The organism is Kitasatospora sp. NPDC059462 (assembly GCF_042749955.1).
GTDB lineage: Bacteria > Actinomycetota > Actinomycetes > Streptomycetales > Streptomycetaceae > Kitasatospora.
This window is the reverse complement of sequence record NZ_JBHYUU010000001.1, coordinates 108,384-164,608: the sequence shown is the minus strand read 5'-3', so window position 1 is coordinate 164,608 and position 56,225 is coordinate 108,384. Positions and strand designations below refer to the sequence as shown.

At 73.0% G+C, this 56,225-nt stretch carries 52 protein-coding genes, 1 tRNA gene and 1 pseudogene (1 of these 54 only partly in view); 44 read left to right on the top strand and 10 right to left on the bottom strand.

Annotated features, from left to right (window positions below):
- The 4 genes from ACFXAM_RS00665 to ACFXAM_RS00650 all read left to right on the top strand — a co-directional run.
- A protein-coding gene (locus ACFXAM_RS00665; RefSeq protein ID WP_380286749.1) for an amino acid ABC transporter permease crosses the window boundary here: on the top strand, positions 1–199 show its final stretch. Its footprint begins 830 nt before the window's first position; the window shows 199 of its 1,029 coding nt (coding positions 831–1,029); its start codon lies off the left edge, out of view; the stop codon is at positions 197–199.
- A gap of 56 nt (positions 200–255) precedes the next feature.
- Positions 256–1,008 carry an amino acid ABC transporter ATP-binding protein gene (locus ACFXAM_RS00660; RefSeq protein ID WP_380286774.1) on the top strand — a complete coding sequence of 251 codons (753 nt, stop codon included), beginning with the start codon at positions 256–258 and terminating at the stop codon, positions 1,006–1,008.
- Positions 1,009–1,065: 57 nt separating this feature from the next.
- Positions 1,066–2,046, top strand: coding sequence for an ABC transporter substrate-binding protein (locus ACFXAM_RS00655; protein WP_380286748.1), 981 nt, complete (start codon positions 1,066–1,068; stop codon positions 2,044–2,046).
- A 108-nt stretch (positions 2,047–2,154) separates the two neighbouring features.
- Positions 2,155–3,345, top strand: a complete 1,191-nt coding sequence (locus ACFXAM_RS00650) for a serine/threonine-protein kinase (RefSeq protein ID WP_380286747.1) — start codon at positions 2,155–2,157, stop codon at positions 3,343–3,345.
- Here ACFXAM_RS00650 and ACFXAM_RS00645 read toward each other — a convergent pair.
- Complete coding sequence (locus ACFXAM_RS00645) at positions 3,301–4,002, bottom strand: MBL fold metallo-hydrolase (protein WP_380286746.1); 702 nt, start codon at positions 4,000–4,002, stop codon at positions 3,301–3,303. The two genes, ACFXAM_RS00650 and ACFXAM_RS00645, sit on opposite strands and share 45 nt — an antisense overlap.
- A gap of 55 nt (positions 4,003–4,057) precedes the next feature.
- Positions 4,058–4,813 (bottom strand): TetR/AcrR family transcriptional regulator, encoded by a 756-nt coding sequence (locus ACFXAM_RS00640; RefSeq protein ID WP_380286745.1) that lies wholly within the window; start codon positions 4,811–4,813, stop codon positions 4,058–4,060.
- 227 nt (positions 4,814–5,040) lie between these two features.
- On the opposite strand from ACFXAM_RS00640, the gene ACFXAM_RS00635 reads away from it, so the two are divergent.
- From ACFXAM_RS00635 to ACFXAM_RS00615, 5 genes are all read left to right on the top strand, one after another.
- Entirely contained in the window at positions 5,041–5,760 is a 720-nt protein-coding gene (locus ACFXAM_RS00635; protein ID WP_380286744.1) for a rhomboid-like protein, read from the top strand.
- Positions 5,761–5,823: 63 nt separating this feature from the next.
- Positions 5,824–7,548 (top strand): DUF885 domain-containing protein, encoded by a 1,725-nt coding sequence (locus ACFXAM_RS00630; RefSeq protein ID WP_380286743.1) that lies wholly within the window; start codon positions 5,824–5,826, stop codon positions 7,546–7,548.
- Positions 7,549–7,761: 213 nt separating this feature from the next.
- Positions 7,762–9,345 carry an MFS transporter gene (locus ACFXAM_RS00625; protein WP_380286742.1) on the top strand — a complete coding sequence of 528 codons (1,584 nt, stop codon included), beginning with the start codon at positions 7,762–7,764 and terminating at the stop codon, positions 9,343–9,345.
- A gap of 185 nt (positions 9,346–9,530) precedes the next feature.
- Complete coding sequence (locus ACFXAM_RS00620; protein WP_380286741.1) at positions 9,531–10,469, top strand: trypsin-like peptidase domain-containing protein; 939 nt, start codon at positions 9,531–9,533, stop codon at positions 10,467–10,469.
- Between the two features lie 100 nt (positions 10,470–10,569).
- The gene (locus ACFXAM_RS00615; protein ID WP_380286740.1) at positions 10,570–11,253 is read left to right on the top strand and encodes a hypothetical protein; all 684 of its coding nucleotides are present in this window, start codon (positions 10,570–10,572) and stop codon (positions 11,251–11,253) included.
- A 139-nt stretch (positions 11,254–11,392) separates the two neighbouring features.
- Here ACFXAM_RS00615 and ACFXAM_RS00610 read toward each other — a convergent pair.
- Positions 11,393–11,464, bottom strand: a tRNA-Arg gene (locus ACFXAM_RS00610).
- A gap of 167 nt (positions 11,465–11,631) precedes the next feature.
- Between ACFXAM_RS00610 and ACFXAM_RS00605 the strand changes: the two genes are divergently transcribed.
- The 26 genes from ACFXAM_RS00605 (at position 11,632) to ACFXAM_RS00480 (ending at position 39,334) form a co-directional block, all read left to right on the top strand.
- Positions 11,632–12,060 carry a response regulator gene (locus ACFXAM_RS00605; protein ID WP_380286773.1) on the top strand — a complete coding sequence of 143 codons (429 nt, stop codon included), beginning with the start codon at positions 11,632–11,634 and terminating at the stop codon, positions 12,058–12,060.
- A 73-nt stretch (positions 12,061–12,133) separates the two neighbouring features.
- Positions 12,134–13,795, top strand: a complete 1,662-nt coding sequence (gene argS / locus ACFXAM_RS00600) for an arginine--tRNA ligase (protein ID WP_380286739.1) — start codon at positions 12,134–12,136, stop codon at positions 13,793–13,795.
- An 87-nt stretch (positions 13,796–13,882) separates the two neighbouring features.
- On the top strand, positions 13,883–15,277 hold the full coding sequence (lysA, locus tag ACFXAM_RS00595) for a diaminopimelate decarboxylase (protein WP_380286738.1): 1,395 nt from the start codon (positions 13,883–13,885) through the stop codon (positions 15,275–15,277).
- A gap of 136 nt (positions 15,278–15,413) precedes the next feature.
- Complete coding sequence (locus tag ACFXAM_RS00590; protein WP_380286737.1) at positions 15,414–16,706, top strand: homoserine dehydrogenase; 1,293 nt, start codon at positions 15,414–15,416, stop codon at positions 16,704–16,706.
- Positions 16,707–16,715: 9 nt separating this feature from the next.
- Positions 16,716–17,813 (top strand): threonine synthase, encoded by a 1,098-nt coding sequence (thrC, locus tag ACFXAM_RS00585; RefSeq protein WP_380286736.1) that lies wholly within the window; start codon positions 16,716–16,718, stop codon positions 17,811–17,813.
- A 358-nt stretch (positions 17,814–18,171) separates the two neighbouring features.
- The gene (gene thrB, locus ACFXAM_RS00580; protein WP_380286735.1) at positions 18,172–19,107 is read left to right on the top strand and encodes a homoserine kinase; all 936 of its coding nucleotides are present in this window, start codon (positions 18,172–18,174) and stop codon (positions 19,105–19,107) included.
- Positions 19,108–19,688: 581 nt separating this feature from the next.
- Positions 19,689–21,776: a transcription termination factor Rho gene (gene rho, locus ACFXAM_RS00575; RefSeq protein WP_380286734.1), complete on the top strand. Its 2,088-nt coding sequence runs from the start codon at positions 19,689–19,691 to the stop codon at positions 21,774–21,776.
- Between the two features lie 136 nt (positions 21,777–21,912).
- Positions 21,913–23,016, top strand: coding sequence for an LCP family protein (locus tag ACFXAM_RS00570; RefSeq protein ID WP_380286733.1), 1,104 nt, complete (start codon positions 21,913–21,915; stop codon positions 23,014–23,016).
- Between the two features lie 136 nt (positions 23,017–23,152).
- On the top strand, positions 23,153–23,374 hold the full coding sequence (rpmE, locus tag ACFXAM_RS00565; RefSeq protein ID WP_030057539.1) for a 50S ribosomal protein L31: 222 nt from the start codon (positions 23,153–23,155) through the stop codon (positions 23,372–23,374).
- 132 nt (positions 23,375–23,506) lie between these two features.
- Positions 23,507–24,583: a peptide chain release factor 1 gene (gene prfA, locus ACFXAM_RS00560; protein ID WP_380286732.1), complete on the top strand. Its 1,077-nt coding sequence runs from the start codon at positions 23,507–23,509 to the stop codon at positions 24,581–24,583.
- A 58-nt stretch (positions 24,584–24,641) separates the two neighbouring features.
- The gene (gene prmC / locus ACFXAM_RS00555) at positions 24,642–25,508 is read left to right on the top strand and encodes a peptide chain release factor N(5)-glutamine methyltransferase (RefSeq protein ID WP_380286731.1); all 867 of its coding nucleotides are present in this window, start codon (positions 24,642–24,644) and stop codon (positions 25,506–25,508) included.
- Positions 25,509–25,545: 37 nt separating this feature from the next.
- Entirely contained in the window at positions 25,546–26,193 is a 648-nt protein-coding gene (locus ACFXAM_RS00550) for an L-threonylcarbamoyladenylate synthase (protein ID WP_380286730.1), read from the top strand.
- A 29-nt stretch (positions 26,194–26,222) separates the two neighbouring features.
- On the top strand, positions 26,223–26,861 hold the full coding sequence (locus ACFXAM_RS00545; RefSeq protein ID WP_380286772.1) for a protein-tyrosine-phosphatase: 639 nt from the start codon (positions 26,223–26,225) through the stop codon (positions 26,859–26,861).
- Positions 26,862–26,985: 124 nt separating this feature from the next.
- Positions 26,986–28,260, top strand: a complete 1,275-nt coding sequence (glyA, locus tag ACFXAM_RS00540; RefSeq protein ID WP_380286729.1) for a serine hydroxymethyltransferase — start codon at positions 26,986–26,988, stop codon at positions 28,258–28,260.
- A 160-nt stretch (positions 28,261–28,420) separates the two neighbouring features.
- On the top strand, positions 28,421–29,806 hold the full coding sequence (locus ACFXAM_RS00535) for an MraY family glycosyltransferase (RefSeq protein WP_380286728.1): 1,386 nt from the start codon (positions 28,421–28,423) through the stop codon (positions 29,804–29,806).
- Between the two features lie 292 nt (positions 29,807–30,098).
- Entirely contained in the window at positions 30,099–30,542 is a 444-nt protein-coding gene (locus ACFXAM_RS00530; RefSeq protein WP_380286727.1) for a hypothetical protein, read from the top strand.
- A 285-nt stretch (positions 30,543–30,827) separates the two neighbouring features.
- Entirely contained in the window at positions 30,828–31,640 is an 813-nt protein-coding gene (gene atpB / locus ACFXAM_RS00525; protein WP_224277566.1) for a F0F1 ATP synthase subunit A, read from the top strand.
- 90 nt (positions 31,641–31,730) lie between these two features.
- Positions 31,731–31,973 carry an ATP synthase F0 subunit C gene (gene atpE, locus ACFXAM_RS00520; RefSeq protein WP_030302757.1) on the top strand — a complete coding sequence of 81 codons (243 nt, stop codon included), beginning with the start codon at positions 31,731–31,733 and terminating at the stop codon, positions 31,971–31,973.
- A gap of 33 nt (positions 31,974–32,006) precedes the next feature.
- Positions 32,007–32,567 carry a F0F1 ATP synthase subunit B gene (locus tag ACFXAM_RS00515; protein WP_376091430.1) on the top strand — a complete coding sequence of 187 codons (561 nt, stop codon included), beginning with the start codon at positions 32,007–32,009 and terminating at the stop codon, positions 32,565–32,567.
- Positions 32,564–33,379, top strand: a complete 816-nt coding sequence (locus ACFXAM_RS00510; protein WP_380286726.1) for a F0F1 ATP synthase subunit delta — start codon at positions 32,564–32,566, stop codon at positions 33,377–33,379. Before ACFXAM_RS00515 ends, ACFXAM_RS00510 begins: the two co-directional genes overlap by 4 nt.
- Positions 33,380–33,534: 155 nt before the next feature.
- On the top strand, positions 33,535–35,109 hold the full coding sequence (gene atpA, locus ACFXAM_RS00505; protein WP_380286725.1) for a F0F1 ATP synthase subunit alpha: 1,575 nt from the start codon (positions 33,535–33,537) through the stop codon (positions 35,107–35,109).
- Positions 35,110–35,141: 32 nt separating this feature from the next.
- Positions 35,142–36,056 carry a F0F1 ATP synthase subunit gamma gene (locus tag ACFXAM_RS00500; RefSeq protein WP_380286724.1) on the top strand — a complete coding sequence of 305 codons (915 nt, stop codon included), beginning with the start codon at positions 35,142–35,144 and terminating at the stop codon, positions 36,054–36,056.
- 2 nt (positions 36,057–36,058) lie between these two features.
- A complete protein-coding gene (atpD, locus tag ACFXAM_RS00495) occupies positions 36,059–37,504 on the top strand; it encodes a F0F1 ATP synthase subunit beta (protein ID WP_380286723.1) in 1,446 nt (481 codons plus the stop codon).
- A gap of 185 nt (positions 37,505–37,689) precedes the next feature.
- The gene (locus tag ACFXAM_RS00490; RefSeq protein ID WP_380286721.1) at positions 37,690–38,073 is read left to right on the top strand and encodes a F0F1 ATP synthase subunit epsilon; all 384 of its coding nucleotides are present in this window, start codon (positions 37,690–37,692) and stop codon (positions 38,071–38,073) included.
- A 147-nt stretch (positions 38,074–38,220) separates the two neighbouring features.
- Positions 38,221–38,721 carry a DUF2550 domain-containing protein gene (locus ACFXAM_RS00485; RefSeq protein ID WP_344324216.1) on the top strand — a complete coding sequence of 167 codons (501 nt, stop codon included), beginning with the start codon at positions 38,221–38,223 and terminating at the stop codon, positions 38,719–38,721.
- Positions 38,722–38,761: 40 nt separating this feature from the next.
- Positions 38,762–39,334, top strand: coding sequence for a cob(I)yrinic acid a,c-diamide adenosyltransferase (locus ACFXAM_RS00480; protein WP_380286720.1), 573 nt, complete (start codon positions 38,762–38,764; stop codon positions 39,332–39,334).
- 1 nt (position 39,335) lies between these two features.
- On the opposite strand, the gene ACFXAM_RS00475 is transcribed toward ACFXAM_RS00480, so the two are convergent.
- Positions 39,336–39,929: a hypothetical protein gene (locus ACFXAM_RS00475; RefSeq protein ID WP_380286719.1), complete on the bottom strand. Its 594-nt coding sequence runs from the start codon at positions 39,927–39,929 to the stop codon at positions 39,336–39,338.
- Between the two features lie 147 nt (positions 39,930–40,076).
- On the opposite strand from ACFXAM_RS00475, the gene ACFXAM_RS00470 reads away from it, so the two are divergent.
- From ACFXAM_RS00470 to ACFXAM_RS00450, 5 genes are all read left to right on the top strand, one after another.
- A complete protein-coding gene (locus ACFXAM_RS00470) occupies positions 40,077–41,297 on the top strand; it encodes a sensor histidine kinase (RefSeq protein ID WP_380286717.1) in 1,221 nt (406 codons plus the stop codon).
- The gene (locus tag ACFXAM_RS00465) at positions 41,294–41,944 is read left to right on the top strand and encodes a response regulator (RefSeq protein WP_380286716.1); all 651 of its coding nucleotides are present in this window, start codon (positions 41,294–41,296) and stop codon (positions 41,942–41,944) included. The genes ACFXAM_RS00470 and ACFXAM_RS00465 overlap by 4 nt, the downstream gene beginning before the upstream one ends.
- 179 nt (positions 41,945–42,123) lie before the next feature.
- Positions 42,124–42,993: a 3-hydroxyacyl-CoA dehydrogenase family protein gene (locus tag ACFXAM_RS00460; RefSeq protein ID WP_380286715.1), complete on the top strand. Its 870-nt coding sequence runs from the start codon at positions 42,124–42,126 to the stop codon at positions 42,991–42,993.
- Between the two features lie 437 nt (positions 42,994–43,430).
- On the top strand, positions 43,431–43,763 hold the full coding sequence (locus tag ACFXAM_RS00455) for an STAS domain-containing protein (RefSeq protein WP_380286714.1): 333 nt from the start codon (positions 43,431–43,433) through the stop codon (positions 43,761–43,763).
- A gap of 163 nt (positions 43,764–43,926) precedes the next feature.
- Positions 43,927–46,383 (top strand): ATP-binding protein, encoded by a 2,457-nt coding sequence (locus ACFXAM_RS00450; protein WP_380286713.1) that lies wholly within the window; start codon positions 43,927–43,929, stop codon positions 46,381–46,383.
- A 9-nt stretch (positions 46,384–46,392) separates the two neighbouring features.
- On the opposite strand, the gene nucS is transcribed toward ACFXAM_RS00450, so the two are convergent.
- Entirely contained in the window at positions 46,393–47,052 is a 660-nt protein-coding gene (nucS, locus tag ACFXAM_RS00445; RefSeq protein WP_380286712.1) for an endonuclease NucS, read from the bottom strand.
- A gap of 512 nt (positions 47,053–47,564) precedes the next feature.
- Between nucS and ACFXAM_RS00440 the strand changes: the two genes are divergently transcribed.
- Complete coding sequence (locus ACFXAM_RS00440; protein ID WP_380286711.1) at positions 47,565–47,957, top strand: SCO5389 family protein; 393 nt, start codon at positions 47,565–47,567, stop codon at positions 47,955–47,957.
- A gap of 23 nt (positions 47,958–47,980) precedes the next feature.
- Here the strand turns inward: ACFXAM_RS00440 and ACFXAM_RS00435 are convergent, their stop codons facing one another.
- Positions 47,981–49,231, bottom strand: coding sequence for an LLM class flavin-dependent oxidoreductase (locus tag ACFXAM_RS00435; protein WP_380286710.1), 1,251 nt, complete (start codon positions 49,229–49,231; stop codon positions 47,981–47,983).
- Between the two features lie 227 nt (positions 49,232–49,458).
- Between ACFXAM_RS00435 and ACFXAM_RS00430 the strand changes: the two genes are divergently transcribed.
- Positions 49,459–49,782 carry an ATP/GTP-binding protein gene (locus tag ACFXAM_RS00430; protein WP_380286709.1) on the top strand — a complete coding sequence of 108 codons (324 nt, stop codon included), beginning with the start codon at positions 49,459–49,461 and terminating at the stop codon, positions 49,780–49,782.
- 12 nt (positions 49,783–49,794) lie between these two features.
- Here ACFXAM_RS00430 and ACFXAM_RS00425 read toward each other — a convergent pair whose 3' ends face one another.
- Positions 49,795–50,559: an ABC transporter permease subunit gene (locus tag ACFXAM_RS00425; RefSeq protein WP_380286708.1), complete on the bottom strand. Its 765-nt coding sequence runs from the start codon at positions 50,557–50,559 to the stop codon at positions 49,795–49,797.
- Position 50,560: 1 nt separating this feature from the next.
- Positions 50,561–51,565 carry an ABC transporter ATP-binding protein gene (locus tag ACFXAM_RS00420; protein ID WP_380286707.1) on the bottom strand — a complete coding sequence of 335 codons (1,005 nt, stop codon included), beginning with the start codon at positions 51,563–51,565 and terminating at the stop codon, positions 50,561–50,563.
- Positions 51,566–51,657: 92 nt separating this feature from the next.
- Between ACFXAM_RS00420 and ACFXAM_RS00415 the strand changes: the two genes are divergently transcribed.
- Both ACFXAM_RS00415 and ACFXAM_RS00410 read left to right on the top strand, forming a co-directional pair.
- Positions 51,658–52,455 (top strand): alpha/beta fold hydrolase, encoded by a 798-nt coding sequence (locus ACFXAM_RS00415; RefSeq protein WP_380286706.1) that lies wholly within the window; start codon positions 51,658–51,660, stop codon positions 52,453–52,455.
- Complete coding sequence (locus tag ACFXAM_RS00410) at positions 52,452–52,772, top strand: hypothetical protein (RefSeq protein ID WP_350553087.1); 321 nt, start codon at positions 52,452–52,454, stop codon at positions 52,770–52,772. Before ACFXAM_RS00415 ends, ACFXAM_RS00410 begins: the two co-directional genes overlap by 4 nt.
- Before the next feature lie 67 nt (positions 52,773–52,839).
- Here ACFXAM_RS00410 and ACFXAM_RS00405 read toward each other — a convergent pair whose 3' ends face one another.
- Positions 52,840–53,769, bottom strand: coding sequence for a cellulose-binding protein (locus ACFXAM_RS00405; protein WP_344345574.1), 930 nt, complete (start codon positions 53,767–53,769; stop codon positions 52,840–52,842).
- A gap of 107 nt (positions 53,770–53,876) precedes the next feature.
- A pseudogene (locus tag ACFXAM_RS00400) lies at positions 53,877–56,225 on the bottom strand (hypothetical protein); the annotation flags it as partial.

Below are 56,225 nucleotides of genomic sequence, written 5' to 3'. Positions count from 1 at the left end.
GCTGATGGTCGCCACCGTCTGGTACGTGCTGCTCACCACCGTGCTGTCGATCGGCCAGTACTACGTCGAGCGCTACTTCGCCCGCGGCGCCGACCGCACGCCGCCGCCCACCCCGCTCCAGCGGGCCCGGACGTTCGTCCGGGGCCTGCGCGCCCGCACCGCCACCGCCGCCACCACCGCAACCGGAGGACGCTCGTGACCACCCTCGTCGAGGAAACCGCCGGCGAGCGGGCCGAGGTGCCCGCGCCGGCGCCCATGGTGCAGGTGCGCGGCCTGTGGAAGAGCTTCGGGGCGAACGCGGTGCTGCGCGGCGTCGACCTCGACGTGCCGGCCGGCTCGGTGACCGTGGTGCTCGGGCCGTCCGGCTCCGGGAAGTCCACCCTGCTGCGCTCGATCAACCACCTGGAGAAGGTGGACCGGGGCTTCGTCGCGATCGACGGCGAGCTGATCGGCTACCGCCGCTCCGGGGACCGGCTGCACGAGCTCAAGGAGCGCGAGGTCCTGCGGCAGCGGACCAACATCGGCTTCGTCTTCCAGAACTTCAACCTCTTCCCGCACCTGACCGTGCTGGAGAACCTCACCGAGGCCCCGGTCAGCGCCCTGCGCCGGCCGAAGGCCGAGGCCCGGGCCCGGGCGCTGGAGCTGCTCGAACGGGTGGGCCTGGCCGAGAAGGCGCAGGCCTACCCGCGCCAGCTCTCCGGCGGCCAGCAGCAGCGGGTGGCGATCGCCCGGGCGCTGGCGCTGGACCCGAAGGTGCTGCTGTTCGACGAGCCGACCTCGGCGCTCGACCCGGAGCTGGTCGGCGAGGTGCTGGACGTCGTCAAGGACCTCGCCCGCAGCGGCACCACGATGATCGTGGTCACCCATGAGATCGGCTTCGCCCGCGAGGTCGCCGACACCGTGGTCTTCATGGACGGCGGCGTCGTGGTCGAGCAGGGCCCGCCCCGGGCGGTCCTCGACGAACCGCAGCACGAGCGGACCCGGGCCTTCCTGGCCAAGGTCCTCTGACCCGCCGAACCCCTCACCGGCACCACCCCCCTCCCTCTCACCGGCAGGAGTACCGCCATGTCCCTACCCCGTCGCGCCCTCGTGACCGCCGCCGCGCTCGCCGCCGCCCTCACCCTGGCCGCCTGCGGCAGCTCCTCGGACGTCGCGGCGGACCTCGCCCCCGCGAAGGGCAGCACCGCGCCCAACGGCGCCACGGTGAACCTGACGCCCCAGCAGAACCGGGTCACCACGCCCAAGGTGGAGGCCATCGCGGCGCTGGTGCCGGAGGAGATCAGAAAGCGCGGCAAGCTGACCGTGGTCGATTCGCTGGGCACCACGCCGCCGCTGGACTTCTACGCCAACGACGACCGGACCATCATCGGGGTGGAGCCGGACCTCGCCTCGCTGATCGGCAACGTGCTCGGCCTGGAGATCGAGTTCAACCCGGTCTCCTGGGAGAACATCTTCGTCGGTCTGGACAGCGGCAAGTACGACGTCGGCCTCTCCAACATCACCGTCACCGAGGCCCGCAAGGAGAAGTACGACTTCGCCACCTACCGCCTGGACATCCTCGGCTTCGAGGCGAAGAAGGGCACCGGCTGGAAGGTCACCGGTCCCAAGGACATCGCGGGGCGGACCGTCGCCGTCAGCTCCGGCACCAACCAGGAGAAGCTGCTCGTCGCCTGGAACGAGGAGAACGTGCGCAACGGCCTCAAGCCGGCCGACATCAAGTACTTCCAGAGCTCCTCGGACTACTACCTGGCGCTCTCCTCCGGCCGGATCGACATCTACGTCGGCCCCAACCCGGTGACCGCCTTCCACGCCGTGCAGACCGGCGAGACCGAGGTGATCGGCACCTACTCGGGCGCCGGGGCCGCGGTGCTCGGCAAGATCGGCGCCACCACCAAGAAGGACAACGGCCTGGTCAAGGCGTTGAACGGGGCGATCAACGAGGTGATCGGCAACGGCACCTACGGGCAGGTGCTGAAGCGCTGGGGCCTGGACGCCGAGGCCGTGCAGACCTCGGAGATCAACCCGGTCGGCCTGCCGAAGACGTAGGCCCCGGACCGGGCCCCGGGTAGTTCACCCGAACGCCCCTGCCCGCCGCTACCCTGACCCGGTCAGGATGAACGCTGTTCGGTTCCGGCGGACTTGGTGGGGGAAGGCATGAAGGCGGGCGATGTCGTGGGCGGCCGCTACCGGCTGGAGCGGGAGCTCGGCCGGGGCGGGTTCGGCGTGGTCTGGGCCGCCCACGACGAGGTCATCGGGCGCGCGGTCGCGCTCAAGGTGCTCTCCGAGGAGAAGGCCGGGGACGAGGAGGCGGTCGGCCGGTTCATCCGCGAGGCCAAGACCGTCGGGGGCCTGTCCCATCCGCACATCGTCACCCTGTACGACTACGGGCGGGTGCAGGACGGCGCGCGCTGGACGCACTACCTGGTGATGGAGCTGGTCCGGGGCCGCCCGCTCTCCGCGCTGCTGGGCGCCGGGACCGGGCCGGAGCCGGCGGTCGCCCTGCGCTGGATGCGGCAGGTCTGCAAGGCGCTGGACTCCGCGCACCGCAGCGACGTGGTGCATCGGGACATCAAGCCCGAGAACATCATGATCACCGACACCGGTGAGGCCAAGGTGCTGGACTTCGGCATCGCCCGGCTGCTCTCCCAGCAGGGCGGCGGGCTCACCTCCACCGGCGTGGTCATCGGCACCCCGGCCTACCTGGCGCCCGAGTGCTGGTCCGGCGAGCACATCGACGGCCGGGCCGACCTCTACGCGCTCGGCGTGATCCTCTACCAGCTGTTCACCGGCCGCCGCCCGTTCAGCGCCACCACGCCGGTGAGCATGATGTACAAGCACGTCAACGAGCCGCCGCCGGCCCCCGGTTCGCCCTACCCGGCGCTGGACCGGCTGATCCTCCAGCTGCTCGCCAAGAACCCGGAGGACCGGCCCGCCGACGCCGCCGAGGTCCGCCTCCGGCTGCGCGAGCTCGGCCCCGACCCGGAGGCGCTGCGGCGGAAGGCCGACGACGCCTGGCGGCGCGGCGCGGCCGGCTCGCCCGAGCGGGCCGTCGAGCAGCTGGTCACGCTGATCCCGCAGTTCTCCCGGGCCTTCGGGCCGGCCGACCCGCGCACCCTGCGGACCTGCCACGACCTGGCGCTCTGGCTGGCCCGCTCGGGCCGGCCGCGGGCGGCCGTCGCCCTGCTGCGCGAGCTGCTGCCGGTGCTGGACGGCCACCCGCGGGCCCGCGAGGACGTCGGGCGCGACCTGGAGCGCTGGGAGCGCGAGAGCGCCGCCGCCGAGGCGGAGCAGGAGCCGCCGCTAGTGCTCGCCGAGCTGCTCGGCGGCCCGGCGCAGCACGGCTGAGCCGCCCTCGGCGAGCGGCTCGCCGTGGCCGAACAGCACGGTCTCGGCGTCCAGCGCGGCCAGCCGGTGGAAGGACTCCAGGGCCAGCGCCGGATCGGTGTTGAAGACGCCGGGCATGGTCCGGTGCCCGACGTTGGCGGCGAGGTCGCCGGTGAACAGCACCCCCGCGCGCGGCAGGTGCAGGGCGATCGACCCGTCGGTGTGGCCGGGCACGTGCACCACCACGGCGCCGCCGCCGAAGCCGAGCACCTCGCCGTCCGTGACCTCGCGGTCCACCCGGCACGGCGGGGCGGGCGGCAGCGCCGGCAGGGCGTCCCGCAGCTCCTGCTCGAACGGGCTCAGCGTGAACGGCTTCGGCGGCTGCTCGCCGCGGACCACCGGGGCCTCCAGCCGGTGGGCGGTCACCTCGGCGCCGTGACGCCGGGCGAGTTCGGCGGCCGAGCCGGCGTGGTCCTCGTGGTGGTGGGTGAGCACGATGCCGCGCAGCGCGGCGGGGTCGGCGCCGACGGCGCGGACCGCCTCCTCGATCGCGTCGGCCTGCCCGGCGATGCCGGTGTCGACGAGGGTGAGCGCGCCGTCCTCGTCGCGCCAGAGGTAGGCGGTGCCGAAGTCCAGGGTGATGACGGTCAGGTCGGGGCGTATGCGGATGAGCTCCATGGCCGGATCCTGTACCGCGGGGCGGCCGTCCACGCGCCTGTTCGCCCCGGGCTGATCAGCGGGACGGCCCGACGGGGTCCAGCGCCGCCCGCAGCCGCGCCGTGCGCGGTGAGTCCGGGCCCTCCAGTGCCAGCAGCGCGGTCAGCACCTCGGCGGTCTGCGGGTCGTGCAGCGCCGTCGCCGCCGCCATCGCCACGAACTGGTCCACCAGCCACTCGCGCAGCTCGTCCACCGGCAGCGCCCGGCCCTCGTCGAGCCAGCTCAGCGAGGCCCCCTCGACCACCGCGATCCACGAGCGCACCAGCAGCGTCAGCCGCGGCCCGGCCTGCCGCACCCCGAGGTGGCGCAGCGTCCGGCGCAGTGCCGCCCGCCGGACGTCGTCGACGATCGCCGAGGTGCGGGCCGTCTCGACCACCGACCCGCCGCGCAGCAGCGCCGAGTAGCCCGCGTCGTGCTCGGCGACGAAGGAGAAGTACCGCTCCAGCACGGCCGACAGCTGCTGGGTCGGGGTGCCGGCGGGCGGCACCGTGAAGCGGTCGGTGAGCTCCTCGGCCGCGCTGCGCAGCGCGGCCTCGTACAGCTGCTGCTTGCCGCCGGCGAAGTAGCGGTAGACCAGCGGCCGGGACGCCCCGGCGGCCTCCGCGACGTCGTCCAGCCCGACCTCCTCGGGCGGCCGGTGGGCGAACAGCTCCAGCGCCACCGCGATCAGCTGCTCGCGCCGCTGCTGCACCGGTAGCCGCCGGTACCCGGCGCGCCGCGGCCGGGCGGCCGGTTCGGGGGCGGGCGGGACGGACGCTGGGCTGGCTTCCATGGCGGTCAGCGTAACCGCCCCGGGCCGGATCGGAGCCGGGTCTGCACCGATCTTCCGAACGGGCGTTTGCGCCCGTCCGGGGCCCGGCCCGGCCGGCCGCGGGGCGGTCCGCCGGCCCGCCCCGGCGGGCCGTTCCACCCGGCCGGACGCCCGTGCCGGGAGGCGGCCCGCCGGGCCCCGCCCGAGGATGGGACGCACCACGCCGCCGCACCGAGGAGGCCCGCCGGATGGCGCAGACGCTGGAACGGCCGCCCCGGGCGCGCCGGCTGCGCGGGGTGCCGCGCGCGCTCCTGGCGTGGGTCCGCTCGGCGCCCGGCACCTACCTGTGGCTGCTCGTCCTGGCGGTCACCAGCTTCGTCGTGGCGCGGACGGACCCGCGCACCCTGGACTGGTTCCTGGCCGCCCGTTCGACCAATCTGGAGCACCTGCGCTCGCGCCCGGTGCACGCCCTGGTGGCCAGCGCGCTGTGGACGGAGACGTCGAGCTGGCCGCTGTACGCCGTGCTGTTCACGCTGGTCCACGCCAACGCCGAGCGCTGGCTGGGCACCGCCCGCTGGTTCACGGTGGCCGCCACCGCGCACGTGCTGGCGACCCTGGTGAGCGAGGGCGTGGTGGCCTGGGGGATCGTCCGCGGCACCCTGCAGCGCAGCATGGCCGACACGGTGGACGTCGGCGTCTCCTACGCGCTGGCCGGGGTGGCGGGGGTGCTCACCCACCGGTTCGCCGGCCGCTGGCGGTGGCTGTACGGCGGCGGGGTGGTGGTCTTCTACCTGGTGCCGTTGGTGTTCTCGCACACCTTCACGGACCTCGGGCACTTCACCGCCGCGCTGATCGGGCTCGCCTTCTTCCCGTTCGCTCGCGGACGGCCCCGCTGGGAACCGGGCCGGGCCCTGCGCCGTCGGCGGCAGTCCGGTCCACCCGGGCGGCCCCGTCCGGCCGGACGCTGATTGGCCGGTCCATGCCACCCGGTAGGGGCTTGCAAACCGCGCGGGCCACGCCATGATGTCGGAATGGTTGAACTGATCAGCTCCGACGGCACCACACCCCGCAGTGTCGCCGACGCCTATGTCCGGGACCTTGCCGAGCTCGACCCGCTGACCGCGGTGTACCTGGGCCTGAACCCCGAGGACGACCGCCTCCCCGATCTCTCCCCGGCCGGTGCCGAGGCGATCGCCGGACTCGGCCGCTCCGTCCTGGCCCGGCTCGACGAGGCCGAGGCGGCGCTCGACGCCGCCGAGGCGGCCGGTACCCCCCGGGACGAGGCCGAACGGCGCTGCGCCCGCCTGCTGCGCGAGCGGCTCACCGCCGAACTCGCCGTCCACGACGCGGGCGAGCGGTACCGGGCCGTCCACAACCTCGGCTCCCCGGTCCACAATCTCCGTGACGTCTTCACCCTGATGCCCACCGACACCGAGGAGCAGTGGCGGATCCTCGGCCGCCGCCTGGCCCGGGTGCCGCAGGCGCTCACCGGGTACCGCGCGACCCTCGCCGAGGGCATCGAGCGCGGTCTGCTCTCCGGCCCCCGCCAGGTCACCACGGTGACCGGCCAGCTCGGCGAATGGCTGGCCGGGGACGTTCCCGGCGGCTGGTTCGGCGGCCTCGTCCAGGAGGCCCCGGAGGCGCTGCGCGAGGAACTGGCCGGGCACGCCGTGGCCGCCGCCGAGGCGCTGGCCGCGCTGCGCGACTGGCTGCGCGACGTCTACGGGCCGGCCGCCGCCGGCGCCCCCGACACCGTCGGCCGCGAGCGCTACGGCCGCTGGGTGCGCTACTGGTCCGGTGCCGACCTCGACCTCGACGAGGCCTACGCCTGGGCCTGGGGGGAGTTCCACGACCTGCTCGCCCAGATGCGGGTCGAGGCCGACCGGGTGCGGCCCGGCGCCGAGCCGATGGAGGCGATGAAGTGGCTGGAGACCGACGGGCCCGCGCGGACCGGCGCCGAGGCCGCCCGTGAGTTCCTCCAGGGCCTGATGGACTCCGCGATCGCCGACCTCCAGGGCACCCACTTCGACCTGGCCGAGCCGATCACCCGGGTCGAGTCCCGGATCGCCCCGGCCGGCAGCGCCGCCGCGCCGTACTACACCGCCCCGTCGCTGGACTTCAGCCGCCCCGGCCGGACCTGGCTGCCGCTGCTGGGCCGGGAGCGCTTCCCCGAGTGGGACCTCGTCTCGACCTGGTACCACGAGGGCGTCCCCGGCCACCACCTGCAGCTCGCGCAGTGGAACTACGTCGCCGACCGGCTCTCCACCTACCAGGTGAGCCTGGGCGGGGTGAGCGCCAACCTGGAGGGCTGGGCGCTGTACGCCGAGCGCCTGATGGACGAGCTCGGCTACCTCACCGACCCCGGCCACCGGCTCGGCTACCTCAACGCGCAGATGATGCGGGCGCTGCGGGTGATCGTCGACATCGGCATGCACGCCGGCCTGGAGTTCCCGGCGGACTCGCCGTACCGCGCGGGGGAGCCGGTCACGCCGGAGGCCGCGCGGGAGTTCTTCGGCCTGTACTGCGGGCTGTCCGCCGACTTCCTGGACAGCGAGCTGGTCCGCTACCTGGGCCTGCCCGGCCAGGCGATCGGCTACAAGCTGGGCGAGCGGGCCTGGCTGCGCGGGCGCGCGGCGGCCCGGGCGGCGCACGAGGCGCGCGGCGAGGTGTTCGACCTCAAGGCCTGGCACATGGCGGCCCTGTCGCAGGGCTCGCTGGGCCTGGACGACCTGGTCGCGGAGCTGTCGGTGCTGTAGTCGCGGAGCTGTCGGCGCTGTAGCCGCGGACGAGCACGGCGCGAGGCCCCCGGGAACGGTCCCGGGGGCCTCCTGCCGTGGTCCCACGCCCCTGGTTCCCTGGTCCTGGTTCTACCGATTTGTACAGATTTTTCCTTGCCATTCGCCGCGCCGAGCGTTTGGCTGGAAGGCGACTGCGTGACCTCTCCGCACCCCTCCGGAAAGGCTCCCCCAGTGTCTGCCCAAGCCCAAGCCCCCACCGGTCATGCGGCGGCGGAGTCCCGCCGCTGGTGGGCCCTGGCGGTCATCGCCATCGCCCAGCTGATGATCGTCCTCGACATCACCATCGTGAACATCGCCCTCCCGTCGGCCCAGAAGGACCTCGGCATCTCGGACGCCGACCGGCAGTGGGTGATCACCGCCTACACGCTGGCCTTCGGCGGACTGCTGCTGCTCGGCGGCCGGCTCGGCGACCTCTTCGGCCGCAAACGCGTCTTCATCGTCGGCCTGCTCGGCTTCGCGCTCGCCTCCGCGATCGGCGGCGGCGCCAACGGACCCACCATGCTCTTCGCGGCCCGGGCCTTGCAGGGTGCCTTCGGAGCGCTGCTGGCCCCCTCCGCGCTGGGCCTGCTCTCCACGACCTTCTCCGATCCCAAGGAGCGGAGCACCGCCTTCGGGATCTTCGGCGCGATCGCGGGTGGCGGCGCCGCGATCGGCCTGCTGCTCGGCGGCGTGCTGACCGAGTACCTCGACTGGCGCTGGTGCCTGTTCGTCAACACCCCGATCGCGGTGGCGGCCGCCTTCGCGGCGTTCTCCGTGCTGGAGCGCGACCACATCGGCAAGGGCGCCCGGATCAGACTGGACCTGCCCGGCGCGCTGCTCGGCTGCGGCGGTCTGCTCGCGATCGTGTTCGGCATGTCCGAGGCGGTCACCCGGGGCTGGGGCGACGCCCTGGTGCTGGGCTCGCTGGCGCTCGGCGTGCTGCTGCTGGTGGTGTTCGTACTGGTCGAGAAGCGCACCCCGCACGCGCTGCTGCCGACGCACATCGTCGCCGACCGGAACCGGGGCGGCGGCGCCCTCTCGGTCGGCCTGGCGATGATCGGCATGTTCGGCCTGTTCCTGTTCCTGACCTACTACCTTCAGGTGATCAAGCACTTCTCGCCGATCATGTCCGGCGTCTCCTTCCTGCCGATGACCGCCGCCATCGTGATCAGCTCGACCGCCTTCGCGGCCCGGCTGATGACCAGGGTGCCGTCCCGCAACCTGATCGGCCCCGGACTGCTGCTGGCCGCCGCCGGCATGGCCTGGCTGACCCGGATGCATGTGGACAGCCCCTGGGCCGGCATGGTGCTGCCCGCCGAACTGCTGCTCGGCTTCGGCATGGGCCTGATCTTCATGCCGTCGATGAGCCTCGCCACCCTCGGCGTCGCCCCGAGCGAGGCGGGCGCGGCCTCGGCCACCATCAACTCGGCCCAGCAGGTCGGCGGCTCCTTCGGCACGGCGCTGCTGAACACCATCGCGGCCAGCGCCACCGCGAGCTGGCTGGCCGCCCGCGCCGCCGGTGCCGGCAACCCCGCCGTCCAGGCCGAGGGCGCGGTGCACGGCTACGTGGTCGCCACCTGGGTGGCGATGGGCATCCTGCTGCTGGCCGCGCTGATCGCGTTCCTGATGATCGACCACCGGCCGGCGCCGGGGGAGGCCGCCGGGGCCGCCGACGGCGCGGCACAGGCCGAGGCCGGCGCGGCCGGCGCGGTCGGCGCCCGGGCGCCGCAGACCCAGGCGCAGAGTCCGGCCCACCAGCGCCAGCGCGCCCGATGAAGCCCGCGGCGCCCGCGTGCCACCCGACCTCCCACGGCCGCGGCGGCGCCGTCCGGGCCCCGCGGCAGGGCGGCGACCGGCTGAATTCTCATCGCCTTCCCAGCGGCGCATCACGGCCTTCCCAGCTCGGGGCGCCATAGTCGGATCCCGTACCGCCGTCGACCGGGGCAAGGAGCAGACCGCGCATGGGCCAGCACCGCCGCCGCACCACCCGACGCCGCTACCTGGCCCCGACCCTGGTCACCACCACCCTCTCCGCGCTGACCGTGGCCGCCGTGGTCGTCGGCACCCACAGCGTCGTCCCCCGGACCACCGCCGTCGCCTCCCCGGGGACCGCGGCGGCGACGGCGGCCCCGGCCACGGCGCCCCGGAAGGTGACCGTCGGCCCGGTGGCGACGCCCGTTCCCGCCCCGACCCCCACCGCCACCCGGACCCCCGCCCCCGCCCCGGCGCCCACGTCGAGCGACCTGCCGGGCACCACCGCCGCCGCCCCGGCCACCTCCGAAGTGGCCACCGTCGGCGCCCTGTTCAACGGCGCCGTGCGCGCCGGCAACCACTTCTGCACCGCCAGCGTGCTGCACAGCCCCACCCGCAACCTGCTGCTCACCGCCGCCCACTGCCTCGACGACCCGGCCGGCGTCACCTTCGCCCCCGGCTACCGCGACGGCCGCGCCCCGTACGGCACCTGGCGGGTCACCGCCGTGCACACCACCACCGGCTGGTCCCGGGACGGCGACCAGGACGAGGACTTCGCCGTCCTGGAGACCGCCGTCGACGACGCCGGCCGGCGGATCGAGGACGTCGTCGGCGGCAACGTCCTCGGCACCGACGAGCCGTTCGGCACCACCGTCCGCCTCTACGGCTACCCGGCCGGCGGCGAGCGGCCCCTGCTGTGCACCAACACCACCGGCCGCCAGGGCACCTTCCAGCGCGTCGTCGACTGCCCCGACTACCCGGGCGGCACCAGCGGCGGCCCCTGGATCTCCACCGCCACCGGCCACGTCGTCGGCGCCATAGGAGGCCATCAGGAGGGCGGCGACACCGACGACACCTCCTACAGCGCCTACTTCGACCACACCGTCGCCGCCCTGTGCGACGAGGCCGTCGCCGCCGCCTCGTCCTGACCGGCCCCGCCCGCCCGGAATCCCGTTCGACCCCGGGCCCGCCCTGTGGGACGCTCGGCGCGCAAAGATCGTCCACGATGCCCCGGGGGGCCGTTCCACCGTGCGCCGAACCACCGTTCCCGTCCTCGCCGCCACCGCCGCCGTCCTCGCCCTGCTCACCGGCTGCGAGGGGGACGACGGTTCCGCCGCGGCGGGTGCCTTCGACCCCGCGGAGGCCGTGGCGAAGGGGGCCGGGGAGCCCTACGCGGTCACCGTGAAGGCGACCCACGCCGGGGACTCCTCCACCATCACGGCGCGGTTCAACCTCAACACCGTGTACACCGGCCGCTGGGAGTTCAAGGACGAGGACGGAAACCTCCGGGAGACCGTCACCACCGCGGACGCCGAGTACCTGCGGGGGCACGACGCCACGGGCACCTGGCTGAAGACCCCGCGGACCGTCGAGGTCTCGGACCTCGACTACGGCGGCTACGCCGGGCTGCTGCTCGCCCAGGGCGCGTCCGCCCGCAAGGGCATGGAGACCACCGACGGCGTGCCGACCTACCACCTCGCCGGCCACCTCGGCGTGGAGCAGCTCGCCGGGCCGCTCCCGGCGGCCCACCGGATGCTGACCTCGGCGGGCGTCACGGGCATCGACCTCGACCAGTGGATCGACGCGCAGGGCCGCACCCGTCACGTCGAGCAGGCGATGGTCGTCGAGGGCCGCAAGGACGTGCTGACGCTGGTCTTCGGCGACTTCGGCCCCGCCGAGACCTTCACCGCGCCCGGCCCCGTCGCCGGCTGACGCCCCGACGGCCCGCGCCCGGGGCAACTCCGCCGCTCCGGGCGCCCGTTGGCGCCCCCGGCGCGGCCGGAAAACGAATCAGGCCCAGATCCGCGGTAACTACCCGCTGACCTGGGCCTCTTCGGCACTTCTCGCGAAGTGCCCCCGGTAGGATTCGAACCTACGCACCCGCCTCCGGAGGGCGGTGCTCTATCCCCTGAGCTACGGGGGCTTGCTCGGTGTTGTCGTCGCGTTCGCTTCGACGTGGAGAACACTACCAGGCCCGGGGCGTGCTCCGTGCACGGGTTTCCGCGGCGGCCGGCCGGGGCGGGCCGGTGGAAGTGCGCAAAGGCCGGACGGGGCGGCGGGGCCGCCGATACCCTCGGTGAGGTGTCGGGAGTGTCCGGGCGGGTCCTCGTGGTGGACGACAGCGAGGTGATCCGCCAGCTGATCAGGGTCAACCTGGAGCTGGAGGGCTTCGAGGTGGTGACCGCCGCCGACGGTGCCGAGTGCCTGGAGGTGGTCCGCCGGGTGAGGCCCGACGTGGTGACGCTGGACGTGATGATGCCGCGGCTGGACGGCCTGCGCACGGCGGCCCGGCTGCGGGCGGCGCCGGGGACCCGGCTGCTGCCGATCGCGATCGTGAGCGCCTGCACGCCGGCCGATCTGGACCTGGGGGAGTCGGTCGGGGTGGACGGCTACCTGGGCAAGCCCTTCGACCCGGCGGACCTGGTCGCGCTGGTGCGGCGGCTGGTGGAGCTCGGCCGCCGGGGCGCGGCCGCCGAGGAGTTTCGCCCTCGGCGAACAGACCGGAGCGATCGGGGCTGAGCGACGGCGTCCGACGTCTCAACCGGCAAACCGAGTGGCGGGCGCCCTCCCCCTCTCGCCTACGCTTGGCGTCGTGACCCCCGCAGAGCTTTCCCAGGCAGTCCAGGCCGCAGTGAGCACCGCCGTCGAGGCGGGCGAGCTGGCCGTCGCCGTGCCCGAGCACGTGACGGTCGAGCGGCCCAAGAACAGGGACCACGGCGACTACGCGACCAACGTGGCCCTCCAGCTCGCCAAGGCGGCCGGCAAGCCGCCGCGAGCCGTTGCCGAGGTACTGGCCGACCGCCTGCGAGGGATCACCGGCGTCGCCAAGGTCGACATCGCCGGTCCGGGCTTCCTGAACATCACCCTGGACACCGCCACCGCCGGCGCGCTGGCGCGCACCATCGTCGAGGCGGGCGAGGCCTACGGCCGCAACGAGGACCTCGCCGGCCTGAAGATCAACCTGGAGTTCGTCTCCGCCAACCCGACCGGCCCGATCCACATCGGCGGCGTGCGCTGGGCGGCCGTCGGCGACTCGCTGGCGCGGGTCCTGCGGGCCTGCGGCGCCGACGTCACCACCGAGTACTACCTCAACGACGCCGGTGTGCAGATCAGCAAGTTCGCCTCCTCGCTGCAGGCCGCCGCGAACGGCCGCGAGGTGCCGGAGGGCGGCTACGTCGGCGAGTACATCGTCGACATCGCCAAGGCGATCACCGAGGCGCTCCCGGGCCTGCTGGAGAAGTCCGAGGACGAGCAGCTCCAGGTCTTCCGCGCCGAGGGCCTGAAGCTCATGGTCGCCGAGATCAAGCGCTCGATGGACGAGTTCGGCACCCACTTCGACGTCTGGTTCTCGGAGAAGTCGCTGCACGACTCGGGCGCCGTCGGCACGGCCATCGACCGGCTGCGCGAGCAGGGCCACGTCTTCGAGAAGGACGGCGCCATCTGGCTGCGCACCACCGACTTCGGCGACGACAAGGACCGCGTCCTGGTCAAGGCCGACGGCGACACCACCTACTTCGCCGCCGACGCCGCGTACTACCTGTCCAAGCGGGACCGCGGCACCGAGGTCGCGCTCTACATGCTGGGCGCCGACCACCACGGCTACGTCAACCGCCTCAAGGCCATCGCGGCCTGCGCGGGCGACGACATGAACCACAACATCGAGGTGAAGATCGGCCAGTTCGTGAAGATGCTTCGCGACGGCGAAGAGGTCCGCATGTCCAAGCGGGCCGGCAACATCATCACGATCGACGACGTCGTCGAGTGGATCGGCGTGGACGCGGCCCGCTACACCCTGGCGCGCTCCTCCACCGACTCCACCATCACGCTCGACATCAACATCCTGACCAGCCAGACCAACGAGAACCGGGTGTACTACGTCCAGTACGCCCACTCCCGGATGTGCGCGGTCCAGCGCAACGCCGACGAGCACGGCATCTCGCGCGGCGCGGCCGAGGACTTCAAACCGGAGCTGCTGGCCACCGAGTGGGAGAACGACCTGCTCGGCCACCTCGGTGAGTTCCCGCGCGTGCTGGCCTCGGCCGGCGAGCTGCGCGAGCCGCACCGGGTCGCGACGTACCTGGAGGACCTCGCGGCCAAGTACCACCGCTTCTACGACAACTGCCGCATCCTGCCGCGGGGCGACGAGGAGGTCACCGACCTCACGCACGCCCGGCTCTGGCTGGCCGACGCGACACGCACGGTCATCGCGAACGGCCTGACGCTGCTGGGCGTCTCGGCGCCCGAGCGGATGTAGGCACCACCCCCATGTGCACAGCGGGGGCGGCGGACGGTCAACGGGGACCGTCGCCGCCCCTCGCCATAGGTCGAGGAAACCAACGACATGTCTCGCTCCGCACACCCCGCAGGCCCCCGGCACGGCGACGTGCTGCCCGAGGGCCACTACCAGGCGCCGCCCAGCGACCTGAACGCGCTCGACCCCAAGGTCTGGTCCCGGACCGTCGCCCGTGACGCCGGGGGCGTGGTCACCGTCGGCGGCGTCGACGTGAAGCGGCTGGCCGCCGAGTACGGCACCCCGGCGTACGTCATGGACGAGGCCGACTTCCGGGCCCGGGCCCGGGCCTGGCGTGAGGCCTTCGGCGCGGACGCCGACGTCTTCTACGCCGGCAAGGCCTTCCTCTCCAAGGCGGTCGTGCGCTGGCTGCACGAGGAGGGCCTCAACCTCGACGTCTGCAGCCCGGGCGAGCTCGCCGTGGCGCTGGCCGCCGGGATGCCGGCGGAGCGGATCGCGCTGCACGGCAACAACAAGTCGGTGGACGAGCTGGAGCACGCGGTGAAGTCCGGGGTCGGGCACATCGTGGTCGACTCCTACGAGGAGATCGAGCGCCTCGCGGTGATCGCCGGTCACCAGGGCGTGCGCCAGCCGGTGCTGATCCGGGTCACCGTCGGCGTCGAGGCGCACACCCACGAGTTCATCGCCACCGCGCACGAGGACCAGAAGTTCGGCCTCTCGCTGACCGGGGGAGCGGCCGCCGAGGCGGTGCGCCGGGTCCTGGCGCACGGCGCGAGCCTGGAACTGCGCGGCATCCACTCGCACATCGGCTCGCAGATCTTCGACACCGCCGGCTTCGAGGTGGCCGCCCGCCGGGTGGTCGGCCTGCTGGCGCAGATCCGGGACGAGCACGGCGTCGAGCTGCCCGAGATCGACCTCGGCGGCGGCCTGGGCATCGCCTACACCAGTGAGGACGACCCGCGCGAGCCGGCCGAGATCGCCGCCGCGCTGGCCGACATCGTGCGCCGCGAGTGCGCGGCCGCGAACCTCACCGCCCCCCGGCTGAGCGTGGAGCCGGGCCGGGCGATCGTCGGCCCGACCGCGTTCACCCTGTACGAGGTCGGCACCGTCAAGCCGCTGGAGGGCCTGCGCACCTACGTCAGCGTGGACGGCGGAATGTCCGACAACATCCGCACCGCGCTGTACGACGCCGAGTACACGGTGGCCCTGGTGTCGCGCACCAGCGACGCGGAGCCGATGCTGGTGCGGGTGGTCGGCAAGCACTGCGAGTCCGGCGACATCGTCGTCCGGGAGGCCTTCCTGCCGGCCGACCTCGCGCCCGGCGACCTCGTCGCGGTGCCCGCCACCGGCGCGTACTGCCGTTCGATGGCGAGCAACTACAACCACGCCCTCAAGCCCCCCGTGCTCGCCGTCCAGGACGGTGCGGCCCGGGTGATCGTCCGGCGCGAGACGGAGGAGGATCTCCTGCGTCTCGATATCGGATGACGAAATCCTCGTCTCAGATCATGGAACGACCGTAGATCTGTACGGAAAGTCCCGGAGACTGGTAGGAACCGAAAGTCCGGCGGGCCCCCGAAAATCCCGCCGGATCGACCGAAGCATGAATGCAGAGCGGAGTCGGATGATGCGTACGCGGCCGCTGAAGGTGGCGTTGCTGGGCTGTGGTGTGGTGGGCTCCGAGGTGGCGCGCATCATGACGACAGACGCCGCCGACCTCGCCGCGCGCATCGGCGCGCCGGTCGAGCTCGCCGGCATCGCGGTGCGCCGGGCGGGCCGCCCCCGCCCGGGGGTGCCCGAGCACCTGCTCACCACCGATGCCGAGGCCCTGGTCAAGCGGGGCGACATCGACGTGGTGATCGAGGTCGTGGGCGGCATCGAGCCGTCCAAACACCTCATCCTGTCGGCGTTCGAGCAGGGCGCCTCGGTGGTCAGCGCGAACAAGGCGCTGCTCGCCAAGGACGGCACCGAGCTGCACGCGGCGGCCGCCGCGGCCGGCGTGGACCTCTACTACGAGGCCGCGGTGGCCGGGGCGATCCCGCTGCTGCGCCCGCTGCGCGAGTCGCTGGCCGGCGACCGGGTGAACCGGGTGCTGGGCATCGTCAACGGCACCACCAACTTCATCCTCGACAAGATGGACACCACCGGCGCCGGGTACTCGGAGGCGCTGGAGGAGGCCACCGCGCTCGGCTACGCCGAGGCCGACCCGACCGCGGACGTGGAGGGCTTCGACGCCGCCGCCAAGGCCGCGATCCTGGCCGGCATCGCGTTCCACACCAAGGTGACCGCGGCGGACGTCTACCGCGAGGGCCTGACCGAGGTGACCGCCGCCGACATCGCCTCCGCCAAGGCGATGGGCTGCGTGGTGAAGCTGCTGGCGATCTGCGAGCGGGCCGCCGACGGCGAGTCGGTGACCGCGCGCGTCCACCCGGCGATGATCCCGCTGTCGCACCCGCTGGCCTCGGTCCGCGAGGCGTACAACGCGGTGTTCGTGGAGGCCGAGGCGGCCGGCCGGCTGATGTTCTACGGCCCGGGCGCCGGCGGCGCGCCGACCGCCTCCGCGGTCCTCGGCGACCTGGTCGCGGTCTGCCGCAACAAGCTCGCCGGTGCCACCGGCCCCGGCGACTCGGTGTACACCCGGCTGCCGGCCAAGCCGATGGACGAGGTCGTCACCCGCTACCACGTCAGCCTGGACGTCGACGACCGCGCGGGCGTGCTCGCCCAGGTCGCCTCCGTCTTCGCCGAGCACGGCGTCTCCATCGACACCGTGCGCCAGCAGGGCCGCGACGGCGACGCCTCGCTCGTCGTGGTCACCCACCGCGCCACCGACGCCGCGCTGTCGGCGACGGTGGACAAGCTCCGCGCACTCGACAGCGTGCGCGACGTGGCCAGCATCATGCGGGTCGAAGGGGAATAGGAACAGATGATGAGCAGCGTTGCCGAGAACGCCGCCCGTGGCACCCACACCCACCAATGGCGGGGCCTGATCGAGGAGTACCGGGACCGCCTGCCGGTCAGCGCGGCGACCCCGGTGGTCACCCTGCTGGAGGGCGGCACCCCGCTGGTCCCCGCCCAGGTGCTCTCCGAGCGCACCGGCTGCGAGGTCCACCTCAAGGTCGAGGGCGCCAACCCGACCGGGTCCTTCAAGGACCGCGGCATGACGATGGCCATCTCCAAGGCGAAGGAGGACGGCGCCCAGGCCGTCATCTGCGCCTCCACCGGCAACACCTCGGCCTCCGCCGCCGCCTACGCGGTGCGGGCCCGGATGGTGTCGGCGGTGCTCGTCCCGCAGGGCAAGATCGCCCTCGGCAAGATGGGCCAGGCGCTGGTGCACGGTGCGAAGATCCTCCAGGTGGACGGGAACTTCGACGACTGCCTCACCCTTGCGCGTGAACTGTCCGAGAAGTACCCGGTGGCGCTGGTCAACTCGGTGAACCCGGTCCGGATCGAGGGCCAGAAGACCGCCGCCTTCGAGATCGTCGACATGCTCGGCGACGCGCCGGACATCCACGTGCTGCCGGTCGGCAACGCGGGCAACATCACCGCGTACTGGAAGGGCTACCGCGAGTACGCCGCGGACGGCCTGGCCACCCGCACCCCGCGGATGTGGGGCTTCCAGGCCTCCGGCTCGGCCCCGATCGTCGACGGCGCCCCGGTGCTCAAGCCGCAGACCATCGCCACCGCGATCCGGATCGGCAACCCGGCCTCCTGGGACTTCGCGCTCGCCGCGCGGGACGAGTCGGGCGGCCTGATCGACAAGGTGACCGACCGTCAGATTCTCTCCGCCTACCGCCTGTTGGCCTCCCAGGAGGGCGTCTTCGTGGAGCCCGCCTCGGCCGCCTCGGTGGCCGGCCTGCTGGCCAAGGCGGAGGCCGGCCTGGTCGATCCGGGCCAGCGGATCGTCTGCACCGTGACCGGCAACGGCCTCAAGGACCCCGACTGGGCGGTGGCCGGCGCGCCGCAGCCGCAGATCGTCCCGGTCGACCCCGAGGCCGCCGCCCGGCGACTGGGCCTGCTGGACTAGCCCCCCACCCGATCCGGGGGCTCAGCCCCCACCCGGGCCGACCCTTTCGGGGGTCGGCCCGGTTCGCGTTCTCGACCGACACTTTTGTGTCAATTCACCGGCGCATTCCGATCCGATTCCCGCATGCAATCCGGCCAGAAGCGGCAACACACCAGATCGAAGGCCCACGGGGTGTACCGCTGTGGAACCTCTCTTCGATACTCTGGGTCCGGCCGTGTGGCACATGCCCCGGGTCCGGCCCCATCGCGGGCCGCACCACCGACTGTGACCGTCCGCCCCGGCCGGGGCCCGCGGCCCGCTCCCCACCCTCGCACCGACGCGCTTCGCGCCGCCCGATTTCCCCAGGAGAGTCCACCGCATGGCCGGTCCTGCGTTCCGTGCCGCCGCCGTCCGGGTCCGGGTTCCCGCGACCAGTGCCAACCTCGGTCCGGGCTTCGACGCCTTCGGACTCGCGCTGGGTCTGTACGACGACGTGGTCGTCCGGGTCGCCGACTCCGGGCTCTCCGTCGACATCGCCGGCGAGGGTGCCGACACCCTTCCGCGCGACGAGCGCCACCTGCTGGTCCGCTCGATGCGCGCCGCCTTCGACCGCCTCGGCGGCCAGCCGCGCGGCCTGGAGGTGGTCTGCGCCAACCGGATACCGCACGGCCGCGGCCTGGGCTCCTCGTCCGCCGCGATCTGCGCCGGGATCGTCGCCGCCCGCGCCGTCACCATCGGCGGCCCGTCCGCCCTGGACGACGACGCCCTGCTGGCCCTCGCCTCCGAGCTGGAGGGCCACCCGGACAACGTGGCGGCCTGCCTGCGGGGCAACTTCACCGTGGCGTGGACCGAGGAGGACACCGCCCGGGCGATCGCCCTGGAGCCGTCCGCCGAGGTCGTCCCGGTGGTGTTCGTCCCGGCCACCGAGGTGCTCACCGAGACCGCCCGCGGCCTGCTGCCGCGGACCGTCCCGCTGGCCGACGCCGCCGCCAACGCCGGCCGGTCCGCCCTGCTGGTCGAGGCGCTGACCCGGCGCCCGGACCTGCTGCTGACCGCCACCGAGGACCGGATCCACCAGGACTACCGGGCCTCCGCGATGCCGGACAGCGCCGCGCTGGTGGGCGCGCTGCGCGCCGAGGGCGTGCCCGCGGTGATCTCCGGCGCCGGCCCGACCGTGCTCGCGCTCACCGACGAGGCCGGCGTGCAGAAGGTCCTGGGCTTCGCCGGCGACCACGGCAACGGCGGCCCGGCGTTCGCCGCGCACCGGCTCGAACTCGACCGGACCGGCGCCGCAGTGCTCCCGCTGGGCGTCTGAGCAGGCCGTTCGGGCCGGACCGTCCGGACACGATTGGCAACCGCAAGGCTGGGGAATGTCTGAGGGGGTCGGTAGTGTTAACCTCATTGCTGCACCAGGTGCCCTCCGGGGCTCGGTGCGCCGCGTCCCGATCCCAGCACTCCGCACCAGCGGAGTCCCGGCGATGTACGGGGCGACGATTCTCCGGGAGCCCACCGCAGCGCGTACGCAGCCTGCCTGCGCGACTTGCGGTCGCATCCCGAAGCCGTGACGGCACCTGACTCCCACCCGCAGCCTCCCACCTGGAGGCCAGGACGGGCGGAGCACGGGCCACCGTCACGCGACGGGGGCCCGGGATTCGCAGGCAGCGTGGGGGCACCTCCCGGCCGGCGGCCGGGGGGAGGGTCGGTACTCGACCGTCCCGCCACGCCACTCAGCACCACCGTGCTTCAAGCACCGCACCTCGCAGCTCTCCTCCGACTGGCACCCAGCGCCATTCGGGGGACCACCGCCTCGGACCGACGCAGTCGAGCGTTGGTCAGGACAGCACAACCGGTCGCCGAGCCAGACAGGCCGACGTCCGCTCCAGGGAAGGACCCTTAGTGAGCGACACCACCGATCTGATGGGCGCGCGCCCGGACGCCGACGCGTCGGACGCCGCCGCCGCCCCCGCGGCCCCGGCGCGGCGCCGCCGTACCGCCGCCGCGGGCCTGGACGGCATGGTCCTGGCCGAGCTGCAGAAGCTCGCCGCGGACCTGGGCATCACCGGTACCGGACGCATGCGCAAGAGCCAGCTGATCGAGACCATCAAGGAGAAGAGCGGCGGCGACCCGCTGCTCGCCGGCGCCACCGCCGCTCCGGCCGCCAAGCGCACCGCGAAGGCCGAGACCGCCGAGCCGGCCGAGAAGCCGGCCCGCCGGACCACCAAGGCCGCCGCCGCCCGGGCCGAGGCCCCCGCCGCCGCCGCCGAGGCGCAGGCCCAGATCGAGATCCCGGTCCAGGCCGCCGCCGAGACCGCCGCCCCCGCGCGCACCGAGCGCACCCGCCGCCGGGCCACCTCGGCCGCCGGCGCCCCGGCCGCCGAGAGCGCCGCCGAGGCGCCCGCCGCCGTGGTGACCGAGGCCAAGCAGGCCGAGACCCGTACCGAGGGCGCCCGCGCGTTCGAGGGGCGCGAGGAGGGCCGCGAGACCCGTCGCGACCGCCGTGAGCGCCGTGAGCGCCGTGACGGCGGCGAGCGCGAGAGCCGTCCGGAGGCCGCCGAGGTCCAGGCCGGCCAGGACGGCGAGGGCCGTGAGTCGCGCCGCGACCGCCGCAACCGCCGCGACCGCGCCGACCGCACCGAGCGCCCCCAGCAGCAGAGCGCCCAGGGCGAGGGCCAGCAGAGCCGTCAGGGCGGCCAGCAGGCCCAGCCGCAGGCGCAGCAGCAGGGCGGCTTCGAGGACGACGAGTACGGCGACGGCCGCCGCGGCCGCCGCGGGCGCTACCGCGACCGCCGGGGCCGGGGCCGCCGCGAGGGCTTCGAGACCGGTGGCACCGAGCCGCAGATCGGCGAGGACGACGTCCTGATCCCGGTCGCGGGCATCCTCGACATCCTCGACAACTACGCGTTCGTGCGCACCTCCGGCTACCTGCCGGGCCAGAACGACGTCTACGTCTCGCTCGCCCAGGTCCGCAAGAACGGCCTGCGCAAGGGCGACGCCATCACCGGTGCGGTGCGCCAGCCGCGCGAGGGCGAGCGCCGCGAGAAGTTCAACGCCATGGTGCGGCTGGACTCGGTCAACGGCATGGACCCGGAGAGCGGCCGCGGCCGTCCCGAGTTCAACAAGCTGACCCCGCTCTACCCGCAGGAGCGGCTGCGCCTGGAGACCGACCCGGGCGTGCTGACCACCCGGATCATCGACCTGGTGTCGCCGATCGGCAAGGGCCAGCGCGGTCTGATCGTCGCGCCGCCGAAGACCGGCAAGACGATGGTGCTGCAGGCGGTCGCCAACGCGATCACCCACAACAACCCCGAGTGCCACCTGATGGTCGTCCTGGTCGACGAGCGTCCGGAAGAGGTCACCGACATGCAGCGGTCGGTGAAGGGCGAGGTCATCTCCTCGACCTTCGACCGCCCGGCGGAGGACCACACCACCGTCGCCGAGCTGGCCATCGAGCGCGCCAAGCGCCTGGTGGAGCTGGGCCACGACGTGGTGATCCTGCTGGACTCGATCACCCGTCTGGGCCGCGCCTACAACCTGGCGGCGCCGGCCTCCGGCCGCATCCTGTCCGGTGGTGTCGACTCGACCGCGCTGTACCCGCCGAAGAAGTTCTTCGGTGCCGCGCGCAACATCGAGAACGGCGGCTCGCTGACCATCCTGGCCACCGCGCTGGTCGAGACCGGCTCGCGGATGGACGAGGTGATCTTCGAGGAGTTCAAGGGCACCGGCAACATGGAGCTCAAGCTCGACCGGAAGCTCTCGGACAAGCGCATCTTCCCGGCCGTCGACGTGGACGCCTCCAGCACCCGCAAGGAGGAGATCCTGCTCGGCGGCGAGGAGCTCGCCATCGTCTGGAAGCTGCGCCGGGTGCTGCACGCGCTCGACTCGCAGCAGGCGATCGAGCTGCTGCTGGACAAGATGAAGCAGACCAAGAGCAACGCCGAGTTCCTGATGCAGATCGCCAAGACGACCCCCGGGTCGGGCGACTGACGCGGAACGCGTCGAAGCACCCGGGCCCCGGACCGCGCGAGCGGTCCGGGGCCCGCTGCCGTGTCCGGACGGTTTGTTCCGGACTCGGGACAGTTGGGGCCCTTTTCGGCGTCTTGTCCGATTTACTCTGGTCCGTATGGCCGAACACAAGAGGGTCCCGAGCCGCCGTCGCAAGCTCCTGCGCACGGCCGCGTGCGCCGTCGCCGCGCTCGCCGTCCTCGGGGCCGGTGCGGCCGGGTACGCCTACCTGCGACTGGACGGCAACCTCAGGAGCGTCGACATCGACGCCACCCTCGGCACCGCCCGCCCGCCGGCCGCCACCGACGGTTCCTTCAACGTCCTGGTGCTCGGCTCCGACTCGCGCTCCGGCGGCAACGCGGACCTCGCCGGCGGCGACACCGGCGGCACCGCCCGCTCGGACACCGCCATGGTGGTGCACGTCAGCCAGGACCACTCCCGCGCCGACGTGGTGTCCATCCCGCGCGACACCCTCGTCCCGCGCCCCGAGTGCACCGGCCCCGAGGGGAAGGCCGTGCCGGCCGCCAAGCGCGCCATGTTCAACAGCGCCTACGAGGCCGGCGGCGCGGCCTGCGCGGTCAAGACCGCGGAACAGCTCAGCGGGCTGCGGATGGACCACTACGTCGAGGTGGACTTCAACGGCTTCGCCCGGCTGGTGGACGCGATAGGCGGGGCCACCGTGACGACCACGGTGGCCATCCACGACAAGGACAGCGGCCTGGACCTCCCGGCCGGGGAGCACCACCTGGACGGGCAGCAGGCGCTCGCCTTCGTCCGCACCCGGCACGGCGTCGGCGACGGCAGCGACCTCGGCCGGATCGAACTCCAGAAGCAGATGGTCCGCTCGCTGCTCCAGCAGGCCGGCGGGATCGGGCTGCTGACCAACCCGGTCAAGCTCTGGTCCGTCGGCGACACCCTGACCCGCTCGATCACCACCGACTCCGCGCTCGCCTCGGTCAACTCGCTGGTCGGACTCGCCCAGGAGCTCAAGGGCATCGGGCCGGACCAGCTCGCCATGGTCACCCTGCCGGTGACGGCCGCCCCCACGGACCGGGACCGGGTGGTCCAGCAGCAGCCGCAGGCCGACCAGCTCTGGGCGGCCCTCAAGGCCGACCGCCCGATGCCGGCGGAGGTGCTCGCCGCCCAGCCGCAGAACCCCGCCCAGGCCACCCCCGGCGCCTCCGCCACGGCCCCGGCGAAGGCGCCCGCCAAGCGCCCCTGAGCGGCCCGGAATATCCCGCGGCGCCCCCCGGTTTGGGAAGAGGCGGCCGGTCCTGGCAGACTGGACCGTCGGTCCCGGTTCACGTGCGGCATTCCAGCCGCCGACCCGGTGCCCTCCCGAACACTAGGAGAACCCCTTGAAGCCCAACGTTCACCCCGAGTACGTGGTCACCCGCGTGACCTGCACCTGCGGTGCCGAGTTCACCACCCGCTCGACCGAGACCAGTGGCGAGATCCGCGCCGAGGTCTGCTCGCAGTGCCACCCGTTCTACACCGGCAAGCAGAAGATCCTCGACACCGGTGGCCGCGTGGCCCGCTTCGAGGCCCGCTTCGGCAAGCAGCACAGCGCGAAGGCCTAGCGCTCCCTCGGCGCCGGTCTCCCGGTGCCCCCGAACTCGTTCCGGGGGCGCTGGGGACCGGCGCCGTTCGCGTCCCCCCGCACCTCCGCGAACCCACTCCGCACGACGATCCCCCGGGAAGAAGGCCACCCCATGTTCGAGGCAGTCGAAGAGCTCCTCGTCGAGCACGCCGACCTCGAAGCGAGGCTGGCCGACCCGTCCGTCCACGCCGACCAGGCCAACGCCCGCAAGCTGGCCAAGCGGTACGCCGAGCTGACCCCGATCACCCGGGTCTACCGGCAGTGGAAGCAGGCCGGCGAGGACATCGAGGCCGCCCGCGAACTCGCGGCCGAGGACTCGGAGTTCCTCTCCGAGGTGAAGGACGGCGAGGCCCGCCGCGAGGAGCTGACCGAGGAGCTGCGGCTGCTGCTCGTCCCGCGGGACCCGAGCGACGACAAGGACGTCATCCTGGAGATCAAGGCGGGCGAGGGCGGCGAGGAGTCCGCGCTGTTCGCCGGCGACCTGCTCCGGATGTACCTGCGCTTCGCCGAGCGGATCGGGTGGAAGACCGAGATCATCGACTCCAACGAGTCCGACCTCGGCGGCTACAAGGACGTCTCGGTCGCGGTGAAGACCAAGGGCAACGCCGAGCCCGGCCAGGGCGTCTGGGCCCGGCTGAAGTACGAGGGCGGCGTGCACCGGGTGCAGCGCGTCCCGGCCACCGAGTCGCAGGGCCGCATCCACACCTCCGCGGCGGGCGTGCTGGTCACCCCCGAGGCCGAGGAGGTCGAGGTCGAGATCCTCGCCAACGACCTGCGGATCGACGTGTACCGCTCCTCCGGCCCCGGCGGCCAGTCGGTCAACACCACCGACTCCGCGGTCCGGATCACCCACCTGCCGACCGGTATCGTGGCGTCCTGCCAGAACGAGAAGAGCCAGCTGCAGAACAAGGAGCAGGCGATGCGCATCCTGCGTTCGCGGCTGCTGGCCGCCGCGCAGGAGGAGGCCGAGCGGGAGGCCTCGGACGCGCGCCGCAGCCAGGTCCGCACGGTGGACCGTTCCGAGCGGATCCGGACGTACAACTACCCGGAGAACCGCATCTCGGACCACCGCACGGGCTTCAAGTCGTACAACCTGGACCAGGTGCTGGACGGCGAGCTGAACGCCGTCATCCAGTCCTGCGTCGACGCGGACGCCGCGGCCAAGCTCGCCGCGGCCCAACAGAACTGACACCGGCGGCAGCGAGACCGACGTCGAGGCCGGAGAGCGGAAGCAAGAGGTCGTACGGATGAACCTGCTACTCGCGGAGGTGGCCCAGGCCACCCAGCGGTTGGCCGCGGCCGGCGTGCCGTCGCCGCGCTTCGACGCGGAGGAGCTCGCCGCCCACGTCCACAACGTCAAGCGCAGCCAGCTGCACACCGTCCAGGACGGTGACTTCGACGCCCGGTACTGGGAGGCCGTCGCCCGCCGCGAGGCCCGGGAGCCGCTCCAGCACATCACCGGCCGGGCCTTCTTCCGCTACCTCGAACTGGCGGTCGGACCGGGCGTGTTCGTGCCCCGCCCGGAGACCGAGACGGTCGTCGAGTGGGCCATAGACGCGGTCCGCGAGATGGACGTCGCCGAGCCGCTGGTGGTCGACCTGTGCTCCGGCTCCGGCGCCATCGCGCTCGCCCTGGCCCAGGAGCTGCCGCGCTCCATCGTGCACGCCTTCGAGCTCGACGAGGGCGCGCTGCCGTACACCCGGCGCAACATCGAGTCCTCGCCCGACCGCGCCCGGGTCACCCTGCACGAGGGCGACGCCACCCGGGCCTTCGAGGACGACCGCGCCTGGGACGGCCGCTTCGACCTCGTCATCTCCAACCCGCCGTACATCCCGCTCACCGAGTGGGAGTACGTCGCGCCGGAGGCCCGCGACCACGACCCGCAGATGTCGCTGTTCTCCGGTGAGGACGGACTCGACACCATCCGCGGCATCGAGCGGGTCGCCGCCCGTCTGCTGCGCCCGGGCGGCGCCGTGGTCATCGAGCACGCCGACACCCAGGGCGGACAGGTCCCGTGGATCTTCAACGAGGAGGGCGGCTGGACCGACGCCGCCGACCACCGGGACCTCAACAACCGCCCCCGCTTCACCACGGCGCGCAAGGCGTCGCTGTGAACCACGCCATGAGCCCGTCCGGAAGGGGACCGCACCGATGAGCCGCCGCTACGACTGTGCCGACGCCGGGGACCGCGCAACCGGCCTGCGCGAGGCCGCCTCGGCCATCCGCCGCGGCGAACTCGTCGTGCTGCCCACCGACACCCTCTACGGGGTCGGCGCGGACGCCTTCTCGCCGGAGGCGGTGGGCGCCCTGCTCGCCGCCAAGGGCCGCGGCCGCAACATGCCCTCGCCGGTCCTGGTCGGCTCGCCGACCACCCTGCACGGCCTGGTCACCGACTTCTCCGAGCAGGCCTGGGAGCTCGTCGACGCCTTCTGGCCCGGCGGCCTCACCCTGGTCGCCAGGCACCAGCCCTCGCTGCGCTGGGACCTCGGCGACACCCGGGGCACCGTCGCCGTGCGGATGCCGCTGCACCCGGTGGCCATCGAGCTGCTGAACGTCACCGGCCCGATGGCCGTCTCCAGCGCCAACCGGACCGGCGGCCCGTCCCCGGCCACCTGCGACGAGGCCCAGCAGCAGCTCGGCGACGCCATCTCGGTCTACCTGGACGGCGGCACCGCCGACCACGCCCAGGCCTCGTCGATCGTGGACGTCACGGGCAAGGTGCCGGTGCTGCTGCGGGCCGGCGCGATCTCCGCCGAGCAGCTGAGGGAGGTCGTCCCCGACCTGGAGGCCGGCAGTTGACGGCCGCCTCCCTCCATGCCGGGCCCGGCATATCGCCGTACCTGAGCGTGGGCCCCAGGCCGCTGGACCACTTCCGGATCCTGTACGTCTGCACCGGCAACATCTGCCGGTCGCCGATCGCCGAGCGGCTGACCCGGCGTGAGCTGGACACCCGGCTCAACCCCCGGGTGGCCGGGCGGATCCTGGTGGAGTCGGCCGGCACCTGGGGCCATGTGGGCGCGCCGATGGAGGAGCACGCCGCCACGGTGCTGGACGAGTACGGCGCCGACAGCGGCGGCTTCACCGGCCGCGAACTGCTGGACGAGCACGTGGTCGAGGCCGACCTGGTGCTCACCGCGACCCTGGACCACCGGGCCCAGGTCATCTCGATGGGCCACGAGGCGGGGCTGCGCACCTTCACGCTGAAGGAGTTCACCCGGCTGGTCCGCACGATCGACCCGGGCACCCTGCCGGACCCCCGGCGCGGCGCGGACGTCACCGAGCGCGCCCGCGCGCTGGTCCGCGCCGCCGCCTCGCTGCGCGGCTGGCTGCTGGCCGCCGACCCCGAGGCCGACGAACTGCACGATCCCTACGGCGCGCCGATCGGGATGTTCCGCAACTGCGGCGAGGAGATATTCCACGCCGTCGACCCGGTGGTCACCGCGCTGACCGGGGTCCGCGCGCTGTAGCCGACGCGCCCACTCGGGCGGTGCCCGGCCCGGGCGGGCGTGCCCCGGCACGCGCCGCCGTGCCGGGGCACGGAGGCGGTCCTACGCTGGAGAAATCCGACCCGACGCGCCCGGGAGCCCCGCCATGACCGTCACCGATGCAGCGACCGGCCCCGTCGAGACCTCCGAGGCGCTCTCCGCGGCCCTCCACCGGGCCGATCCGCAGCTGGCCGACCTGCTGGCCGCCGAGGCCGAGCGGCGGGCCGAGACGCTCCAGCTGCTGGCGGGGGAGAACCTCACCAGCCCGGCCGTCCTGGCGGCCCTCACCGGCCCGCTGATCGACAAGTACGCCGAGGGCTACCCCGGCCGCCGCCACCACACCGGCTGCGCGCTCGCCGACGCCGCCGAGCTGCTCGCGGTCGACCGGGCCCGGGCGCTGTTCGCCGCCCCGCACGCCAATGTGCAGCCGCGCTCCGGCACCTCCGCGATGCTGGCCGCCTACGCCGCGCTGCTGCGGCCCGGCGACGTGGTGCTCGCGATGTCGCTGGAGCACGGCGGCCACCTCAGCTGCGGCTCGCGGGCCAACTTCTCCGGCCGCTGGTTCGACTTCGTCGGCTACGGGGTGCGCCGCGAGGACGGCCTGATCGACCTCGACCAGGTGCGCGAGCTGGCCCTGCGCCACCGCCCGAAGGCGATCGTGGCCGGTTCCATCTCCTACCCGCGCCACCCGGACTGGGCCGCCTTCCGGGAGATCGCCGACGAGGCGGACGCCTACCTGGTGGCCGCGGCCGCGCAGACCACCGGCCTGATCGCGGCCGGCGCGGCGCCGTCGCCGGTGCCGTACGCGGACGTCACGGTGGCGGCCACCCACAAGCTGCTGCGCGGCCCGCGCGGGGGCCTGCTGCTGTGCACCGCGGAGCTGGCCGAGCGGGTCGACCGGGCGGTCTTCCCGTTCAGCCAGGGCGGCGCCGCGATGAACGAGGTGGCCGGCAAGGCCGTCGCGCTGGCCGAGGCCGCGACGCCCGCCTACCGCGCCTACGCGCACCGCGCGGTGGCCGGCGCGCGGGTGCTCGCGGAGGGGCTCGCGCAGGCCGGCGCGCGCCCGCTGACCGGCGGGACCGACACCCACCTGGTGACGGCCGACGTCGCCCCGCTCGGGGTCACCGGCGCCGAGGCGGAGCGCCGCTGCGCGGCCGCCGGGCTGCTGCTCGGCAAGTGCGCGCTGCCGTACGACGAGGCGCCGCCCGCCGAGGCCTCCGGGATCCGCCTCGGCAGCGGCACGGTGACCTCGCAGGGCATGGGGGAGGCGGAGCTGGCGGAGATCGCCGGGCTGATCGGACGGCTGCTCGTCCGGGGCGCGGACGTCCGGGTGGGGGAGCGGGTGCGGGAGCTGGCGCGGGCCTTCGCCGGGCGCCGGTGAACGGCTGTCCGAATCTCCTGCCCGGCAGGGCGAACCGCGATGCGCGCCCCCGGCGTCGGACTCAATAAGGTGTGTGCCGTGGCGACGCACCTCGAACCCCGGACAGGCACGGGCGTACCTTCGGTACCCACCCGTCGGACAGCGATGCAGGAGGCCAGTGGTGCGTGAGTATCTGCTGGTGCTGTTCTGCACCGCGGCCGTCACCTACCTGCTGACCGGCCCGGTCCGGAAGTTCGCCATCGCGGCGGGGGCGATGCCCCCGGTCCGCGCCCGCGACGTGCACCGCGAGCCCACGCCCCGGCTCGGCGGCATCGCCATGTTCGGCGGACTCTGCGCGGGCATCCTGGTCGCCTCCCAGCTGGACAACCTGAGCAAGGTGTTCTCCCAGGGCACCGACATCCGGGCGCTGCTCTCCGGCGCCGGCATCATGTGGCTGCTCGGCGTGCTGGACGACAAGTGGGGCGTGGACGCCCTGGTGAAGCTCGGCGGCCAGATGATCGCCGCCGGCGTGATGGTCTGGCAGGGCGTCACGGTGATCACCCTGCCGGTGCCGGGTGTCGGGCCGGTCGCGGTCAGCCCCACCCAGGGCATGGTCATCTCGGTGGTCATGGTCGTCGTCATGGTCAACGCGGTGAACTTCATCGACGGCCTGGACGGCCTGGCGGGCGGCATGGTCTGCATCGCCGCGATGGCCTTCTTCCTGTACTCCTACCGGCTCTGGTACGGCTACACGATCACCGACGCCGCCCCCGCCGTGCTGTTCAGCGTGCTGCTGATCGGCATGTGTCTCGGCTTCCTGGCGCACAACATGCACCCGGCCCGGATCTTCATGGGCGACTCCGGGTCGATGATGCTCGGGCTGATGCTGGCCGTCGCCGCGATCTCCATCACCGGCCGCGTGGACCCCGACCTGATCACCAGCGAGCTGGGCTCGCAGACCGCCACCGTGCACGCCCTGGTGCCGATCTACATCCCGCTGCTGCTGCCGCTGACGGTCATCGCGCTGCCGCTGGCGGACCTGCTGCTCGCGGTGGTCCGCCGCACCTGGGCGGGCCAGTCCCCGTTCGCCGCCGACAAGCGGCACCTGCACCACCGACTGCTCCAGGTCGGCCACTCGCACAGCCGTGCCGTACTGATCATGTACTTCTGGGCCGCGCTGATCGCGTTCGGGACCGTCGCCTTCTCGGTCACCAACACCGGCCGCACCGTCGTCCTCACGCTGGCCGGGCTCTGCCTGGTCGGCCTGGTGGTGCTGCTCACTCCGCGGTTCCGGCCGCGGGCCCCGCGCGCGGTGCAGGCCTTCGTGCCGCCGCGCTACCGCCGCCGTCCGGTGGCCCGGACCGCCGGGCCGGTTGCGCACGGTGCCCGGACCGCGGAAGGTGGGGAGGGCGCGGAGCGCGCGGAGCTCACCGCCGAATCGGCCGGTCGTGCGGCCTCCGAACCGATGGCCGAACTGTCGGCCGAGGACAAGCGCCTGCTCGGCGGGGTGCCGAAGGGATCGTCGGCGATCACCGGCCGGGGCCACGGCAACGGCCGGAGCCGCTAGCGGAGGTGATGGCCCGTCAACCGTCGTCACCCGTTCGGCGGCACCCTTGGCCCGTCGGTGTGACAGGTGCCACACATTCATGGTAAAGCTCTCATCAAATAGTTTGTGATACCGTTCACGAGTACCGAGAACACGCCGAAAGACCTGACAGGTGGATGACTTCCGTCCCTGGTGGGTCTCCCTCGACGGGCTCGCCGTCGAGCGGCCGGCCCGCGGCGGTTCCGGTCCGGTGTCCCCACCGCGCTTCTCGCCCGTCCCCCCGCCACATCGACATGCCGCCGGAGTTGCCGACATGCCGTCCAACGACGCCCGGATCCTCCGAGGCGCCGCGATCCCCACTGCGGCCGCCGGAGTCATTGCGATGGCGATCTCCTTCGCCGTCGCCGGGGGCAAGGGCCTGCTCGGAGCACTCTTCGGCGCCCTGCTGGTGATGGCCTTCTTCACCTTCGGGCAGGTCGCCCTCGACCGGCTGACCAGGTCGAACCCCCAGATCATGATGGCCGCCGCGCTGCTGGTGTACACCACGCAGATCCTGCTGGTCGGCATCGTGCTGGCGGTCTTCAAGGACACCGAACTCTTCAACCGGCAGGCCTTCGCCTTCACGCTGCTCGGCTGCGCGCTGATCTGGACCGGGTTCCAGGTGCGCGGCGCCCTGAAGGCCAAGACCTTCTACGTCGACCCCGAAGCCTCTGAAAAGAAGGCCGAGAAGCCGTCCGACAAGGGGCGTCAACAGTGATGACGCCCCACTGTCCCCCCAACGAGGGGGGCGGTGTTTATGCCGCGCTGACGGGCTGCTATCGTCCGTCGCAACAACGGAGTACGGGAAGAGGCCTGGTCTGTCCGCACGGCGGACCGATCGCCCCCCGGATCCGCGCAGTCTTCGATGATCCCGCTTCGGTGCAGCGCACTGACGCGCGGGGTCGGCGAGAAACCCATCAAGTTCCAGTGCCGCTCCGTGGTCGCAGGCCACGCCGACACAGCGAGGTTGCCGTAACCATGCGTCACGACGAAGGAGTCCGTGGTGAGTGCTGAACTCACGTCCCTCGCCTCAGGCAGTTGCCACTTCGGGGACGCTGGCTGCGGCTTCCCGGCCCCGGGCCTGAACGAGTTCCAGTTCGAGCCGATTTTCTCGATCGGCAGCTTCGAGTTCAACAAGCCGATGCTGCTGTCGATCATCGTGGCCGCGCTGGTCGTGGTGTTCTTCTGGGCCGCGTTCGCCAAGCCGAAGCTGGTCCCGGGCAAGCTGCAGCTGGTCGGTGAGATCGGCTACGACTTCGTCAAGCGCTCCATCGTGCTGGAGACGATCGGCAAAAAGGGCGAGAAGTACGTCCCGATGCTGGTCTCGATGTTCTTCTTCGTGTGGCTGCTGAACATCATGTCGGTCATCCCGTTCGCCCAGTTCCCGGTGACGGCGGCGATCGCGTTCCCGGCCGGTCTGGCCGCGGTCGTGTGGATCACCTACATGACGCTGACCTTCAAGAAGCACGGCTTCGTCGGCGGTCTCAAGAACCTCTGCTGGCCCTCGGGCATCCCCGGCTGGGTCATGTTCATCCTGGTGCCGATCGAGTTCTTCTCGAACATCTTCGTGCGCCCCTTCACGCTCGCGGTCCGAGCCTTCGCGAACATGTTCGCCGGCCACCTGCTGATCGTGATGTTCTCCATCGCCTCCTGGTACCTGCTCAGCCCGACCCTGGGCGCGCTGTACGGCTCGGCCTCGTTCATCGTCGCCGTCGGCCTGACCGCCTTCGAGCTGCTGGTCCAGTTCCTGCAGGCCTACATCTTCGTGATGCTGGCCAGCAGCTACATCGCCGGTGCCCTGGAAGAGGCGCACTGAGCCAGGGGCTGCGGCCCTCCTGAACCACCCCCCGGAACGCCCGGTGGCCAATCACCACCGGATCACCATCCCCGCAAAGGACACATTGCAATGAGCATGCTCGCTGAGGTCGGCGTCTACGGTTCCGTCGCTTCCATCGGCTACGGCCTCGCCGCGATCGGCCCCGGCATCGGTGTCGGTCTCATCTTCGGTAACGGTGTCCAGGCCATGGCCCGTCAGCCCGAGGCCGCCGGCCTGATCCGTTCCAACATGTTCATCGGCTTCGCGCTGACCGAGGCGCTCGCCCTCATCGGCATCGTCATGCCGTTCGTCTTCGGCCAGGGCCCCAAGTAATCCCGGCGTAGACCCTTCGAGGAAGGTCCAGATATGAGCATCGCGGCTCACCTCGCGGAGGAGGGGGAGATCATGAACCCCCTTCTGCCCGCATGGCCCGAGATCATCATCGGCCTGCTCTGCTTCTTCATCGTCTTCGGGATCCTCGGCAAGAAGCTCCTCCCCAGCATCGAGAAGGTGCTGTCGGAGCGCCGGGACGCGATCGAGGGCGGCATGGAGCGCGCCGAGGCCGCTCAGGCCGAGGCCCAGGCCACGCTTGAGCAGTACCGCGCGGAGCTCGCCGAGGCGCGTCACGAGGCTGCTCGCATCATCGAGCAGGCTCGCGAGCAGGGCGCCGCCCAGCTCGCCGAGATGCGCGAGGAGGGCCAGCGCCAGCGCGAGGCCATCGTCGCCGCCGGCCACGCCCAGATCGAGGCCGACAAGAAGCAGGCGACCGCCGCCCTGCGCCAGGACGTGGGCTCGCTGGCCACCCAGCTGGCGTCCCGCATCGTGGGTGAGTCCCTTGAGGACCACGCGCGGCAGAGCGGTGTCGTCGACCGCTTCCTGGACGAGCTGGAGGCCAAGGCCGCCGTTGCTCAGGGTGCGGCCAAGTGATCGGCGCCAGCCGCGAGGCTCTGGCCGCCGGGCGGCAGAACCTGGAGAGCCTGACCGACTCCACCTCGGTGGACGCGGCCGTGCTCGCCGAGGAGCTCACCGCCGTCACGACCCTGCTGGACCGTGAGGTGTCGCTCCGCCGCGTTCTGACCGACCCCTCCCGGTCGGGCCAGGACAAGGCGCAGCTGGTCTCCTCGCTGCTGACCGGCCAGGTGTCCGGCGAGACGGTCGACCTGGTCTCCGGCCTGGTCCGGTCCCGCTGGTCGGGCGCCCGCGACCTGGTCGACGCCACGGAGCAGCTGGCCGCGTACGCCGAGGTCATCGCCGCCGACAAGGCCGGTGCCCTGGACGACGTCGAGGACGAGCTCTTCCGGTTCGGCCGGGTGGTGAGCGGCTCGCACGAGCTGCGTTCCGCGCTGACCGAGCCCAAGGCCGGCGCCGTCGCCAAGGCGGCCCTGATCAAGAAGCTGCTCGGCGGCCGCGCCAACGCGGGCACCGTGCGGCTGGTCACCAGCCTGGTCACCAACCCGCGTGGCCGTAGCCTGGAGCAGGGGCTGGAGTCCTACTCCAAGCTCGCCGCGGCCCGGCGTGACCGTGTGGTGGCCCAGGTCACCACCTCGGCGCCGCTGTCGGACGGCCAGAAGGAGCGCCTGTCGGGTGCCCTCGGCCGGCTGTACGGCCGCCAGGTCCACCTGAACATCGACATCGACCCCGAGGTCGTCGGCGGTGTCCGGGTGCAGATCGGTGACGAGATCATCGACGGCACGGTGTCGAGCCGCCTTGAGGGCGCTCGTCAGTCGCTCGAAGGCTGAGCACCCAAGCAGCACATCCGACCCTCGGTCGGGAAACCGGCTCCACCGGAGTCGGGAAAACGTACGGCCGGTTCATACGACCCGGCCGAGAGTCGAGTACTTGCGGCCCTCAATGGCGGGCCGAGGATCGCAAACTAGGAGAGCAGGGAAGCCTGATGGCGGAGCTTACGATCCGTCCGGAGGAGATCCGGGACGCGCTGGCCGACTTTGTCCAGTCGTACCAGCCGGACGCCGCCTCTGTGGAAGAGGTCGGCACGGTCACTGACGCGGCGGACGGCATCGCCCATGTCGAGGGTCTGCCCTCGGTCATGGCGAACGAGCTGCTGAAGTTCGAGGACGGCACCCTCGGCCTCGCGCTGAACCTCGACACCCGCGAGATCGGTGTCGTCGTCCTCGGTGAGTTCGGCGGCATCGAGGAGGGCCAGACGGTGCGCCGCACCGGAGAGGTCCTCTCCGTCCCGGTCGGCGACGGCTACCTCGGCCGCGTCGTGGACCCGCTGGGCAACCCGATCGACGGCCTGGGCGACATCGCCTCGACCGGCCGTCGCGCCCTGGAGCTCCAGGCTCCGGGCGTCATGGCCCGCAAGTCGGTCAAGCAGCCGCTGCAGACCGGCATCAAGGCCATCGACGCGATGACCCCGATCGGCCGTGGCCAGCGTCAGCTGATCATCGGTGACCGCCAGACCGGCAAGACCGCGGTGGCCGTCGACACGATCATCAACCAGCGCGACAACTGGCGCTCGGGCGACCCGGAGAAGCAGGTCCGCTGCATCTACGTCGCCGTGGGCCAGAAGGGCTCCACCATCGCGTCCGTCCGCGGCGCCCTGGAGGAGGCCGGCGCGCTGGAGTACACCACCATCGTGGCCGCTCCCGCCTCCGACCCGGCCGGCTTCAAGTACCTCGCCCCGTACACCGGCTCGGCCATCGGCCAGGAGTGGATGTACGACGGCAAGCATGTCCTGATCATCTTCGACGACCTGTCGAAGCAGGCCGAGGCCTACCGCTCCGTCTCCCTGCTGCTGCGCCGCCCGCCGGGCCGCGAGGCCTACCCGGGTGACGTCTTCTACCTGCACTCCCGCCTGCTGGAGCGCTGCGCCAAGCTGAACGACGCCCTCGGCGGCGGCTCGATGACCGGTCTGCCGATCATCGAGACCAAGGCCAACGACGTCTCGGCGTACATCCCGACCAACGTCATCTCCATCACCGACGGCCAGTGCTTCCTGGAGTCCGACCTGTTCAACGCCGGCATCCGCCCGGCCGTGAACGTCGGTATCTCGGTCTCCCGCGTCGGTGGCTCCGCCCAGATCAAGGCCATGCGCTCGGTCGCCGGCCGTCTGCGTCTGGACCTCGCCCAGTACCGTGAGCTGGAGGCCTTCGCCGCCTTCGGTTCCGACCTGGACGCGGCCTCCAAGGCCCAGCTGGAGCGCGGTGCGCGCATGGTCGAGCTGCTGAAGCAGGGCCAGTACCAGCCGTTCCCGGTCGAGGAGCAGGTCGTCTCCATCTGGGCCGGCACCACCGGCAAGCTGGACGACGTCCCGGTCGCGGAGATCCGCCGCTTCGAGCGCGAGTTCCTGGACTACGTGCGCCTGCAGCACAAGGACCTGCTCGCCGGCATCGTCGAGACCGGCCTGCTGGCCGACGGCACCGTCGACGCGCTGACGAAGGCCATCGAGTCCTTCAAGGCGGGTTACCAGACCGCTGACGGCAAGCTGCTCTCCGAGCAGGCCTGAGTCCGGTAGCGAGGGAAAGGACGTAACGACCCATGGGAGCACAGCTTCGGGTCTACAAGCGCCGGATCCGCTCTGTCACCGCGACGAAGAAGATCACCAAGGCGATGGAGATGATCTCCGCGTCGCGCATCGTCAAGGCGCAGCGCGCGGTGGCCGCCTCCACTCCGTACGCCGATGAGCTCACCCGGGCGGTGACGGCGGTGGCCACCCGGTCCAACGCCAAGCACCCGCTCACCACCGAGAACCCGAGCGCCTCGCGCGCCGCGGTCCTGCTGATCACGGCGGACCGCGGTCTGGCGGGCGGCTACTCGACCAACGCCATCAAGGCCGCGGCGACGCTCTCCGAGCGCCTGCGCGCCGAGGGCAAGGACGTGGTGACGTACATCGTCGGCCGCAAGGGCGTCTCGTACTACGGGTTCCGCAACCTCGCGGTCGAGAGCTCGTGGACGGGCTTCTCCGACAAGCCGACCTACGGCGACGCGAAGACGGTGGCGTCCGAGCTGATCGAGGCCTTCACGGCGGAGACCGGCGGCGTGGACGAGCTCCACCTGATCTCGACCGAGTTCGTGTCCATGCTGACGCAGAACGCGGTGGAGGCGCGGCTGCTGCCGCTGAAGCTGGACGAGGTCCAGCTCAGCGACCAGAAGCCGGCCAAGTCGGAGATCTTCCCGCTGTACGACTTCGAGCCGTCGGCGGAGGGCGTCCTGGACGCGCTGCTGCCGCGGTACGTCGAGAGCCGGATCTACAACGCGCTGCTGCAGTCGGCCGCCTCCGAGCACGCCGCCCGCCGCCGCGCCATGAAGAGCGCGACGGACAACGCCGGCGAGCTCATCAAGTCGCTCACGCGGCTTGCCAACTCGGCCCGTCAGGCCGAGATCACCCAGGAAATCAGCGAGATCGTCGGTGGCGCGAACGCCCTGGCCGACGCTAGCGCGGGGAGCGAATGAGTATGACCACCACTGTTGAGCCGACCACGGCGACGGGCCGCGTCGCGCGGGTCATCGGCCCGGTCGTCGACGTGGAGTTCCCCGTCGACGCCATCCCGGACATGTTCAACGCCCTGCACGTCGAGGTGGACAACCCCGACGGCACGGGCAAGAAGACCCTGACCCTCGAGGTCGCCCAGCACCTCGGCGACGGCCTGGTCCGCGGCATCTCGATGCAGCCGACCGACGGTCTGGTCCGTGGCTCGCAGGTCACCGACACGGGTGCCGCGATCTCGGTCCCGGTCGGCCAGATCACCAAGGGCAAGGTCTTCAACGCCCTCGGCGACGTGCTGAACGTGGACCAGGCGGAGTTCGACAAGCAGGTCGAGGTCCGCTGGCCGATCCACCGCAAGGCCCCGGAGTTCAAGGACCTCGAGTCCAAGACCGAGATGTTCGAGACCGGCATCAAGGTCATCGACCTCCTCACCCCGTACGTCCAGGGTGGCAAGATCGGTCTGTTCGGTGGTGCCGGTGTCGGCAAGACCGTTCTGATCCAGGAGATGATCTACCGCGTCGCCGAGAACTTCGGTGGTGTGTCGGTGTTCGCCGGTGTCGGCGAGCGCACCCGTGAGGGCAACGACCTCATCGACGAGATGGTCGACTCGGGCGTTCTGGACAAGACCGCGCTGGTCTTCGGCCAGATGGACGAGCCGCCGGGCACCCGTCTGCGCGTCGCGCTCTCCGCGCTGACCATGGCGGAGTACTTCCGCGACGTCGAGAAGCAGGACGTGCTCCTCTTCATCGACAACATCTTCCGGTTCACCCAGGCCGGTTCCGAGGTGTCGACCCTGCTCGGCCGCATGCCCTCCGCGGTGGGTTACCAGCCGAACCTGGCCGACGAGATGGGCCTCCTGCAGGAGCGCATCACCTCGACCCGCGGTCACTCGATCACCTCGATGCAGGCGATCTACGTCCCCGCGGACGACCTGACCGACCCGGCGCCGGCCACCACCTTCGCCCACCTGGACGCGACCACCGTTCTGTCGCGTCCGATCTCGGAGAAGGGCATCTACCCGGCCGTCGACCCGCTGGACTCCACGTCCCGCATCCTCGACCCGCGGTACATCGCTGCGAACCACTACGACACGGCCGTCCGTATCAAGGGGATCCTGCAGAAGTACAAGGACCTCCAGGACATCATCGCGATCCTCGGTATCGACGAGCTGTCCGAGGAGGACAAGGTCACGGTCCACCGTGCCCGCCGCATCGAGCGCTTCCTCTCGCAGAACACCTACGTGGCGAAGCAGTTCACCGGTGTCGAGGGCTCGACCGTTCCGCTGTCGGAGACCATCGAGGCCTTCAACGCGATCGCGGACGGCAAGTACGACTCCGTCCCGGAGCAGGCCTTCTTCATGTGCGGTGGCATCGAGGACCTGGAGAAGAACGCCGCCGAGCTGGCGAAGAAGTAGTCCGGCCGGTAGCAGCCGAGCGTGACCGCGAGGGGTGGGCCCCAACCCTGGGACCCACCCCTCGCGTCGCATCGGCTGTGATTCCGGTCAAATCCGTGCCGCCGGTTTCATGCCGGGGGCGCGGGCCCGTTATTCTTACCGAAACTCCCGAGTAATCGGGCGTTGCATGAGCCTAGGAGCCCACGTTGGCTGAGCTGCACGTCGAGCTGGTCGCAGCCGACCGCAAGGTGTGGTCCGGTGCGGCCACCATCGTCGTCGCCCGTACGGCCTCCGGTGACACCGGCATCATGCCGGGTCACACCCCGGTGCTGAGCGTGCTGGAGACCGGTCCGGTCACCATCCGCACCACGGACGGCGGCACCGTGATCGCCGCGGTGCACGGCGGCTTCATCTCCTTCGCCGACAACAAGCTGTCTCTGCTCGCGGAGATCGCCGAGCTGGCGGACGAGATCGACGTCGCGCGCGCCGAGCGCGCACTGGAGAAGGCCAAGTCCGACCTGGACGCGCACGCCGAGCGTCGCGCCGAGGTCCGGCTGTTCGCGGCGCGCGGCCACAAGGTCCACGCCTGAGTGCGCCGGACCCCGCCCGAGCGGGGTCGACCGACGGTCCCGGGGACGCGTGAGCGTGACCCCGGGACTGTCGTCTCAGTTGGTAGGTCAACGCGGTCGTTGGTACGACCGACACGGGGAACGCGGGTAGCGAGGAGGTAGGTGAGCATGGTCCTCGCCCTTGTGGTGTGTGCGGCGGTCGTGGCGCTCGGTGTGATCGGGTTGGTCGCGTTCGCGGTACGCCGCCGTGTGATCCAGCGGGTCGGTGGCACGTTCGACTGCAGCTACCGGCTCAAAATGCCGGCCGACGCCTCGACGCAGCCCGACCTCGACGAGAACGGCCAACCCACCCCGGCCCCGGTCCCGCAGACCGACGGCAAGGGGTGGGTTTTTGGTATCGGCCGGTACAGCGGCGATTCGATCGAGTGGTTCCGGGTCTTCTCCTACGCCCCGCGCCCGCGCAAGGTCCTGCCGCGCCGGGAGATCGAGGTGCTCGGCCGGCGCTACCCGGAGGGGCAGGAGGAGCTGGCCCTGCTCTCCGGCTCGGTGGTGCTGCGCTGCCTGCACAACGGCGCCCCGCTGGAGCTGGCGATGAGCGAGGACGCGCTCACCGGCTTCCTCGCCTGGCTGGAGGCGGCCCCGCCCGGGCAGCGGGTCAACGTCGCCTGACGGGGGCCGACGCCCGGACCGGTCCCGCTAGGCTGGCCGCATGGTCAATCTGACGCGCATCTACACCCGCACCGGCGACGACGGCACCACCGCGCTGGGCGACATGAGCCGCACGACCAAGACCGACCCGCGACTGGTCGCGTACGCCGACACCAACGAGGCCAACGCCGCGATCGGCGTGGCGGTCGCGGCCAGCGCGCTGCCCGAGGACGTGGTCGCGGTGCTGACCCGGGTGCAGAACGACCTCTTCGACGTCGGCGCCGACCTGGCCACCCCGGTGGTGGAGGACCCCCAGTACCCGCCGCTGCGGGTCGAGCAGTCCTACATCGACAAGCTGGAGGCGGACTGCGACCACTACCTGGAGACGCTGGAGAAGCTCCGCAGCTTCATCCTGCCCGGCGGCACCCCCGGCGCCGCCCACCTGCACCTGGCCTGCACGGTGGTGCGCCGGGCAGAGCGGGCCACCTGGGCGGCGATCGACACGCACGGGGACACCGTCAACCCGCTGACCGCCAAGTACCTCAACCGGCTGTCCGACCTGCTGTTCATCCTGGCCCGCTCGGCCAACAAGGAGCGCGGCGACGTGCTCTGGGTGCCGGGCGAGAACCGCTGAGTCAGCGGTCCGCCCGCTCGGGGACCCGCGAGCCCACGATCCGGCCGTCCTCGACGATCGCGCCGGCCGGCGGCTCCTTCGGCCAGAGCGTGTAGCTGACGGCGATCGCGGTGTTCACCACCGCGGCGATCCCCAGCTTCCAGTACCACTGGTCGAAGACGGAGGTGCCGGGCGCGTCGGTGAACAGCCTCAGCACGGTGATCAGGGTGATCGTGATCGCCACCGAGACCAGTGTGCGCCGGCAGACCGTCCACTCGTAGCGGCTGCGCGCGCTGCCGTACTTGGGCGCGGGCAGCGGCTTCGGGCCGCCGGCGAAGCGGTGCAGGAAGCGGGCGTCGGCCCAGCGGACCACCGACGGGCCGTAGCCGATCGAGAAGCCCAGGTAGCTCGCGGCCAGCGGGTGGGTCCAGGAGGCGGTGGCGCCGCCGCGCAGGTCGAGGAAGGTGAGCAGGAAGAGCACCAGGTCGATCACGGGCAGCCCGACCAGCAGAACGGTGCTCGCCCTGCGCAGACGCAGCAGGTAGCGGGTGGCGAGGCCCAGTGAGAGGACCAGCCAGAAGGCGATCTCGGCGGCGACGATCAGGGTGACGATCATGGTCTCCTCCGGGAGTGGGTGATGCTTCCAGGCTCCCGGAGCACCCCCCGCGCGCGCGTCGTCGCCGGGGACGGGCCCGGGCTGCACCTTTCGATGTACCCGGACTCCTCCCGGCACCCGAGCCCGGTGGCGGGCCGGGATGATCTGATGGGGGGCGTGCGCAGACCGACACCCACCCCACGGCAGGTCGACGCGGGCATCGCGCTCGCGGGCCTGCTCGGCGGGCTGCTGCTGATCGCCTTCCAGGTGTACGACCACTCCTCGGCCATCCCGCGCTGGCAGGTGCTGCCGGCCCTGGTGGCCATGGCGGGGCTGGAGCTCGTCCGGCGGACCAGGCCGGTCCTGATCGCGGTGCTCGGCGGACTGGTCTTCGCCGGGAGCATCTTCTCCGGCGCGCTGCTGGCGACCACCATGATGTACACCGACCTGCTCTACGCGGCGGTGGTGTACGGCCCCCGCCGGATGTCGCCGGTGCTGCACGCCACCGGCACCGCCTCGGTGCTGGTGCTGACCACCCTGACCCTCGTGTACGACCAGCCGGCGACGGCCGTCACGGTGGCCGTGATCACCGTGCTGATCTTCCTGGGCCCGCTGTGGACCGCCGACATCGTGCGCAAGCACCGCCAGGAGGCGGAGACTCAGCGGCTGCGGGCGGAACAGACCGCGCTGCTCTCGGAGATGGACCGGCGCGAGGCGGTGGTCGCCGAACGGGCCCGGATGGCCCGCGAGTTGCACGACGTGGTGGCCAACCACCTGTCGGCGATCGCGATCCACGCGACCGGTGCGCAGTCGGTGGCGCGGCGTCAGCGGCGGCCGGCGGACGATCCGGTGGTCGAGGTGCTCGGGGTGATCCGGGAGAACAGCGTCCAGGGACTGGCCGAGATGCGCCGCATCATCGGGCTGCTGCGGGACAGCGGCGGCGGCGAGGCCGACGAGTCCTACGCCGCGCCGGACCTGTCGGCGGTGGACGCGCTGCTCGCCAAGGCACGGGCGGCCGGGCAGGACGTCGGGCTGGACTTCGCGATGGCCGAGCGGGGCGAGCGCGGCGACCTGCCGGTGCCGGTGGAGCTGGCGGCGTACCGGATCGTGCAGGAGTCGCTGACCAACGCGCTCAAGCACGCCGGTCCGGGGGAGGTGCGGGTGCTGCTGGACTTCCGCCCGGAGGAGCTGCGGATCGCCGTGGACAGTCCGTTCCGCCAGGGGGCCGGGCAGGCGCTGCCGGGCGCCCGGGCCGGGCTGGTCGGCATGGCGGAGCGGGCCTCGCTGCTGGGCGGCAGCTTCGAGGCCGGGCCGAGGGAGGACTGCTGGAGCGTGCGCGCGGTGCTGCCGCGGGCGCTGTCGACGGAGGAAGGAGCGGGGCGGGCATGACGATCCGGGTGCTGGTCGCGGAGGACCAGGCGGCGGTCCGGGCGGCGCTGGTGATGATCCTGCGGGCCGAACCGGGGCTGGAGGTGGTCGGGCAGGCGGCGGACGGCGAGGAGGCCGTCCGGCTGGCCCTGGAGCTGCGGCCGGACGTGGTCCTGATGGACGTGCAGATGCCCCGGCTGGACGGCGTCTCGGCGACCCGGCAGGTGGTGGCGGCCGGGGCGGCGCAGGTCCTGGTGCTGACCACCTTCGACCTGGACGAGTACGTCTACGGCGCGCTGCGGGCCGGGGCGGCCGGGTTCCTGCTGAAGGACCTGGAGGCGGACACCCTGATCGAGGGCATCCGCACGGTGGCCCGCGGGGACGGCATGCTGGCGCCCTCGGTGACCCGGCGGCTGATCGGCACCTTCGCCCGCCCGGACCGGGTGGTGGGGCCCGAGGTGCGGGCGGCGGTGGAGGGGCTGACGCCGCGCGAGCGGGAGGTACTGGCCTGCATCGGCGCCGGTCTGTCGAACGGTGAGATCGCCGGGCGGCTGGAGATGGCCGAGGCGACCACCAAGACGCACGTCAGCCGGATCCTGGCGAAGCTGCGGCTGCGCAGCCGGGTGCAGGCGGCGATCCTCGCCCAGGACCTCGGGCTGATGATCTGATCGACCGATTTGCTCACGTGACCAGGTCGGTCACAGATCACACCCTCGGATGGCACCACGCGCCCCGTCCGGGGGCTAGAGTCCGGCCCATGAGCGATGCGGCTCGGTGGGCGACCCCTGCCTTGAGCCGCCTTCAGGGCCCGCCCAGCGGGGCGGCGACGGCATCGGGAGACCAAGCCATGAGCAGTGCGTCCAGCAAGCAGATCGCCGTGATCGGTGCCGGCCTGATGGGCGCCGGCATCGCCCAGGTCTCCGCCCGGGCCGGGCACCCGGTGGTCCTGCGCGACGTGACCGAGGAGGCGCTGCGGCGCGGCGTCGACGGTATCCGCGCCTCGTACGACAAGTTCGTCTCCAAGGGGAAGCTCACCGCCGAGGACGCCGAGGCGGCGCTCGGCCGGATCACCACCACCACCGACCTGGGCGCGGTCGCCGGGGCCGACATCGTGGTCGAGGCCGTCTTCGAGCAGTTGGACGTCAAGGAGGGCGTCTTCAAGGAGCTCGACAAGCTCGCCAAGGACGGCGCGGTGCTCGCCTCCAACACCTCCGCCATCCCGATCACCCGGATCGCCGCCGTCACCTCCCGCCCCGAGTCGGTCGTCGGCGTGCACTTCTTCTCGCCGGTGCCGCTGATGAAGCTGGTCGAGCTGGTGCGCGGCTACAAGACCAGTGACGCCACGCTGGCCGCCGCCCGTGCCTTCGCCGAGGGCGTCGGCAAGGAGGTCGTGGTGGTCAACCGCGACGTGGCCGGTTTCGTCACGACCCGTCTGATCACCGCGCTGGTCGTCGAGGCCGCCAAGCTCTACGAGTCGGGCGTGGCCACCGCCGAGGACATCGACACCGCCTGCCGGCTCGGTTTCGGCCACCCGATGGGTCCGCTGCAGACCGCCGACCTGACCGGCGTGGACATCCTGCTGCACGCCGCGCGGAACATCTACGACGAGACCCAGGACGAGAAGTTCGCCGCCCCGGAGATCATGGCCCGGATGGTCACCGCCGGCGACCTCGGCCGCAAGAGCGGCCGCGGCTTCTACCCGTACGAGGGCAAGTGACCCCGAGCCGGTGAACGGGCGGGCCGTGCGGGTAGGAACCGGACGGCCCGTCCCCCCGTGGAGCGGGTGAGTTTCCTCACGCCGGGTGCCGCAGACGGGTGATTTGGGCGGTAATCGAGCGTAGGTGTGGAGAGTTCCTGCGTATATTCCCTCGGACGGGTGAAATTGCTTCAGATCCGGCCATAACCAGCAACCCAGGGGGCCGGCTCACCGTCAGATGGATGACGGGGAACCCGGCATTCCGGCCGGGGCCGGCGCGTGGGGAAGCGGGGCCCGCCCGGCGCCCGGACCGCCACCGCCCCGCCCCTCCGGCCCGAGACCGCCAGCCCACCCGGATCCACCGACACCCGGATCCACCGACACCCGGACCCACCGACACCCGCACAGCACGCACCCGCACACCCGTACCCCAGGCCCGCCACGCGGAGGAGGAGAGCATGCGCATCACCGGCGACCACGCGGCGCTGGCCATCGAAGGCCGCCTCGACGTGCGCACCGCCGCCGACGCGCGGTCCCGGCTGCACCAGGCCGTCGACGGCGGCCTCGGCGACCTCGTCCTCGACCTCGCCCGGCTGGAGTTCTGGGACGCCACCGGCCTGGGCGTGATCATGGGCACCCACCGCCGGGCCGGGCGCATCGGCCGCCGTCTGGTGCTCCGCTCCGTCCCCGCCCAGCTCCAGCGCCTGCTGGTGGCCACCCGGTTGCACCGCATCCTCGCGGTCGAGGGCCTCACCGCCGACCCCCGCGGCGCCACCCTCCCGGCCGTCTGACCCCCCGGGACCCGCCGAGGACGGCGCGGACCCCGGGACCACCCTGCGCGGGCGGGGACGGATGTGCGAGAGTCTGGCGGTCAGGACACGGCCGCCCGGCCCGCCCTTGCCGGGCGCGGCGGCCGCCAGGGGTGGACGGCGCGAGCGTGGGGCGGAGCAGAACGTGGCACAGCCAACCGGTGACTTCCGGCAGGAGTCCGTGCGCACCCGGAGCGGGGAGCTGGTCTCCGGCGGACTGCTGGTGACCGTCGGCGGCCCCGAGGGCTCCGAGGTCCGCCCCTGCCCCGCGGAATGGCGCCCCCGGCCCCGCCGCAACGGCCCCGGCACGCCCGGCCGCGGCCCGGCCGGCGACACCGGCCGCCAGGTCGGCCCGCTCGCCCTCGGCGCCGGGCCCGCCGACCAGCCGCTGCTCGACCGCGAGGCCGACGTCACCCAGTTGCTCGGCATGCTCGCCGAAGGCCGGTCCATACGCCTGGTCGGCCAGGCCGGCTCCGGGCGCAGCGCCCTGCTGTCCGCCGTCGCCGACGCGGCCGCCGGCCTCGCCCCCGGCGGCGTGGTGCGGCTCTGCGGCCACCGGCGCACCGCCGCCGACCTGCTCCAGGACCTCTTCGCGGCCACCCACCACGCCCCCGGCCACCGTCCCGACCCCGGTCAGCTCGCCGAGCACCTCGCCGGCGTCGGCGCGATCGTCGTCATCGACGAGGTCGAGCCCGCCGGCGGCGAACTGGAGGCGATGCTCGCCGCCGCCCCCGACTGCGCCTTCCTGATCTCCACCGCCTCCGACGGCCCGCTGCTCCCGGCGGACTCCCGGCTCCGGGACCACCTGGTGGCCGGCCTCTCCCGGCCCGCCTGCCTGGCCCTCGCCGCCCGGCTGGCCGGACGGCCCCTGGACGCCGCCGAGAAGGCCTGGGCGGTGGACCTCTGGTTCGAGTCCGAGGGCCTGCCGCTGCGCTTCGTCCAGGCCGCCGCGCTGCTGCGCCAGCGGGACGTCGCGGTGGACGCGCTGGTCGCCGCCGAGGAGGACCGGATGGACGTCTTCGGCGCGGTGGCCGAGCCCGTCCACCACCCCGACCCGGCGGTGCGCGAGGCCGCGCTGCGCGACACCGTGCCGCTGCCCTCGGTCGCCGAGTCCACCCTGCCCGCCGTCCGGCTCGCCGAGGGGCTGAGCGAGACCGCGCAGGCCGTGCTGCGGCTCGCCGTGGCGCTCGGCGGCGAGTGCCCGACCGCCCCGCACCTGCCCGCGCTGATCGACGTCGGCCAGGGCGAGAGCGCGCTCGCCGAACTCGCCGACGCCGGGCTCGCCGCCCCGATCGGCGGCCACCACCGGCTCACCGCCGGGGCGCTGGAGCTGCTCGCCCCGCACTGGCCCGCCCGTGGCAGCACCGACGGCGCCGCCCAGCACTTCGCCTGGTGGGTCGGCCACTCCTCGGTCTCGCCGGCGCAGATCGCCGCCGAGGCCGAGGTGGTGATCGGCGTCCTGCTCGCGGACCGGGCCGCCGGACGGCACGACGCGGTGCTGCGGCTGGCCCGGGCGGCGGCCCCGGCGCTGGCGCTGGCGCTGCGCTGGGGGGCCTGGGAGCACGCTCTGCGGCTCGGCCTGGAGGCAGCCCGGCGCACCGGTGCCCGGGCCGACGAGGCCTGGTTCCACCACGAGCTGGGCGTGTACGCCGTCTGCGTCCACGAACCCGGCCGGGCCACGGCCGAGTTGGAGGCCGCACTGGCGCTGCGCGGCGCGATCGGCGAGTCGCGCGGGGCGGCCGGGGCGCGCCGGATGCTCGACCTGCTGCGGGCCGAGGGCCGGCAGCTGCCGGCCGCCGCGCCGGCCAAGGCGGCGCCGGCCCGCCGGCCCGGGCTGCGGGCCATCGCCCGGGTGCCGGTGCGGTTCGGGAGCAGGCGCGCGGCGATCGCCGCCTCGGCGGCCGTCCTGGCGCTCGGCGTGCTCGGCACGGCGGTCGGGGTGGCCGTGTCCGGCGAGGAGAAGGGCAACGACCCGCACAGCAGCAGCGACGACGGCCCGGTGGCGCCCGGCGCCGGCGCCTCGCCGCGTTCCACCGCGACGCGGCCCTCGCCGGCCGCGTCCTCGCCGTCCGCCCCGACGGCGCCGACCGCCGACGGTTCCGCGGAGGGAGCGGGCGCGCAGGCCCCGGAGGAACCGGAGGACGAACCGGCGCCGAGCGGCAGCGCCACCGCCCCGCGGACGGCGTCCGGCTCGCCGTCGGCCTCGGCGTCGAAGCGGCCGAGCCGTTCACCGAGCCCGGGGCCGAGCACCTCCGCCGCCGCGCCGCAGACCCAGGCCCCGAACCCGCCGCAGCCCCCGGCGGGCGGCTCGGACGGCGGCGCCGCGGGCGGCACGGGCGGCGCCGCGGGCGGCGGTGGGACGAGCGGCGGTGGCGGGACGGCCGGCAGCGGGGGGAGCGCGGGCGGCGGGGGCAGCGCGGGCGGCGGGGGGAGTGCCGGCGGCGTCACTCCGCCGACCGGCGAGACGACCGCCCAGCCCCCCGTCACGACGCCCCCGGTGCCCACCCAGCCCGCCACCCAGACGCCCACGGAGACGACGGCGCCGCCGGGCTCGGCGAGCCCGACGGCGCCCACGACGGCTCCGCCGCCGACCGGTCCGTGACCGGCCGGGTCAGAAGAGCTTCAGCTTGTCGTCGTCGATGCCGCGCAGCTCGTCGTAGTCCAGGACCACGCAGCCGATGCCGCGGTCGGTGGCCAGCACGCGCGCCTGCGGCTTGATCTCCTGCGCGGCGAAGACGCCCTTCACCGGGGCCAGCAGCGGGTCCCGGTTGAGCAGCTCCAGGTACCGGGTGAGCTGCTCGACGCCGTCGATCTCGCCGCGCCGCTTGATCTCGACGGCGATCGTCGTGCCGTCGGCGTCGCGGCAGAGGATGTCCACCGGGCCGATCGCGGTCGGGTACTCGCGGCGGATCAGCGACCAGCCGGAGCCGAGCACCTCCATCCGGTCCGCGAGGAGCTCCTGGAGGTGGGCCTCGACACCGTCCTTGATGAGGCCGGGATCCACGCCGAGTTCGTGCGAGGAGTCGTGCAGCACCTCCTCCAGCGTGATGATGAGCTTCTCGCCGGCCTTGTTCTCCACCGTCCAGACCCCGTCGGCCTCCTTGAGGACGCACGGCGGGGACATCCAGTTGAGCGGCTTGTAGGCGCGGTCGTCGGCGTGGATGCTGACGCTGCCGTCGGCCTTGACCAGGATGAGCCTGGTGGCGGAGGGCAGATGGGCGGAGAGCCGACCGGCATAGTCGACTGAGCAGCGGGCAATTACGAGACGCACGGTCGACCACGCTAGCCCACCGGGGCCAGTTGATGCGATTCCACGACGACCGGGTGAAGAATCCGCGAACCCCGCCACGATGGATGCCCTGCGATCCGGCGAATGCCTGTCGGCACCCTGGCGGCCACCACCATAGGCCGCTACGGTGTGTGACGGATTGCTTGCGGGAGCGCTGTCAACGGGGATGGAGACTTCAGATGAACGATCCGACAGGATCCGGCCAATGTGGTGCACCCGGGCGCATTCCGGGAGCAATCCGCAGGAATGACCGGCCTGGCCCCGCGTTGACTGCCACGCTGTCCTGAGCGGCCGGCGCCCCCGACCAACGTCTCCCTCGACAGGTCCTCGGCGCCCCCGCGTCGGCGCGGTGCCGGAAACCCGGCCGTCCGGCGGCGTCACACCCGTCCGACGGTGCTCCGGACACACACGCGTCCCACCCTCACCCTCAGCTTGGACTTGGACTACGCATCACCACCCGGGCGTCGCGCGGGTGGTTCGCGAGAGGAGAACCCATGTCGCTCGACGTCTCACCGGCCCTGCTGGAGAAGGCCGAGCGGGACGAGGTCGACGAGCGGGAGTTCGTCGACTGCGTCCGCGTCTCCCTGCCCTACGCCTGGGACCTGATCAGCTCGCTGGTCGCCCAGACGGAGGTCGACGGCACCGACTTCGCCGACAACCAGGTACCGCCGCCCAGCGAGCAGGCCCGCGGCCAGCTCCTGCGCGCGCTCGCCAGCAACGCGATCCGGGGTGCCCTGGAGCGGCACTTCGGCGTCGAGCTGGCCTTCCAGAACTGTCACCGGGTGGCGGTGTTCCGGCCGTCCTCCGCCAACAAGAAGCGCTACGAGCGCTTCACCTCGGTCCGCGAACAGCTGCTCAACCAGTCCGACGAGCTCCGCGACTGCTGAGCCGGACACCGGCTCGGCTCGGCTCAGCTCAGCTGGGGCAGGACCTCGGAGCCGAGCCGGGCGATGTTGTGCAGGGTCGCCTCCCGGTCGCCGCTGCCCTCGGCGAGCAGGGCGAAACGGCGGATGCCGGTCCGCTCGGCGGTGGCCAGGAGCCGGTCCGCGCACTGCCTCGGCGTCCCGACCGCGTGCAGGTCGCAGAGCAGTTCGGTGTACTGGCGCGGGTCGCGCATCTTGCGCTCCCGGCCGTCCACCGTGCGGTGCGCGCCGAGCCCGAACTCGAACCAGCCGGGCATCGCGCGCAGCAGGGTGGCCCGGGCGGCCGAGGTGCGGTCGTCGACCTGGGCCACTCCGGCCGCGACGTGCCGGCGGGCGACCCGGCGCAACTGCTCCTCGCCGCGTCCGGCGGCCAGCCAGGCGGAACGATACAGCTCCAGCATGTGCAGCTTGTCCTCGTCGCCGGAGTGCATGCCCAGCAGCATCGGCAGGCCGCGTTCGGCGGCGGTGCGGACCCCGGAGGGCGAGGTGCAGGCGACCACCACCGGCGGTCCGGCCGCGGGACGGCCGGCGGTGGTGAGGTGCTCGTCGGCGGGGCCGTCGGCGTCCTGGCGCTGGCGGGGGAAGCGCAGCACACCGGTCCGGTCGTCGAGGCCCAGCCAGGCGCCGAGGTCCGGGCGGCGGGGCGGTTCGGTGGCCCGGGGCACCACCGCCACCTCGGGGAAGCTGAACTGCTCCCCGGCCGCGCCCACCCGGGAGCCGCGCAGCCAGCGCAGCAGCAGGTCGAGCCGCTCCGGGAAGCCCCCCTCGAAGGCGTCCACGCCGCTGCCGAAGACGTCCAGGTCGATCCACGGGCCGCCGCGCCCCACTCCGAGCGTGAAGCGCCCGTCGGAGGTGAGGTGGAGCAGCGCGGCCTGCTCGCCGAGCGCCACCGGGTGGGTGGTGGAGAGCACGCTGACCGCCGTGCCGACGCCGATCCGCCGGGTCCGGCCGAGCAGCAGGGCGGCCAGGGTGGCGGCGTTGGGGCAGACCCCGTACGGGACGAAGTGGTGCTCGGCCAGCCAGACGCTGTCCAGCCCCGCCTGCTCGGCCGCGACGGCGGCGCGCACGGTGCGGTCCAGTGCCTCGCCGTGCGACTGGCCGGGGAACTGCGCGGAGAGCAGGAAGGCGCCGACCCGGACCGGTGCGGTGTCCGAGGCGGCGGCGCCGGCGCGCTGGACCGCGGGTCGTGGGGTACCGGCGGTGGCGGTGACGGCCGTGATGGTGCTGGTTCTGGTCATTGCTGAGGCCTCCTCGGGTGCGCGCAGGGTCTGCGGGCCCCGCCTGTCCCCTCGTGAGTAGCCGATGTCATGTGCCAATGGCACGTCGGGGCGCCGATTTTCCGGAGAAACGGGTGGATCTCCCGGGAAACACCCGATCATCCTCCGAAGCCGTGATAGTGGCTCGGAGTGATGCTGCCCGGCCGTAGGCTGGAACGGTTCCCGCACCCCGTAGAGAGGTAGCCGCCGTGTCGCCCCGACGCAACCGGATCAAGAGCGCCGCCGACCCCGACCGGGCCGAGCCGGGCGCGCCGCTGGGCGGCTCGCTGCGCCGGACCGAGAGCTACCAGGGCGACGACTGGGTGGTGCAGACCGTCGCCGGCACGGCCGGCCGGCACTACCGCTGCCCGGGCTGCGACCAGGAGATCCCGCCCGGCGTGGGCCACGTGGTGGCCTGGCCGATGCACGGCGCGGGGGTGGACGACCGCCGGCACTGGCACCGGGCCTGCTGGGGCGCGCGGGAGCGCCGGGCCTCGAACCTGCTCCGCGGCCGCGGCGCCCCCCGGTACTGACCCGCCGCCCGCTCAGGCGTCGCGCTTCTTCAGCACCAGTGCCCCGCCGGCCAGCGCGGCGAGCGTCCAGGCCAGGCAGATGACGAAGCCCGCCCACGGCCCGTACGGCTGGCCGTGCTGCTCGTACACCAGCAGCATCCGGGAGCCGGCGTAGTCGGGGAAGTAGTGGGCGACGGTCTTGGCGCCCGGTACCGCCGAGAGGATCGGCGAGAGCAGGAAGAAGAACGGCACCAGCACGCCCAGGGCCAGGGTCTGGTTGTGCAGCATCGCGGTGACGCCCGCCGAGAAGAGGCAGAGCATCGTGAGGTAGAGCGCGGCGCCGAACACCGCGCGCAGCACGTTCGGTTCGCCCAGCGTCGTGGAGTGGTCGCCGAGCAGCGCCTGGCCGGCGAAGAAGGTGACGAAGGCCGTCACCAGCGAGACGGCCAGGGCGAGGGCGCCGAGCACCACGGCCTTGCCGGTGAGCAGGGTGCCGCGCTGCGGGACGGCGGCCAGGGTGACCCGGATCATCCCGGTGCTGTACTCGTTGCCGATCGCCAGCACCCCGAAGACGATGATGGCCAGCTCGCCGAGCATGATGCCGGCGAAGGCGGTGCCGGTGGCGTCGAAGGGGGAGTCCTCGCTGCGGAACTCCTCGAAGTTGTTGTTGGTGAGCAGGGACAGCAGGGCGCCGACGACGAGGGTGACCACGAAGGTCAGCGCGAGGGTCCAGACCGTCGAGCGGACGCTGCGGATCTTGGTCCACTCGGAGCGCAGGACCGCGGGGAAGGACGCCATCTCAGTTCTCCTCCTTGTCGGGGGAGGCCGGATTCCGGTCCCGGCCGCCCTCCCAGCCGGCGCCCCAGGCGCCGGGCGCGCCCGCCGCGTCGGTGCCCGGCCCGTCGCCGGCGTGGTACTCGACCGCGTCGGCCGTCATCTGCATGAACGCCTCCTCCAGCGAGGCCTGCTGCGGGCTGAGCTCGTGCAGCACCACGCCGTTCGCGGCGGCCAGCTCGCCGAGCGCGGCGAGCTCGCCGTCCACCACCTCGTAGGAGCCGTCCGGGCCGGCCTCGTGCCGCAGCCCGGCGGCCGCCAGGACGTCGAGCAGCCGCTCGGGCTGCGGGCTGCGCAGCCGGACGGCGGAGCGGGAGTTGCGGCGGATGAACTCGGCCATCGGCAGGTCGGCGAGCAGCCGGCCCTTTCCGATGACCACCAGGTGGTCGGCGGTCACGGCCATCTCGCTCATCAGGTGCGAGGAGACGAAGACGGTGCGGCCCTCCGCGGCGAGGCGCTTCATGAGGTTGCGGATCCAGAGGATGCCCTCCGGGTCCAGGCCGTTGACCGGTTCGTCGAACATGACGATCTCCGGGTCGCCGAGCAGCGCGCTGGCGATGCCGAGGCGCTGGCCCATGCCCAGCGAGAAGCCCCGGGCGCGCTTGCGGGCGACCGGGGTGAGGCCGACCAGGGTGAGCACCTCGTCCACCCGGCGTTCGGGGATCCGGTTGCTCTGGGCGAGCCAGAGCAGGTGGTCGCGGGCGGTGCGGCCGGGGTGGACGGCCTTGGCCTCCAGCAGCGCGCCGATGTACTTGAGCGGTTCGCTGAGCTGTCCGTACCTCTTGCCGTCGATGGTCACCCGGCCGCCGGTGGGACGGTCGAGGTCGAGGATCATGCGCATGGTGGTGGACTTGCCGGCGCCGTTGGGCCCGAGGAACCCGGTGACCACGCCCTGCGGGACCTTGAAGCTCAGCCGGTCCACCGCCAGGGTCGTGCCGTAACGCTTGGTCAGGTCGTGCAACTCGATCATGGAGACTCCCTCACTCTCCGTCAGGCTATGACAAACGGGACAAGGCGGCCCGCTGAGTGGGCCCGCCGGGCGCACCGGAATACGGTGGCCCCATGACCCAGCTCCCCTCCGCAGTGCCGGTCCGCGAGAGCGGTACCGGAACACCCCTCGTGCTGCTGCACGCCTTTCCGCTCAACGCCGCCATGTGGTCCGCCCAACTGGACGAGCTCCCCGGCCCGGCCGGGAACCGGGTGCGGGTGATCGCACCCGACCAGCGCGGCTTCGGCGGCACCGGGCTGGGCCCGGAGGAACCCTCGCTGGAGGCCGTCGCCGACGACGTCGCCCGGCTGCTCGACACCGCCGGCGTCGACCGGGCGGTGCTCGGCGGGATCTCCATGGGCGGCTACGTGGCGATGGCCTTCGCCGAGCGCCACCCGGACCGGCTGGCCGGGCTGCTGCTGGCCAACACCAAGGCCACCGCCGACCCGCAGGCCGCCAAGGAGAACCGGGAGCGGATCGCCTCCGCCGTCCTGGCCCGCGACAGCGTCCGGCTGCTGCTGGACGAGCGGATGGCGCAGGGGCAGCTCGCCCCGGGCTCGCAGCACCTGGCCGACCGGGTGCAGGCGATGGTCGCCGCCGCCCCGCCGGCCGCCGTCGCCTGGGCGCAGCGGGCCATGGCGGCCCGCCCGGAGCGCCTCGACGTGCTGGCCGGGCTGCGGGTGCCGGCCGCCGTGGTGGCGGGCGAGGAGGACGCGCTGATGCCGCTCACCGAGGCGGAGATGATGGTGCGGGCGCTGCCCGACGCGGAGCTGACGGTGCTCCCCGGGGTCGGCCACCTGAGCGCGATCGAGGCGCCGGAGGCGTTCGACGCGGTGGCGCTGCGGCTGCTGGAGCGGGTGGCCGCCGGATGAGGGAGGAGCGGGCGGAGACCGGCGGCTGGGACTTCTCCGCGCTGGAGGTGACCGGGCGGATGCCGGTGACCAACCGGGCCGAGGGGCTGCTCGAACTGACCCTGGAGCCGCTGGGCGAGGACTACTGGCTGCGCCCGGGGGAGACCTTCATCGTCACCTCGTACGGGGACTACGGCCCCGGGCACCCCTTCGAGGTGCAGTACTGGCCGGACTCGGTGTCGGTCTGGTGCACCTCGTGGTTCGGGACGGTCTCGGACGACGAGGGCAACCAGCTGAGCTGCGGGCACCAGCGCCCGGACGGCGCCTACCCGCGCTGAGGGCGCCGGGGAAAGGGGACGGCCCCCGCCCGGGGAGGGCGGGGGCCGTCGGGGCCTGCGGGCCGCGTCAGCGCGACTGCTGGGCGGGCACGCCCATGGTGTCGTCGTTCGGCAGCGAGGCGGCGGCCACGGCCGCGCCGGTCAGCGTCGCCAGCATCTCGCGGACGTTGGTCAGCTGGGCGTTGATGCTGTCGCGGCGGTTGGTGAGCGCCGCCAGCTCGCGCTCGGATTCGCTGCGGATGCGGTCGGCCTTGGCGTTGGCGTCGGCCACGATGTCCTCGGACTGGCGCTGGGCCGTCTCGACGGTCTGACGGGCGCGGCGCTCGGCGTCGGTGCGCAGCTTCTCGGCCTCCAGGCGGAGCTGCTCGGCGCGGTGCTCGATCTCGGCCAGCCGCTTCTCGGCCTTGGCCTGACGGGCGGCCAGGTCGCGCTCGGACTGCTCGCGGCGCTTGGCCAGGTTGGTCTCGAACTCCAGCGCGGCCTGGGCGGCCTTGGTGCGGGTCTCCTCGAAGAGGGCGTCCGCCTCCTCGCGCTTGTTCTGGGCGTCCTTGTTGGCCTCGGCCCGCAGCTGGGCGGCGTCGCTCTTGGCCTTGTCGACGATCCGCAGGCCCTCGTCCTCCGCCTTGGCCTTGCGGTCCTTGGCGTAGTTCTCGGCCTCGGTGCGGACCTGCTGGGCGGCCGCCTCGGCGAGCTCGCGGTGCTGCTCGGCGGCGCGGTGCGCCTCCTCGCGCAGGTCCTTGGCCTCCTCCTCGGCGAGCCGCAGGATCTTCTCGACCCGGGCGCCGAGACCGGCGTACGACGGCTCCGCCTCGGCGACCGCCGCCTGGGCGGTCTGGGTCTCCAGGTGGAGCTCCTCGATGCGCTTCTCAAGGGCGCTGATCCGGGTCAAGGCACTGTCACGGTCGGCCACCAGCTTGGTGATCCGCTCGTCGACCTGGGCGCGCTCGTACCCACGGCGCACCAGGTCGAAGCCGTGAGGGGAGTGACTGTCGCTCATGGGGTTCTGGGCTTCCTGTCGTCAAACCGCTGAGGTGGTTGAGGGAATCCTGACACGGTACCGGAGTGTCGGCGACGAAACGCCGTTGTCCCGCGGACAATGTCCGCTCAATCGGGTGGTGCGTTCTTGGAGCGATTGCCACCCGACCGGGGCGAGCCAATTCCGGCACCAGCCTTGGCACCCCCGTCCTTCTTGGAACTGCTTCCCCCGTTGGCCTGCGCGACCGGTGACGGCGCCTCGAAGGCCTCCAGCGCGGACAGCACGTCCTGCACCCTGGAGATCTCGGTGTTGATGTCCTTGCGGCGGCGCACCAGTTCGTCCAGCTCGCGCCGGCCCTCGTCGGTCGCCCGCTTCGCCTCGGCACGCGCCTCGTCGAGCAGCCGCTCGGCCTCCGCCTTCGCCAGCTCGATCTGCTCGTCGGCGGACCGGTCGGCGGCCCGCAGCCGCTTCTCGGCCTCGGCCGACGCCGTCTCCAGCCGCTCCTCCGCCTCGTCCTGGGCGGACTTCAGCTTGGCCTCGGCCTTGATGATCAGGGCCTCGGCGCGATCGGTGGAGCTGGCGAGCTTGGTCTCGGCCTCCTTCAGCAGGCCCTCGGCCTTGCGGACCGCCGAGAGGCGCACCTTGCTGGCCTCGGCGGACGCCTCCGAGGTCAGCTCGTTGGCCCGGTCCTCGGCGGCCGCGACCAGCGCCGCCGCCCGGTCCTCGGCCTCGGCGACGGTGGCCACCGCCTGCTCCTCGGCCTCGGTCAGCTGCTCCTGGGCGGCCGTCACCAGCGCGTCCACCCGCTCGCCGGCCGACTTCATGGCCTGCGCGTTCTCCTTGCGGGCGCGCTCGTGCAGGGCCTCCACCTCGGCGTCGGTGCGCTCGCGCAGCTCCTCGGCGCGCTCGCGGATCGCGGTGGCGTCCCGGCGGGCCTCGGAGAGCAGCGCGTCGGCGTCGGCCCGGCCCTTCTCGACGGCCTCCTGCCCGGCGGCCTCGCCGGCCGCGACCAGCCGGTCGGCCTCCTTGCGGGCGGCGGCGACCATCGCGTCCGCCTGCTCCTCGGCGGCGGCGGTGGTGGCCAGCGCGGTGGTCCGGGCGTCCTCGCCGAGCGACTCGGCGTCCGCGAAGGCCTTCTCCAGCACGGACTTGGCCCGCTCGCGGGTGGACTTGTCGAACTGCTCGGCGGTCTCGCGGACCTCGGCGTCGTAGGCGTCGGCGCGGCCGTGGGTGGCGGCGTCGTACTCGTCGGCGAGGGTGCGGGTGGCGAGCGCGTACTCCTCGGCCTCGGCGCGCAGCGCGGCGGCGAACTCCTCCGCCTCGGCGACCGTCGCGGCGGCCCGCTCCTCGCCGGCGGCCACCGTCCGGGCGGCCAGCTGCTCGGACGCGGCGCGCTGCTGCTCGGCGGCCTCCTGGGCGGCGCGCAGGGTGTCCTCGGCCTCGGCGCGCAGCTGCTCGTCGTAGGCCTGTGCCTCGGCACGCTGCCGGGCCAGTTCCAGCTCGGCGGCCTCGCGGTCGGCGGCCAGCTCCAGCGCGGTCTGCTCGCGCAGCGCGGTCGTCTCGGCCTCGGTGCGGGCCCGCAGATCGGCGGTCTCGTGCTCGGCGATCTCGCGCAGCTGCGCCGCGTCGTGCTCGGCCGCGGCCCGCAGCTCGGCGGTCTCGCGGTCGGCGAGCGCCCGCAGCTCGGTGGTCTCCCGGTCGGCGGTGTCGCGCACCTCGGCGGCGGCCCGCTCGGCCTGCTCGCGCAGCTCCTCGGCGTCCCGCTCGGCGGCGGCCCGCAGTTCGGCGATCTGCTGGGAGGCGGTCTCGTGCAGCCCGGCCACCGACTGGCGGACCTCGGCGGCCTCCTCCTCGGCGGTCTCGACCAGGGCGGCGGCCTCGGTCCGGCCGGCCTCGACGAGCTCCTCGCCGTCGCGCCGGGCCTGCTCCAGCTCCTCACCGGCCTCGGCGCGGATCGCCGCGGCGGTGGCCCGGGCCTCGGACAGCTCGCGGCCGGCCTCGGCGCGGACCGTCGAGGCCTGCTCCTCGGCGAGCGCCAGCTCGGCCGCGCCCCGCTCGCGCTGCTTCTTGGCGGCGGTTTCGGCGTCGGTGCGGATGCGCTCGGCGTGGGCGTCGGCGGCTTCGCGGACGGCGGCGGCTTCGGCGGCGGTGCGCTCGGTCAGTTCCGCGGCGGCCGTCTCGGCTTCGGTGCGGCGCTGTTCGGCGGTGGTTTCGGCGGCTTCGAGGGCGCGTTCGGCCTCGGCCTGGAGGCGTGCGGTCTCGGTGGCGGTGCGTTCGGTGAGTTCGGCGGCGGCGGTTTCGGCTTCGGTGCGGACGCGTTCGGCGTGGGCGTCGGCGGCTTCGCGGACGGCGGCGGCTTCGGCGGCGGTGCGCTCGGTGAGCTCCGCGGCGGCCGTCTCGGCTTCGGTGCGGCGCTGTTCGGCGGTGGTTTCGGCGGCTTCGAGGGCGCGTTCGGCCTCGGCCTGGAGGCGTGCGGT

Excerpts from the sequence above, each read along its gene's own strand:
- ACFXAM_RS00515 (WP_376091430.1), top strand. The coding sequence starts at position 32,007 with ATGAGCATCGCGGCTCACCTCGCGGAGGAGGGGGAGATCATGAACCCC.
- ACFXAM_RS00425 (WP_380286708.1), bottom strand. The coding sequence starts at position 50,559 with ATGGCGTCCTTCCCCGCGGTCCTGCGCTCCGAGTGGACCAAGATCCGC.
- ACFXAM_RS00645 (WP_380286746.1), bottom strand. The coding sequence starts at position 4,002 with ATGGAGCTCATCCGCATACGCCCCGACCTGACCGTCATCACCCTGGAC.
- ACFXAM_RS00530 (WP_380286727.1), top strand. The coding sequence starts at position 30,099 with ATGCCGTCCAACGACGCCCGGATCCTCCGAGGCGCCGCGATCCCCACT.
- ACFXAM_RS00455 (WP_380286714.1), top strand. The coding sequence starts at position 43,431 with ATGCGCATCACCGGCGACCACGCGGCGCTGGCCATCGAAGGCCGCCTC.
- atpA (WP_380286725.1), top strand. The coding sequence starts at position 33,535 with ATGGCGGAGCTTACGATCCGTCCGGAGGAGATCCGGGACGCGCTGGCC.
- ACFXAM_RS00485 (WP_344324216.1), top strand. The coding sequence starts at position 38,221 with ATGGTCCTCGCCCTTGTGGTGTGTGCGGCGGTCGTGGCGCTCGGTGTG.
- ACFXAM_RS00405 (WP_344345574.1), bottom strand. The coding sequence starts at position 53,769 with ATGAGCGACAGTCACTCCCCTCACGGCTTCGACCTGGTGCGCCGTGGG.
- ACFXAM_RS00415 (WP_380286706.1), top strand. The coding sequence starts at position 51,658 with ATGACCCAGCTCCCCTCCGCAGTGCCGGTCCGCGAGAGCGGTACCGGA.
- ACFXAM_RS00630 (WP_380286743.1), top strand. The coding sequence starts at position 5,824 with ATGGTTGAACTGATCAGCTCCGACGGCACCACACCCCGCAGTGTCGCC.
- ACFXAM_RS00650 (WP_380286747.1), top strand. The coding sequence starts at position 2,155 with ATGAAGGCGGGCGATGTCGTGGGCGGCCGCTACCGGCTGGAGCGGGAG.
- ACFXAM_RS00440 (WP_380286711.1), top strand. The coding sequence starts at position 47,565 with ATGTCGCTCGACGTCTCACCGGCCCTGCTGGAGAAGGCCGAGCGGGAC.
- glyA (WP_380286729.1), top strand. The coding sequence starts at position 26,986 with ATGACCGTCACCGATGCAGCGACCGGCCCCGTCGAGACCTCCGAGGCG.
- ACFXAM_RS00435 (WP_380286710.1), bottom strand. The coding sequence starts at position 49,231 with ATGACCAGAACCAGCACCATCACGGCCGTCACCGCCACCGCCGGTACC.
- ACFXAM_RS00500 (WP_380286724.1), top strand. The coding sequence starts at position 35,142 with ATGGGAGCACAGCTTCGGGTCTACAAGCGCCGGATCCGCTCTGTCACC.
- ACFXAM_RS00620 (WP_380286741.1), top strand. The coding sequence starts at position 9,531 with ATGGGCCAGCACCGCCGCCGCACCACCCGACGCCGCTACCTGGCCCCG.
- ACFXAM_RS00570 (WP_380286733.1), top strand. The coding sequence starts at position 21,913 with ATGGCCGAACACAAGAGGGTCCCGAGCCGCCGTCGCAAGCTCCTGCGC.
- prfA (WP_380286732.1), top strand. The coding sequence starts at position 23,507 with ATGTTCGAGGCAGTCGAAGAGCTCCTCGTCGAGCACGCCGACCTCGAA.
- ACFXAM_RS00410 (WP_350553087.1), top strand. The coding sequence starts at position 52,452 with ATGAGGGAGGAGCGGGCGGAGACCGGCGGCTGGGACTTCTCCGCGCTG.
- lysA (WP_380286738.1), top strand. The coding sequence starts at position 13,883 with ATGTCTCGCTCCGCACACCCCGCAGGCCCCCGGCACGGCGACGTGCTG.
- thrB (WP_380286735.1), top strand. The coding sequence starts at position 18,172 with ATGGCCGGTCCTGCGTTCCGTGCCGCCGCCGTCCGGGTCCGGGTTCCC.
- ACFXAM_RS00655 (WP_380286748.1), top strand. The coding sequence starts at position 1,066 with ATGTCCCTACCCCGTCGCGCCCTCGTGACCGCCGCCGCGCTCGCCGCC.
- prmC (WP_380286731.1), top strand. The coding sequence starts at position 24,642 with ATGAACCTGCTACTCGCGGAGGTGGCCCAGGCCACCCAGCGGTTGGCC.
- ACFXAM_RS00660 (WP_380286774.1), top strand. The coding sequence starts at position 256 with ATGGTGCAGGTGCGCGGCCTGTGGAAGAGCTTCGGGGCGAACGCGGTG.
- ACFXAM_RS00460 (WP_380286715.1), top strand. The coding sequence starts at position 42,124 with ATGAGCAGTGCGTCCAGCAAGCAGATCGCCGTGATCGGTGCCGGCCTG.
- ACFXAM_RS00470 (WP_380286717.1), top strand. The coding sequence starts at position 40,077 with ATGGGGGGCGTGCGCAGACCGACACCCACCCCACGGCAGGTCGACGCG.
- ACFXAM_RS00480 (WP_380286720.1), top strand. The coding sequence starts at position 38,762 with ATGGTCAATCTGACGCGCATCTACACCCGCACCGGCGACGACGGCACC.
- atpD (WP_380286723.1), top strand. The coding sequence starts at position 36,059 with ATGACCACCACTGTTGAGCCGACCACGGCGACGGGCCGCGTCGCGCGG.
- ACFXAM_RS00550 (WP_380286730.1), top strand. The coding sequence starts at position 25,546 with ATGAGCCGCCGCTACGACTGTGCCGACGCCGGGGACCGCGCAACCGGC.
- ACFXAM_RS00475 (WP_380286719.1), bottom strand. The coding sequence starts at position 39,929 with ATGATCGTCACCCTGATCGTCGCCGCCGAGATCGCCTTCTGGCTGGTC.
- ACFXAM_RS00640 (WP_380286745.1), bottom strand. The coding sequence starts at position 4,813 with ATGGAAGCCAGCCCAGCGTCCGTCCCGCCCGCCCCCGAACCGGCCGCC.
- ACFXAM_RS00635 (WP_380286744.1), top strand. The coding sequence starts at position 5,041 with ATGGCGCAGACGCTGGAACGGCCGCCCCGGGCGCGCCGGCTGCGCGGG.
- thrC (WP_380286736.1), top strand. The coding sequence starts at position 16,716 with ATGAGCAGCGTTGCCGAGAACGCCGCCCGTGGCACCCACACCCACCAA.
- ACFXAM_RS00465 (WP_380286716.1), top strand. The coding sequence starts at position 41,294 with ATGACGATCCGGGTGCTGGTCGCGGAGGACCAGGCGGCGGTCCGGGCG.
- atpE (WP_030302757.1), top strand. The coding sequence starts at position 31,731 with ATGAGCATGCTCGCTGAGGTCGGCGTCTACGGTTCCGTCGCTTCCATC.
- ACFXAM_RS00420 (WP_380286707.1), bottom strand. The coding sequence starts at position 51,565 with ATGATCGAGTTGCACGACCTGACCAAGCGTTACGGCACGACCCTGGCG.
- ACFXAM_RS00590 (WP_380286737.1), top strand. The coding sequence starts at position 15,414 with ATGATGCGTACGCGGCCGCTGAAGGTGGCGTTGCTGGGCTGTGGTGTG.